Origin of the sequence: Paenibacillus dendrobii (assembly GCF_009807035.1) — a bacterium.
Classification (GTDB): domain Bacteria; phylum Bacillota; class Bacilli; order Paenibacillales; family Paenibacillaceae; genus Paenibacillus_AQ; species Paenibacillus_AQ dendrobii.
Genome location: NZ_WUBI01000010.1, coordinates 1 through 57,671, shown reverse-complemented (window position 1 = coordinate 57,671; position 57,671 = coordinate 1). Strand labels below are relative to the sequence as shown.

57 protein-coding genes, 1 rRNA gene and 1 riboswitch are annotated in these 57,671 nt (G+C 49.3%); of the genes, 57 read left to right on the top strand and 1 reads right to left on the bottom strand.

The window, feature by feature from the left end; genetic code table 11:
• The first annotated feature begins 35 nt into the window (after positions 1-35).
• From GRF59_RS28935 to rsmI, 6 genes are all read left to right on the top strand, one after another.
• On the top strand, positions 36-479 hold the full coding sequence (locus tag GRF59_RS28935; protein WP_160501172.1) for a DUF327 family protein: 444 nt from the start codon (positions 36-38) through the stop codon (positions 477-479).
• 215 nt (positions 480-694) lie between these two features.
• Complete coding sequence (holB, locus tag GRF59_RS28930) at positions 695-1,669, top strand: DNA polymerase III subunit delta' (RefSeq protein WP_160501164.1); 975 nt, start codon at positions 695-697, stop codon at positions 1,667-1,669.
• Between the two features lie 45 nt (positions 1,670-1,714).
• Positions 1,715-2,515: a PSP1 domain-containing protein gene (locus GRF59_RS28925; protein ID WP_160501163.1), complete on the top strand. Its 801-nt coding sequence runs from the start codon at positions 1,715-1,717 to the stop codon at positions 2,513-2,515.
• Positions 2,516-2,543: 28 nt separating this feature from the next.
• Entirely contained in the window at positions 2,544-2,909 is a 366-nt protein-coding gene (gene yabA / locus GRF59_RS28920) for a DNA replication initiation control protein YabA (protein WP_160501162.1), read from the top strand.
• A gap of 142 nt (positions 2,910-3,051) precedes the next feature.
• Positions 3,052-3,813 carry a tRNA1(Val) (adenine(37)-N6)-methyltransferase gene (locus GRF59_RS28915; RefSeq protein ID WP_160501171.1) on the top strand — a complete coding sequence of 254 codons (762 nt, stop codon included), beginning with the start codon at positions 3,052-3,054 and terminating at the stop codon, positions 3,811-3,813.
• A complete protein-coding gene (gene rsmI / locus GRF59_RS28910; RefSeq protein WP_160501161.1) occupies positions 3,810-4,694 on the top strand; it encodes a 16S rRNA (cytidine(1402)-2'-O)-methyltransferase in 885 nt (294 codons plus the stop codon). Before GRF59_RS28915 ends, rsmI begins: the two co-directional genes overlap by 4 nt.
• A gap of 204 nt (positions 4,695-4,898) precedes the next feature.
• Here rsmI and GRF59_RS28905 read toward each other — a convergent pair whose 3' ends face one another.
• On the bottom strand, positions 4,899-5,153 hold the full coding sequence (locus GRF59_RS28905; RefSeq protein ID WP_006207408.1) for an AbrB/MazE/SpoVT family DNA-binding domain-containing protein: 255 nt from the start codon (positions 5,151-5,153) through the stop codon (positions 4,899-4,901).
• A gap of 315 nt (positions 5,154-5,468) precedes the next feature.
• Between GRF59_RS28905 and GRF59_RS28900 the strand changes: the two genes are divergently transcribed.
• From GRF59_RS28900 to GRF59_RS28650, 51 genes are all read left to right on the top strand, one after another.
• Entirely contained in the window at positions 5,469-6,749 is a 1,281-nt protein-coding gene (locus GRF59_RS28900; protein WP_160501160.1) for an HD domain-containing protein, read from the top strand.
• A gap of 57 nt (positions 6,750-6,806) precedes the next feature.
• Entirely contained in the window at positions 6,807-7,577 is a 771-nt protein-coding gene (locus tag GRF59_RS28895) for a TatD family hydrolase (protein WP_160501159.1), read from the top strand.
• A 205-nt stretch (positions 7,578-7,782) separates the two neighbouring features.
• A riboswitch (cyclic di-AMP (ydaO/yuaA leader) is annotated at positions 7,783-8,008 on the top strand.
• A 273-nt stretch (positions 8,009-8,281) separates the two neighbouring features.
• Complete coding sequence (locus GRF59_RS28890; protein ID WP_160501158.1) at positions 8,282-9,439, top strand: ubiquitin-like domain-containing protein; 1,158 nt, start codon at positions 8,282-8,284, stop codon at positions 9,437-9,439.
• Positions 9,440-9,595: 156 nt separating this feature from the next.
• On the top strand, positions 9,596-10,144 hold the full coding sequence (rnmV, locus tag GRF59_RS28885) for a ribonuclease M5 (RefSeq protein WP_160501157.1): 549 nt from the start codon (positions 9,596-9,598) through the stop codon (positions 10,142-10,144).
• A 3-nt stretch (positions 10,145-10,147) separates the two neighbouring features.
• On the top strand, positions 10,148-11,035 hold the full coding sequence (gene rsmA, locus GRF59_RS28880) for a 16S rRNA (adenine(1518)-N(6)/adenine(1519)-N(6))-dimethyltransferase RsmA (RefSeq protein ID WP_160501170.1): 888 nt from the start codon (positions 10,148-10,150) through the stop codon (positions 11,033-11,035).
• Positions 11,036-11,165: 130 nt separating this feature from the next.
• Positions 11,166-12,065 carry a sporulation peptidase YabG gene (gene yabG / locus GRF59_RS28875; protein ID WP_160501156.1) on the top strand — a complete coding sequence of 300 codons (900 nt, stop codon included), beginning with the start codon at positions 11,166-11,168 and terminating at the stop codon, positions 12,063-12,065.
• Between the two features lie 197 nt (positions 12,066-12,262).
• Positions 12,263-12,538 carry a biofilm formation stimulator Veg gene (gene veg / locus GRF59_RS28870; protein WP_160501155.1) on the top strand — a complete coding sequence of 92 codons (276 nt, stop codon included), beginning with the start codon at positions 12,263-12,265 and terminating at the stop codon, positions 12,536-12,538.
• Between the two features lie 237 nt (positions 12,539-12,775).
• Positions 12,776-12,955, top strand: a complete 180-nt coding sequence (locus GRF59_RS28865; protein WP_160501154.1) for a small, acid-soluble spore protein, alpha/beta type — start codon at positions 12,776-12,778, stop codon at positions 12,953-12,955.
• A gap of 152 nt (positions 12,956-13,107) precedes the next feature.
• Positions 13,108-13,962: a 4-(cytidine 5'-diphospho)-2-C-methyl-D-erythritol kinase gene (ispE, locus tag GRF59_RS28860; RefSeq protein ID WP_160501153.1), complete on the top strand. Its 855-nt coding sequence runs from the start codon at positions 13,108-13,110 to the stop codon at positions 13,960-13,962.
• A 167-nt stretch (positions 13,963-14,129) separates the two neighbouring features.
• Complete coding sequence (gene purR, locus GRF59_RS28855) at positions 14,130-14,960, top strand: pur operon repressor (protein WP_160501152.1); 831 nt, start codon at positions 14,130-14,132, stop codon at positions 14,958-14,960.
• Positions 14,961-15,152: 192 nt separating this feature from the next.
• Entirely contained in the window at positions 15,153-15,437 is a 285-nt protein-coding gene (gene spoVG, locus GRF59_RS28850; RefSeq protein WP_036712730.1) for a septation regulator SpoVG, read from the top strand.
• A 120-nt stretch (positions 15,438-15,557) separates the two neighbouring features.
• Positions 15,558-16,940, top strand: a complete 1,383-nt coding sequence (gene glmU, locus GRF59_RS28845) for a bifunctional UDP-N-acetylglucosamine diphosphorylase/glucosamine-1-phosphate N-acetyltransferase GlmU (protein WP_202128941.1) — start codon at positions 15,558-15,560, stop codon at positions 16,938-16,940.
• A 150-nt stretch (positions 16,941-17,090) separates the two neighbouring features.
• On the top strand, positions 17,091-18,044 hold the full coding sequence (locus GRF59_RS28840) for a ribose-phosphate diphosphokinase (RefSeq protein ID WP_160501150.1): 954 nt from the start codon (positions 17,091-17,093) through the stop codon (positions 18,042-18,044).
• A 126-nt stretch (positions 18,045-18,170) separates the two neighbouring features.
• Positions 18,171-18,731, top strand: coding sequence for an aminoacyl-tRNA hydrolase (pth, locus tag GRF59_RS28835; RefSeq protein WP_160501149.1), 561 nt, complete (start codon positions 18,171-18,173; stop codon positions 18,729-18,731).
• A gap of 89 nt (positions 18,732-18,820) precedes the next feature.
• Complete coding sequence (fin, locus tag GRF59_RS28830) at positions 18,821-19,051, top strand: anti-sigma-F factor Fin (RefSeq protein WP_160501148.1); 231 nt, start codon at positions 18,821-18,823, stop codon at positions 19,049-19,051.
• 199 nt (positions 19,052-19,250) lie between these two features.
• Positions 19,251-22,775 (top strand): transcription-repair coupling factor, encoded by a 3,525-nt coding sequence (gene mfd, locus GRF59_RS28825; protein ID WP_160501147.1) that lies wholly within the window; start codon positions 19,251-19,253, stop codon positions 22,773-22,775.
• Positions 22,762-23,829, top strand: coding sequence for a peptidylprolyl isomerase (locus GRF59_RS28820; RefSeq protein ID WP_160501146.1), 1,068 nt, complete (start codon positions 22,762-22,764; stop codon positions 23,827-23,829). The genes mfd and GRF59_RS28820 overlap by 14 nt, the downstream gene beginning before the upstream one ends.
• A 339-nt stretch (positions 23,830-24,168) precedes the next feature.
• Entirely contained in the window at positions 24,169-24,711 is a 543-nt protein-coding gene (gene spoVT, locus GRF59_RS28815) for a stage V sporulation protein T (protein WP_160501169.1), read from the top strand.
• Positions 24,712-24,880: 169 nt separating this feature from the next.
• The gene (locus GRF59_RS28810) at positions 24,881-26,521 is read left to right on the top strand and encodes a putative polysaccharide biosynthesis protein (RefSeq protein WP_160501145.1); all 1,641 of its coding nucleotides are present in this window, start codon (positions 24,881-24,883) and stop codon (positions 26,519-26,521) included.
• A gap of 97 nt (positions 26,522-26,618) precedes the next feature.
• Positions 26,619-28,109, top strand: a complete 1,491-nt coding sequence (gene yabN / locus GRF59_RS28805; RefSeq protein WP_160501144.1) for a bifunctional methyltransferase/pyrophosphohydrolase YabN — start codon at positions 26,619-26,621, stop codon at positions 28,107-28,109.
• Between the two features lie 289 nt (positions 28,110-28,398).
• Positions 28,399-28,671, top strand: coding sequence for an HU family DNA-binding protein (locus GRF59_RS28800; RefSeq protein WP_160501143.1), 273 nt, complete (start codon positions 28,399-28,401; stop codon positions 28,669-28,671).
• Between the two features lies 1 nt (position 28,672).
• Positions 28,673-28,951 (top strand): RNA-binding S4 domain-containing protein, encoded by a 279-nt coding sequence (locus GRF59_RS28795; protein WP_127606651.1) that lies wholly within the window; start codon positions 28,673-28,675, stop codon positions 28,949-28,951.
• Positions 28,952-29,122: 171 nt separating this feature from the next.
• Positions 29,123-29,404: a sporulation protein YabP gene (gene yabP, locus GRF59_RS28790; RefSeq protein WP_160501142.1), complete on the top strand. Its 282-nt coding sequence runs from the start codon at positions 29,123-29,125 to the stop codon at positions 29,402-29,404.
• A complete protein-coding gene (gene yabQ / locus GRF59_RS28785; RefSeq protein WP_160501141.1) occupies positions 29,401-29,985 on the top strand; it encodes a spore cortex biosynthesis protein YabQ in 585 nt (194 codons plus the stop codon). Before yabP ends, yabQ begins: the two co-directional genes overlap by 4 nt.
• Before the next feature lie 60 nt (positions 29,986-30,045).
• Positions 30,046-30,408 (top strand): FtsB family cell division protein, encoded by a 363-nt coding sequence (locus GRF59_RS28780; protein WP_160501140.1) that lies wholly within the window; start codon positions 30,046-30,048, stop codon positions 30,406-30,408.
• A gap of 127 nt (positions 30,409-30,535) precedes the next feature.
• Positions 30,536-31,027, top strand: a complete 492-nt coding sequence (locus GRF59_RS28775) for a S1 domain-containing RNA-binding protein (protein WP_160501139.1) — start codon at positions 30,536-30,538, stop codon at positions 31,025-31,027.
• 365 nt (positions 31,028-31,392) lie between these two features.
• On the top strand, positions 31,393-33,897 hold the full coding sequence (gene spoIIE, locus GRF59_RS28770; RefSeq protein ID WP_160501138.1) for a stage II sporulation protein E: 2,505 nt from the start codon (positions 31,393-31,395) through the stop codon (positions 33,895-33,897).
• A gap of 114 nt (positions 33,898-34,011) precedes the next feature.
• The gene (locus GRF59_RS28765) at positions 34,012-34,752 is read left to right on the top strand and encodes a vWA domain-containing protein (protein ID WP_160501137.1); all 741 of its coding nucleotides are present in this window, start codon (positions 34,012-34,014) and stop codon (positions 34,750-34,752) included.
• Positions 34,736-35,683 (top strand): protein kinase domain-containing protein, encoded by a 948-nt coding sequence (locus tag GRF59_RS28760; RefSeq protein WP_160501136.1) that lies wholly within the window; start codon positions 34,736-34,738, stop codon positions 35,681-35,683. The genes GRF59_RS28765 and GRF59_RS28760 overlap by 17 nt, the downstream gene beginning before the upstream one ends.
• Positions 35,684-35,796: 113 nt before the next feature.
• Positions 35,797-37,224 (top strand): tRNA lysidine(34) synthetase TilS, encoded by a 1,428-nt coding sequence (tilS, locus tag GRF59_RS28755; protein ID WP_423802990.1) that lies wholly within the window; start codon positions 35,797-35,799, stop codon positions 37,222-37,224.
• A gap of 47 nt (positions 37,225-37,271) precedes the next feature.
• Positions 37,272-37,811, top strand: a complete 540-nt coding sequence (hpt, locus tag GRF59_RS28750; RefSeq protein WP_136607575.1) for a hypoxanthine phosphoribosyltransferase — start codon at positions 37,272-37,274, stop codon at positions 37,809-37,811.
• A gap of 113 nt (positions 37,812-37,924) precedes the next feature.
• The gene (gene ftsH, locus GRF59_RS28745) at positions 37,925-40,054 is read left to right on the top strand and encodes an ATP-dependent zinc metalloprotease FtsH (protein WP_160501134.1); all 2,130 of its coding nucleotides are present in this window, start codon (positions 37,925-37,927) and stop codon (positions 40,052-40,054) included.
• Positions 40,055-40,392: 338 nt separating this feature from the next.
• Entirely contained in the window at positions 40,393-41,328 is a 936-nt protein-coding gene (gene nadA / locus GRF59_RS28740) for a quinolinate synthase NadA (RefSeq protein WP_160501133.1), read from the top strand.
• A 133-nt stretch (positions 41,329-41,461) separates the two neighbouring features.
• Positions 41,462-43,078 (top strand): L-aspartate oxidase, encoded by a 1,617-nt coding sequence (nadB, locus tag GRF59_RS28735; RefSeq protein ID WP_160501132.1) that lies wholly within the window; start codon positions 41,462-41,464, stop codon positions 43,076-43,078.
• The gene (gene nadC / locus GRF59_RS28730; RefSeq protein WP_160501131.1) at positions 43,068-43,928 is read left to right on the top strand and encodes a carboxylating nicotinate-nucleotide diphosphorylase; all 861 of its coding nucleotides are present in this window, start codon (positions 43,068-43,070) and stop codon (positions 43,926-43,928) included. Before nadB ends, nadC begins: the two co-directional genes overlap by 11 nt.
• A 16-nt stretch (positions 43,929-43,944) precedes the next feature.
• A complete protein-coding gene (locus GRF59_RS28725; protein WP_160501130.1) occupies positions 43,945-44,712 on the top strand; it encodes a type III pantothenate kinase in 768 nt (255 codons plus the stop codon).
• 253 nt (positions 44,713-44,965) lie between these two features.
• Complete coding sequence (hslO, locus tag GRF59_RS28720; RefSeq protein WP_160501129.1) at positions 44,966-45,850, top strand: Hsp33 family molecular chaperone HslO; 885 nt, start codon at positions 44,966-44,968, stop codon at positions 45,848-45,850.
• A 12-nt stretch (positions 45,851-45,862) separates the two neighbouring features.
• Positions 45,863-46,825 carry a peptidyl-prolyl cis-trans isomerase gene (locus GRF59_RS28715; protein WP_237392110.1) on the top strand — a complete coding sequence of 321 codons (963 nt, stop codon included), beginning with the start codon at positions 45,863-45,865 and terminating at the stop codon, positions 46,823-46,825.
• Between the two features lie 278 nt (positions 46,826-47,103).
• Positions 47,104-48,042, top strand: a complete 939-nt coding sequence (gene cysK / locus GRF59_RS28710; RefSeq protein ID WP_160501127.1) for a cysteine synthase A — start codon at positions 47,104-47,106, stop codon at positions 48,040-48,042.
• Positions 48,043-48,218: 176 nt separating this feature from the next.
• Positions 48,219-49,817 carry an anthranilate synthase component I family protein gene (locus GRF59_RS28705; protein WP_237392109.1) on the top strand — a complete coding sequence of 533 codons (1,599 nt, stop codon included), beginning with the start codon at positions 48,219-48,221 and terminating at the stop codon, positions 49,815-49,817.
• Entirely contained in the window at positions 49,814-50,395 is a 582-nt protein-coding gene (gene pabA, locus GRF59_RS28700; protein WP_160501125.1) for an aminodeoxychorismate/anthranilate synthase component II, read from the top strand. The genes GRF59_RS28705 and pabA overlap by 4 nt, the downstream gene beginning before the upstream one ends.
• Complete coding sequence (locus GRF59_RS28695; protein ID WP_160501124.1) at positions 50,392-51,300, top strand: aminotransferase class IV; 909 nt, start codon at positions 50,392-50,394, stop codon at positions 51,298-51,300. Before pabA ends, GRF59_RS28695 begins: the two co-directional genes overlap by 4 nt.
• A complete protein-coding gene (gene folP / locus GRF59_RS28690) occupies positions 51,278-52,186 on the top strand; it encodes a dihydropteroate synthase (protein WP_160501123.1) in 909 nt (302 codons plus the stop codon). Before GRF59_RS28695 ends, folP begins: the two co-directional genes overlap by 23 nt.
• 6 nt (positions 52,187-52,192) lie before the next feature.
• Positions 52,193-52,555, top strand: a complete 363-nt coding sequence (folB, locus tag GRF59_RS28685; RefSeq protein ID WP_160501122.1) for a dihydroneopterin aldolase — start codon at positions 52,193-52,195, stop codon at positions 52,553-52,555.
• 9 nt (positions 52,556-52,564) lie between these two features.
• Positions 52,565-53,113, top strand: coding sequence for a 2-amino-4-hydroxy-6-hydroxymethyldihydropteridine diphosphokinase (gene folK / locus GRF59_RS28680; RefSeq protein ID WP_160501121.1), 549 nt, complete (start codon positions 52,565-52,567; stop codon positions 53,111-53,113).
• Complete coding sequence (locus GRF59_RS28675) at positions 53,065-53,268, top strand: helix-turn-helix domain-containing protein (RefSeq protein WP_160501120.1); 204 nt, start codon at positions 53,065-53,067, stop codon at positions 53,266-53,268. The genes folK and GRF59_RS28675 overlap by 49 nt, the downstream gene beginning before the upstream one ends.
• A 112-nt stretch (positions 53,269-53,380) precedes the next feature.
• Positions 53,381-54,403, top strand: a complete 1,023-nt coding sequence (gene dusB, locus GRF59_RS28670; RefSeq protein WP_160501119.1) for a tRNA dihydrouridine synthase DusB — start codon at positions 53,381-53,383, stop codon at positions 54,401-54,403.
• A 218-nt stretch (positions 54,404-54,621) separates the two neighbouring features.
• Entirely contained in the window at positions 54,622-55,098 is a 477-nt protein-coding gene (gene greA / locus GRF59_RS28665; RefSeq protein WP_160501118.1) for a transcription elongation factor GreA, read from the top strand.
• Between the two features lie 192 nt (positions 55,099-55,290).
• Positions 55,291-56,808, top strand: a complete 1,518-nt coding sequence (lysS, locus tag GRF59_RS28660) for a lysine--tRNA ligase (RefSeq protein ID WP_160501117.1) — start codon at positions 55,291-55,293, stop codon at positions 56,806-56,808.
• A gap of 284 nt (positions 56,809-57,092) precedes the next feature.
• A complete protein-coding gene (locus tag GRF59_RS28655) occupies positions 57,093-57,233 on the top strand; it encodes a hypothetical protein (RefSeq protein WP_160501116.1) in 141 nt (46 codons plus the stop codon).
• A 357-nt stretch (positions 57,234-57,590) separates the two neighbouring features.
• Positions 57,591-57,671, top strand: a 16S ribosomal RNA gene (locus GRF59_RS28650); the annotation flags it as partial.

The window sequence follows — 57,671 nt, the reverse complement described above, 5'->3', positions numbered from 1 at the left end:
CAATTTATATGGGTTTAAAAAGGCAGGAGATTATAGTGAAGATCAACCCGGGGTTTAGACCCATTAAGAGCGAACTTCAGGTAACGGACGGTTCGGCAAAGCCGGTTCAGCAAAAGTCCTTCCTCGACGTGATGCAGCAGCAGACGGCCAATGCCTCTCAAGAGGAGCTTGGACGCCGGTTTAAGGAAATCCAAATGCAGGGGGACCGCTTGGCTAGAGCAATGACGATCCGGGAGTTAAAGGCTTACCGCATGCTCGTAAAGCGTTTTTTGGAGGATACGGTGAGACGAGGCGTTACCATGAAGGAAGCCCGGGGCTGGGACCGGCGTGGACGGGGAAAACGCTATAAATTGATAGACGAGATTGATTCGGCGCTTCTGGGAATGGCAGACGAACTGCTGGACAGCGAACAGGGCAAAATTGATTTGATGCAGCGGATTGGCGAAATTCGAGGCATGCTGATTAATCTCGTATTTTGAAGAAATAGGAATGAACATCACAGCCATCTCATGATACACTAGGATATAGCAGTATAATACAAACATGGATTGATCTAAGGGAAGATTCTCAAAGTCCGATTAGCGTAAATCTCGATCAGGATGAAATAGAAAGTAAAACTTACCGCTGTCTATATCATTTACCGGGAAGCAGCTAACATAGGATGATGCATATCTTTCATAGGAAGAGAGGAATTATGTCTTTTCAGGATATTATGGGGCAGGATACGGCCAAGCAGCTGCTGCAAAGCGCTCTCCGCAGTGATTCCGTCAGCCATGCGTATATTTTCAGCGGACCCGCCGGATGCGGGCAGATGAAGACGGCAATGACGTTTGCCCAGGCACTATTCTGTACCGAGCTACAAGATGATGCCTGTGGGCATTGCCTCGAATGCCGCAAAGTCCTGCACGGCAACCATCCCGATCTTCATCTTCTTGCTCCAGACGGCTCTTCCATTAAAATCGACCAGATCCGCGAATTGCAGCGGGTCTTTTCCTATCGTTCGGAATCGAAAAATCCGAAGGTATATATCATTGACCATGCGGACACGATGACCGTACAGGCTGCTAACAGTCTATTGAAATTTTTGGAGGAGCCGCCGGTACCCGCTGTAGCCGTGCTGATCACGGAAAATGGACAGGCTTTGCTTCCGACCATTCAGTCGCGTGCGCAGACCATTGCCTTCTTCCCGTTGAGACCGTCGCTTATGCTTCAGCAGCTGGTGGACGAAGGCCATCCACCTTTGCTTGCCCGGTGTGCGGTGCAGTTATCTTCAGGACTCGATGGCTGCCGTGAAATGATGGAGCAGAATTGGTTTGCAGAAATTAGAAACGTAATGTTACAATTAGGGAAGGAAACTCTCGGACGAGGCAGCTCCGCTCTGGTGACCGCAGGGCAGAAGGTGTTTAAAGCCGGACTTTCCGACCATCTGGATTTACTGCTAAGCTTGTTTCATTTGTGGTTCAAAGATATGGTACATGTCCAATACGGAAAGCACGAAAGTATCGTTTTCATAGATCAGTTGGAGTTCTTATCCACACATGCATCATCCCGCAGCACAGCTCAATGGGTCTCCTATATGGATTTGGCCGCAGAGTGTCAAAAAAAATTGCGCTACAATGTGAATGGCCAACTTTGTCTTGAACAATTTTTGATCGGTTTGGAAGGATAGCTTCAAGGCCAGCCAATTTTCTCTGGCATACAAGGGGGTTAGTTTTTGTACAGTGTAGTGGGTGTCCGCTTTAAAAAAGCGGGTAAAATCTATTACTTCGACCCGCTCGATTTTCCGATTGAGAAGGATAACAGCGTTATCGTCGAAACGGCGCGCGGTATCGAATACGGTAAAGTTGTCGTTGGAAAAAAAGAGGTGCAGGAAGCCGATGTAGTATTGCCGCTAAAAAAGGTAATACGCATTGCTGGTGATTCTGACGCACGCGTTGTGGAAGAGAACAAGCAGGCTGCGAAAGACGCTTTTACCACCTGTTTAAATAAAATCCGTGACCATGGGCTCAAAATGAAGCTGGTGGACGTGGAATTTACGTTTGACCGTAACAAGATTATTTTTTACTTTACAGCTGAGGGAAGAGTGGACTTCCGGGAGCTGGTCAAGGATTTGGCCGGTATTTTCCGGACACGTATTGAGCTCAGACAAATCGGGGTACGGGACGAAGCGAAGATGTTGGGCGGAATTGGCCCATGCGGTCGCATCCTTTGCTGCTCCTCGTGGCTCGGCGATTTCGAACCGGTATCCATTAAAATGGCCAAGGATCAAAGCTTATCGCTGAATCCGACCAAAATTTCCGGTTTGTGCGGAAGACTCATGTGCTGCCTGAAATTTGAGCATGATAATTATGAAAGTGTGAAGGAAGAACTGCCATCGGTAGGCAAAATCGTCATCACGTCCTTGGGCGAAGGTAAAGTCGTCGGAATCAACGCCGACACACGTTCTGTCCATGTCCAGCTGTTTGAAGTCGGCAAGGTCAAGGAACTGCAAATGGATGACGTTGTCATTAAGTAGACCATAGGGTTACTTTCGAGGTGGAAACTTGGAAAAGAAAAGTATTTTTGCACACATTCAAGAAATGGAAACACAAATGGGACAGATCCACAGTGATCTGGGTGAAATGAAGCTGATTATGAAAGAGCTGCTGGAGGAAAATCATCGTCTGACCTTAGAAAATGAACACCTCCGCAAAATCTTGAAGGAAGCTTTGCCTGCTGAAGAGGGTATACCTTTACCGCAGCCGCCTCATGTTTCGATGAAACCTGAGCACCCGAATGACGTGGTAGGTGAAGGCTATGACAACTTGGCAAGGCTTTATCATGAAGGCTTTCACATCTGCAACGTCTATTATGGACATTTGCGCACGGAAGGCGATTGCCTTTTCTGCCTGTCTTTTTTGAATAAATGAGGCCGTAGGAGAGACTCCTACGGTTTTTTTTAAGATATGGGATGTATTTGGAAATAGCATTGAAGCGAATACTCCACATTGTGGGGTTATTTTGCAATAATGAATGGTGAACATGAGAAAATGGATAAAGGAAAATAAATCGATGAATATGAACAAAAGCCTTCTGGAGCCGTCAGAACGTATTGATGATCTGTTGACTCATGATTTGCATATCATTCAGAGCGATGAGGTATTCAGCTTTTCCATGGATGCCGTTCTGCTAGCCCGGTTTGCAGGGATTCCGCCAAAGGGCAAAATCCTGGATTTATGTACGGGAAACGGTGTTATTCCCCTGCTTCTCACGACAAGAACTTTAGCCGATATTGAAGGCATTGAGATCCAGCCCCGTCTTGCGGGGATGGCACGCCGCAGTGTGGAGCTGAATGAGTTGCAGAAGAGAATTACCATTCGCGAGGGGGACCTAAGAGAACTGCACCAGGAAACGGGGCATGGCGTATACGACGCCATTACGGTGAATCCGCCTTATATGCCTCTGAACGGCAGTGATATTAAGCTGAATCCACATCAAGCGATTGCCCGACATGAGATTAGCTGCACATTGGAAGAGGTCATTCAAGCCTGTTTCAGATTGGTGAAACCTGGTGGAAAGGTAAGTATGGTGCATAAGCCACAGCGGCTTGCGGATATCATGGCGCTGATGCGGCAGTACCGGCTTGAACCGAAACGTCTGCGTTTTGTGCATCCGCGCGCCCATCTGGAGGCCAATATGGTGTTGATTGAAGCCATGCGTGACGGAAAACCGGAAGTAAGGCTCCTTCCGCCGCTAATCGTCTATAATGAACATAACCAATATTGTCCGGAGATTATGGATATATACTATGGTTCAAAAGAGGGAGAAGTATGAGTCTGACACGTCAAAGCAGTTTTCAAGAACAGTCTAATAACAGCAGGGGCTCATTGTATCTCGTGGGTACGCCAATCGGGAATCTGGAGGATATGACTTTTAGAGCCATCCGGACATTAAAGGAATGCGATATCATTGCAGCCGAAGACACGCGTCAGACCCGAAAATTGTTAACGCATTTCGAGATCAGTCCGCAGCTGCTGTTCAGTTATCATGAGCATAACAAGTCGGCAAGCGGACCTGAGCTGATACGCTATATAATAGAAGGAAAAAATTTGGCTCTTGTCAGCGATGCGGGTTTACCAGCCATTTCAGACCCTGGAGCGGACCTCGTAAAGCTGGCCATTGCAGAAGGGATAAACGTTATTCCCATTCCTGGCGCCAATGCAGCCTTAACCTCTCTAATTGCCTCCGGTTTACCGACTGAACGATTCACCTTCATCGGTTTCCTCCCCAGGGAACGTAAAGATGTGGAGAAAGTACTCCAGTCCTTTCGCGCTTCCCAAGGAACGCTGCTGTTTTATGAATCCCCTCACCGGGTAATCAAAACCCTGAATGCAATCCTGAGTGTTTATGGCAACCGGCAGGTCGTGCTGGCCAGAGAACTTACGAAAAGGTATGAGGAATTTGTTCGTGGCAGTGTAGAGGAATGTCTGGAATATCTCCAGGAGCATCCTCCTCTGGGCGAATATTGCATGGTCGTTGAAGGAACCAGTGTAGAGGAAGAGCAAGAACAACTAGCGGCCTGGTGGCAGAACCTGACGGTGGAGGAGCATGTGGCTCATTATGAGACCGAGGGTCATCCGCGCAAAGAGGCCATGAAGAAAACGGCGGGAGACCGCGGTGTTTCGAAGCGGGACATTTATAATGCATTAATATAAACCAGAATAAAATTGTATTTTTACTATAAAAAAACGCTCAACTGCGGGGGATTGCCACTTTAACGCACCCCCGCGCAGGAGAGCACGCGAAAAAAAGACAAAAAAATGTCTCCCAAGGCCGGGTTCTTAGCCTAGGAGACACCAAGGAGATATGAAAAAGGTTAGAATTAACAAATAGAATAATACTATTATATACTAAAAAACTTAATTTGTCACAGGTGTTGGGATTTCTGAGATACATTCGTGGCAAACAATTTTTCCTTTAAAGTAAGTCACGTTCTCAGCGTTTCCACAGAAGATGCAGGCTGGCTCGTATTTCTTGAGCATGATGCGCTCTCCGTCCACGTAAATTTCCAAAGCGTCTTTTTCCCCGATGCCCAATGTGCGGCGCAATTCAATTGGAATAACGACCCGGCCCAGTTCATCTACTTTTCTTACAATACCAGTTGATTTCATCATAACTGATCATTGCTCCTCTCGCCATAGTTTTAAAGTGTCATAATTCGACAACGTTCTCTCTTTTATGATATTAATAATACCAACGATTCCCAAAACAGTCAACCTGCAAATTTGTCATCGAAATCAGTACAGATCGCTTAAAAGCTGGGATATCGCACATATCAGGATTCTTTTCCCATTATATAACGTTGGTAGGATAATGTCGATTTGGAAATCTATATTTCTACCTTAAACGACACTATTCGACATAGATTGTCGAAAAAATTTCAAAATATTTTAATTTTTAACCAATAAATGAAGAGGGAAGTGGGAGATATGCATACTTTAAACGAAGAAAAGGTCTTTAAGGACCCGGTACATAATTATGTTCATGTGCAGCATTCTACCATCTGGCGTTTAATCAATACGACCGAGTTTCAACGGTTACGGCGAATCCGGCAGCTTGGCACCTCATATTTAACCTTCCACGGGGCAGAGCACAGCCGTTTTTCCCACTCTCTGGGTGTGTACGAAATTACCCGCCGGATCATTTCACAATTTGAACGGAGCGGTTACGCCGATTGGCCGCATAGCGAGAAGCTGCTCGCCCTGTGTGCGGCTCTGTTGCATGATCTTGGGCATGGTCCCTTTTCTCACTCCATAGAAGAGGCCTTTCATATGGATCATGAGGAATGGACCAGACGTATTATCCTAGGGGATACCGAAGTGAATGCGATCCTTACCGAAGTGGCGGCAGACTTTCCGACCAAGGTTGCATCTGTGATTGCAAAGGACTATGTCAATCCGATTGTGGTGAACCTCGTATCGAGTCCTCTTGATGCTGACCGGATGGATTATTTGCTACGCGACGCTTATTACACCGGCGTGAACTACGGTACGATCGACATCGACCGAATTCTCCGGATGCTTCGTCCTTATCAGGGAAGGGTCGTGGTGAAGGAATCGGGGATGCATGCGGTGGAAGATTATCTGATGTCCAGATATCAAATGTACTGGCAGGTGTATTTTCATCCGGTTACCCGCAGCTCGGAAATCATTTTACGGCAGATTTTCCGGCGTGCCAAGGAGCTGTATAAGGATGGCTATGTCTTCGGCTTTATGGTCGAGCCGTTACCGGGACTTTTTGAGGACAGGCTCTCGGTGCAGGATTACCTCAAGCTGGATGAGGCGCTGATTCAAACCGCGTTTTTGCAATGGACCAGTGAAAAGGATACGGTGCTGAGTGAATTATGCTGCCGTTTTATGCATCGTAGGTTGTATAAATATGTAGAGGTTGAATCGGTGGACCTAGAGATGATCGATGAAATCCGCAGGGAATTCAAGCGGGTAGGACTGAACCCCGAATATGACCTGGAGATTGATTTTCCGACGGATCTTCCGTACGATGTATTTCGTCCCGGTGACGAGGCCAGCCAGAAACAGATTCTGCTGCTCGACCGCGAGGAACGGCTGCGGGAAATTTCGGAGGTGTCGGATATTGTACGCTCGATCAGCGGCATCCACCGCGGCAAATATCACTTATATTACCCGGGTTCCAAGGTGAAGGACGTCATTTCCTCACTTCCCGACTCCATATCCCATATTTTCAAGCGATAACGACAAATACCACGAGAAGCCAAGCATTGGCTTTACGACAGGAAGGGAGAACTACACATGAATTTATTCGACACACATACCCATCTCGACGCGGCGCAGTTCGACGAGGACCGCGAGGAGACGATTCAGCGGGCGCGGGATGCCGGCGTTAGCCGTATGATTAACGTGGGGTTTAACCGGGAGACGATACCTTCCACGATGAAGCTTGCCGAGACGTATGATTTTATCTATGCCGCTGTCGGCTGGCACCCGCAGGATGCGATTACCATGAAGGAAGGCGATCTGGAATGGATTGCATCCTTATGCAGTCACGAGAAGGTTGTCGCCATTGGAGAAATTGGACTCGACTATTACTGGGATACTTCCCCCAAGGAAGTTCAACATCATGTGCTACGTCAGCAGATTGGTCTGGCTCGTGAACTTAAAATGCCGATCGTCATCCATAACCGGGACGCGCACGAGGATATCGTTAAAATTTTACGCGAGGAAAAAGCCAGTGAGGTCGGCGGGGTGATGCACTCCTATTCCGGCAGTTGGGAAACCGCTAAATTATGCCTCAATATGGGTTTTCACCTCTCCTTCGGCGGACCGATCACTTTCAAAAATGCCAGACAGCCCAAAGAAGTGCTTGCGCAGGTTCCAATGGACCGTTTATTGATCGAAACCGACTCCCCTTTTCTTACTCCGCATCCTTTCAGAGGCAAGCGAAATGAATCTGCACATGTAAGATTGGTTGCCGAAGCCGCTGCCCAGATAAAAGGGGTCGAGGTAGAGGAAATTGCCCAAATTACAACTAGAAATGCACTGGAACGATTTGGAATTGTTTGAAAACGGGAGAAAAACAGCTGAAAAAACGAGTATGAGCGACGGATTAAAGAATTTTAACCAATAAATCGAAGAATATTACATTTTTTTAACCATATATTCAAATAAACGTGGTTGATTGTGGCTTTACAACATGCATCAAAACAGGATATCATCTTGTCAGTAAGCTTCAGCTGCTGTAAGAGGTTTCCTTTTCGGCAGTTTCCAAGAACCATTCTCGCTGAGTCTTTCGTCTTCGAAAGAGCGGGGGAACCGATACATAGAGTTACGGCTTTACGGAAGCCGGAAGATAAGCTCATGATGTATTTGATTTCTTTTCAGGGTCTCTGGGGTGAATTCTAGCGTAGGCCGCCATGAGCGGATCTGCGAAGATAGGGCGGTTCTCTTTCGTCCAAACCCGACAGCTAACCCCGTAAGCGCCATAAAGAGAGGTATTCGTGCATTTACTTTTCCGTCATTCTGACATCTAGGGAAGCCACGAAAGAGTCCTCATATGCTCTTTACCCGGCTTCTTTTGTTTTGAATAAAGGAGAAGGCGTCGTCATACTGTTGTATAACAGGAGGTGACAAATCATGAATAAAAGACTGGTTTATGGTGCAAGAGCGCATGATCCTTGTGTGTTCTTGTAAAAATTTGAGTATAGCCCGCGTCAAAGTCATTCATGCGTAACTCTTAAATGGCGAGGCTATGAAGGAGGATCGAGAAAGTGGGATTTTTCCAACCAGAAGAGACCCATGATTCCAAAATCTCCAGCATGTCTTACGCATTGCGATGGAAGCATGAGAATTTGCGCCAAATCTCTACTGCAGCTATCGTTTCAATCGCGGTTACCATCATGATCATGCTGCTTGTCAACACGCAAACGCGCAAGCAGGTGTACCTGGTGGTAGACGGTCAGGTCAAATCGATACAGACCCATACATCTTTATTACAAGAAATGCTGGATGAGCAGTCTATCAGTCTTAGACCGGAGGATCAGATCTCCATGCCGCTGAGCGGTTCGCTCCAGGATGGAGACAAAGTGGTGATCGATCGTGCGGTTTCTGTTTCACTGACAGCTGATGGAGCAACAAAGCATTGGAATACGACAGGGAATACCGTTGGCGAGGTCCTGAAAGAAATGGGCGTATCGCTGAAGGAGACAGATAAAGTTACCCCGGCTCTGAGTGAGCCTGTTACCGGTCAAACGGATATTCAAATTGTGCGCATCAACAAACAGGTCGTGCAGCGTCATGAGAGCCTGCCCTTCCGCGTCATCAAAACTGCAGATCCCAGCCTGACAGCAGGCGAGGTCCGTGTCGTCCAGCAGGGTACGCCTGGCGTCATGGTGCAGCATATCGAGAAGGTATACCATGATGGCGAAATGGTCTCCATGCGCATGGTAGGCAAAGAAGTACAGACGAAAACGCTGGATAAAGTCATTGCTGTAGGCACCAAGAAGAAGCCTGTGGAAGCCGTAGTCAAAACAGCATCCGTGAAAACGGCAAGCACGGTCCAAACCAAGAAGGCTGTCAGCAGCAATAACCGTGTAAGCAAGGCTGGCGTCGATTTCTCATATAAAAAATTAATTCATGTATCCATGACGGCTTATTCTGCGGGCGAACCGGGTATCGGTACCCGTACGGCTACGGGAACTCGCGTAACAGAAGGCCGGACCATTGCAGTGGATCCCGGTGTGATTCCGCTCGGCTGGTGGGTGTACATTGAAGGCGTAGGGTTCCGCCGTGCTGAAGATACAGGCGGAGCGATTAAAGGCAACAAGGTCGATATTTATTATGACTCCGTGAAGCGCGCCAACAGTTTTGGCCGCAAGTCCGGACTCAAGGTATACGTGATCGGACCGGTGAAGCCGGAACTGAATTAATTGAGTTTTACAATGCCATTCTAATGTTATAGTATTATGATCATGAAAATGTCATGCTAAAGAAGAGGAGCATTCCTCTTCTTTTTGTTGTTTTGGATGTCCGAAAACGAGTGACACGCGAAACGGATGAGCTTTTGTGAAAGGAAGAAACGGGTCATGATAAAAGAAGTTATCGTCGTAGAAGGACGGGACGATACCGTGGCGATCAAGCGGGCGGTAGAAGCAGATACGATCGAAACTGGAGGCTCGGCAATAAACAGCCGGATACTGCAGCGAATCGCCCTGGCTCAGGAGCGCCGGGGCGTAATTGTGCTGACGGATCCGGACCATGCCGGTGAGCGGATTCGGAAGATTATTGCAAACAAGGTGCCTGGCTGCAAGCATGCGTTCATTCCGGAAGTGGATGCAACGCGCAAGGGGGATATTGGTGTGGAGAACGCTTCCCCTGAGGCGATACGAAAGGCGCTTTCCCGTGTACACACGTCCTATGAAGGCGCAGAGAGTCAAATTGATATGGAGGATCTGATGGCTGCGGGACTGCTCGTGCATCCGGATGCATCGCACAGACGAATGACCATGGGGAACCTCCTTGGGATCGGATATTGCAACGGCAAGCAATTTTATAAGCGGCTTTCCATTTTTCAGATCACGCGTGAGGAATTCGCAGAAGCGCTAAGCCGCTTAGAACAGGAAGGAGAAGAATAGATGATGAACGGTATGGACGATATCGCTTCACCAAGGCGAACGAAGGAAATTATTCAGCGTCATGGGTTTTCATTCAAGAAGAGCCTCGGGCAGAACTTTCTTATCGATCAGAATATTTTGAGTAAGATTGTTGAGGCGGCAGGGCTTGATTCAACCAAGGGGGCATTGGAGATTGGTCCAGGCATCGGTGCGTTGACTGAGAAGCTGGTCCAGCAAGCCGCTACTGTAACTGCGGTAGAGATTGACCAGCGGCTGATACCCATTCTTCAAGAAGTTATGGAGCCCTACTCACATGTGCATATTCACCATGGGGATGTGCTCAAGACAGATCTGGCGGAATTATTCCATCGGAATTTTGCGAATGTATCCAAGGTTAGTGTCGTAGCCAATTTACCTTATTACGTCACGACGCCGATTTTGATGAAGTTGCTCGAAGAGAAGTTGCCGGTTGAGAACATCGTTGTGATGATCCAGAAAGAGGTGGCAGAACGTATGGCCGCTTCACCGGGAACGAAGGATTACGGCAGCCTAAGCATAGCCGTGCAGTACTATAGCGTTCCTGAACTGGTCTGTATCGTACCTAAGACGGTTTTTATTCCGCAGCCGAATGTGGAGTCCGCTGTCATCCGTTTGACGGTACGCGAGCAGCCAGCGGTCGAGGTCGATGATGAGGCATTCTTTTTTCAAGTCGTACAAGCTTCCTTTGCCCAGCGGCGCAAAACGATCTCCAATAACTTGAAATCGCGCTTTTTTCCGAAAGATGGCAGGGAACGCCTCGATGCATTGCTTGTTGAAGCGGGAATTGAGCCATCCCGGCGCGGGGAAACCCTCAGCCTTCAGGAGTTTGCCACGCTCAGCAATGTGCTGCTGAAGGCTGGAATACGGGAGTAGTGCTTTCGAAATCGGAGTGTGCTTCGCTGTAGTCTATACGGGGTTCCAAATGCAGTTTCATGCATATTTTGCCAAAGTGATGAACCAACAGAGAGATTTGCCCATACCATAGGGTAGGGGTGATGTTGTGATGAATGTAGGAGACCTGGTCGTCCGCAAATCATATGGCGGTGATATCGCTTTTCGTGTGGAAGATATGCGGAGCAACCTTGCTGTTATCAAGGGGACCGAATTTCGGCTGCTAGCTGATTCGCCCCTGGATGATCTTGTGAGGGTGCCGTACGCACCGCTTAATGAAAAATCCCAGAAGGCCAATATTAGAGCAAATGAATCATTTAGCAGGCTGAAGCGACATCGTGAGGAACAGACTCAGCGCAACCAGGTAGATCTTAGCGGGGATTGGCCGCTGGTAGAGCAGCAGCCGTCTTATTTTGAGGTTCCGGGTAAAGTGCTCCATTTGGATGGAGATTTAAATTACTTAAAGAAGAGTCTCAGTCTTTATCAGCAGCTGCGTGTACCCGCTGAAGGCCACTATGTGAGCGAATCAGGCATGGCTGATGCACTATACCGCCTCCTGCCTAGAGTGCGGCCGGACATCGTCGTAATTACTGGGCATGACGGTGTGCTGAAACAGCGGCCCAATAATGATCTCTATAGCTTGAACAGCTATAAGAATTCGCAGAATTTTGTGACGGCCATTCAGGTAGCCAGACAGTATGAGCGGCATTATGACACGCTTACTGTCATTGCGGGCGCCTGTCAGTCGCATTTTGAGGCGCTGCTGCAAGCGGGAGCGAATTTCGCCAGCTCGCCGGGGCGCATCCTCATTCATGCGCTGGATCCTGTGTACGTAGCCGCAAAGGCTTCGTTTACATCGGTACGGGATACGATCAACATGACAGACGTGTTGCACAACACGATCAGTGGAACTCAGGGTGTTGGGGGCATTGAGACAAGAGGGAGCTACCGCATAGGGTTGCCTCGTCTGAATGATCTCACGCAGCTCAAGGTGACGCCTTCGGTGATGTAAAAAAGTATTCTTTGAACCTTAATCATGCTTTATGATTAAGGTTTTTTTGTCGTTTATCGCGTGTATGCGGAAATACTCCAAAATCCCGCAAAAAAATCCGTTGACAACTCAATTTTAATGCTGATATAATTAAAATTTTATTTGACAAATTCCACTCTCCGAGTTATAATGGACAAGGAAAGAGGTGGTCGTCGACAATGGCTAAAAATGCGCTGTTGGAAATCAAACGCAATCTCGAAGCTCATGTAGGACAAAAAATATCGCTTCGGGCAAACGGTGGTCGCCGAAAGACCGTCGAGCGAACTGGTGTCTTGGAAGAAACGTACCCTTCTGTTTTTATTGTAAAGCTGGACCAAGAACAGCAAACCTTTAAACGTGTTTCATACAGCTATGCAGATATTCTTACTGAATCCGTGGAAGTTACCATTTGCGATGATAACGCAGAGACCCGGATTGAGTTGGAAAAAGCGTAACTTTTCATTCGGAACAGCCATCCTTCGCGGAGGGCTGTTTTTTGTTGGCAGCCTCCTTTCCGAATGAGGATCATTTCCCTGAGAAATAATACATAAGGCGTTGCCCTATAGTTAAACTGGCTTCACAGCAACAGCAACAGCAACAGCAAAATAAAGTAATTCAAAAGTCCCTTGGAGGATGAGCAAGCCAAGTTGTGGTAATCATTCGTATAAATGAATTGATAAGGAGGATTTATCATGAGCCGCAGACGCCGCAGTGTGATGTCAGAGGAACTGAAAAATGAGCTTGCCAAGGATTTGGGGTTTTATGAGACGGTTCAGCAGGAAGGGTGGGGCGGTATCAAGGCCAAGGATGCAGGCAATATGGTGAAGCGCGCCATTCAGCTCGCCGAGCAAGCCGCATCGCGTAAACCGTAAATCCAAACAGACGAATTCAGCGGAGACCACCATCTTGCATGGGGATCTCCGTTTTTCGTAACCAAACGCAAGGTTCGAAATGACTTGCATGATACAGTTTGTTATAATGATTTGAAGCTGATATGAGGGAAACTTGAGGGTGGGTGAACGCCTTGAAAATTTACGAAAAAGCGCCAGCCAAAATTAATTTGATGCTGGACGTATTACATAAACGGCCTGATGGGTTTCATGAGGTCGAAATGGTTATGACAATGGTGGACTTGGCGGATCGTTTGGAAATGTCGGATCTGCCGCGGGATACCATCATTATTACGAGCCAGGCGGGGTATATTCCGCTGGATGAGAAGAATCTGGCCTTTCAGGCTGCAAGGCTGATTAAAGACCGCTACGATGTCAAAAGCGGCGTGCACATTCATTTGGATAAAAAAATCCCGGTAGCTGCAGGCCTGGCGGGAGGAAGCAGTGACGCAGCTGCGGCGCTTAGAGGGCTGAACCGCCTCTGGAATTTGAATATTCCGGTTCAGGAGCTTCAGGAGCTTGGAGCTGAACTGGGATCGGATGTTCCCTTCTGCGTGACCGGTGGAACGGCGCTGGCAACGGGAAGAGGAGAGAAGCTGACGAATGTCTTCAATCCGCTGCAGGGTTGGGTCATTTTGGCCAAACCTCCGATCAATGTATCAACGGCCGAAGTATACGGGAAGTTTAGAGCAGCAGAAGTGAAGCAGCATCCTTCTGCCAGCGGCATGATTCAGGCGGTTGAAGCTGGGGACTTTGGGGCCGTATGCGCGGGTCTTGGCAATGTCTTGGAGGATGTGACCCTGAAGCTTCATCCGCAGGTTGGGCAGCTTAAGGATGCGATGCTCAAGCTTGGGGCGGACGGCGCACTCATGTCGGGCAGCGGACCAACTGTGTTTGGCCTCGTTTACAAGGAAGCGAAGGTAGCTCGAATCTATAACGGCCTCCGAGGCTTTTGTAAGGAAGTATATGCCGTGCGACTGTTGACCTAAGACCCGCGTTATTGTACAAACACGTACAAAAATGTTATATTTATACTATAATATTCGGATTTTACTCATAGATAAGAGTTTGAATTGAGAAATGGCTTGTAATTAGTCAATGAATTTTGATTTTAAGCCTTAAGTTTAATGAATAATGTGATAGCGAGGAGTCATTCGTGAAAAAATTAAAGCGAAGCGCGCGTCTGGTCGAGATGACCCAGTATCTTCTATCCAGACCCCATACATTAATTCCGCTTACCACGTTCGCCGACCGGTACGGTGCAGCCAAATCTTCGATTAGCGAGGATTTGGTGATTATCAAGGAAGTATTCGAGGATGAGGGCATGGGTGAGCTGCTGACCATGGCGGGGGCAGCCGGAGGAGTGAGGTTCATTCCCAAGATCCCGAAGGAGCAGGCCCTTATTTTTGCTCAGGACCTGTGCAGCCAGCTGCAGCAGAAGGACCGGATTCTCCCGGGGGGATATTTGTACATGTCCGATTTGCTGGGGCAGCCGTCGCTGATGGATGAAGCGGGTAAAATATTCGCCACCGCTTTTGCCGATCAAGATATCGATGTGGTCATGACGGTGGAGACTAAGGGAATTCCGCTGGCCTATGCGACTGGAGCTCAGCTTAACCTTCCCGTTGTTCTAGTGCGCCGTGACCACCAGGTTACGGAGGGGTCGGCGGTAAGCATCAATTACGTCTCGGGCTCGCATAAGAGTATTCACACCATGTCCTTGTCGCGCCGGGCACTGAAAGAAAAGTCCAAGGTGTTGATCGTGGATGACTTCATGAAAGCAGGCGGAACGATTCAAGGCATGGTCGACCTGCTGGCTGAATTTGAGGCCGAAGTTGCAGGCGTGGGCGTTCTGGTGGAATCGGGGTCCGTGGAGTCGGAGGAACGTCTTCTTCATGATTATGTTTCACTCGCCATCTTAACTGGCGTGGATTCAAAATCGAAAGAAATTGACGTTAGCCCAGGCAACTATTTTAACAAGCGATAAATGTTGATAAACACTGCAAATTTTGTCGATTAAAATCTTTTATCGGCGAATAGTTCCGAAGTCTGTCGACATTTTCAATCTTATAAAAAAATTCCTGAATTTAGGACATTTTATTGCCCCAAAAAAGAGGATTTCGCTTCGCTGTGTGGAATTATACACCAAGTCTCTGATGGAAAAAGGTGGTGAACACACATGCAAATTACGGATGTCAGACTCCGCCGAGTCAACTCTGAGGGGAGAATGAAAGCAATCGCATCCATTACCATTGATAACGAATTTGTGGTTCATGATATTCGTGTAATCGATGGCAACAATGGAATGTTCGTTGCTATGCCGAGCAAGCGCACTCCAGACGGAGAATTCCGCGACATTGCCCATCCGATCTCTTCCGGTACTCGGGAGAAGATCCAAACGGCTGTTTTGGCGGAATATGAACGCGCTGCCAACGAAGAAGAAGTGATTGAGGAAGGCGCTTAAGCTTTACAATTGGGGTTCAAGGAAAAGAGAGCCAGGACTATGGCTCTCTTTTCTTTTTGCGTAGAATACGATATATTCAGTAGTGAGTTCAAGAGTAGGAGGTCAAGACCCTTGAAAAGAATGGCGATTGTTCTTGCCGCAGGGCAGGGTAAACGAATGAAATCGAAACTGTACAAAGTGCTGCATCCCGTTTGTGGGAAGCCTATGGTAGGGCATGTGCTGGATACCGTAAAACAAGTCAACTGTGAACGCAGCATTGTCATCGTAGGGCACGGTGCGGAAGCTGTCCAATCTTATCTGGGTGAGACCGCTGAATATGTACTGCAGGAACAGCAGCTCGGGACAGGTCATGCCGTGAAAATGGCGAAGGACCTGCTGGGATCGGAAAATGGCTCCACCATTGTTATTTGCGGAGATACGCCGCTCGTGACCGCGGAAACGCTGGAAGCTCTGACAGGGCTTCATGAAAGCAACCATGCGGCCGCAACGGTGCTGACGGCTTATACGGAAAATCCTAAGGGCTACGGACGCGTCATCCGCAGCGAGGACGGAAGCGTCCTGCGTATTGTGGAGCAGAAGGATTGCACGCCTGAAGAGGATGCCGTCCGCGAATTTAATACAGGCACATACTGCTTTGATAATGCTAAGCTGTTCGCAGCACTGGAGAAAGTAACGAACCAGAATGTTCAACAAGAATATTATTTGACGGATGTCATTGGAATTCTGGTTAATCAGGGAGAAACCGTTCTTGGTTACATGACTGAGGACTATGCGGAATCCATTGGTGTCAATGACCGTTTGGCGCTTTCAGAGGCAGAGCGTTTGATGCGTGAGCGCATCAATATACGCCATATGCTGAACGGCGTAACGATTATTGATCCGGCTTCGACTTATATTGGTGCTGACGTAACCATCGGCTCTGATACGGTTCTATACCCGGGTACTGTGCTTAAAGGCAGTACGGTCATCGGTGAAGATTGCCACATTGGCCCGCAAAGCGACATTAAGGATTCTGTCATCGGCGACGGTGTCGCCATCAAACATTCCGTGCTCGATCAGGCCGAAGTGGGAAGCCGTACGTCCGTCGGTCCTTTTGCATATCTGCGTCCAAAATCCCAGTTGGGTGAAGACGTGAAGATCGGCGATTTTGTGGAAATTAAAAATGCCAAGATTGATAATGGCTCTAAAGTATCGCATCTTAGTTATGTCGGCGATGCAAACGTAGGTAAAAACGTTAATGTCGGCTGCGGAGCGATAACAGTCAACTACGATGGGTATAATAAGTTTATAACAGAAATTGAAGATGATGCTTTTATCGGCAGCAACGTCAATTTGGTCGCCCCTGTGAAGGTTGGAAAAGGTGCTTATGTGGTTGCAGGCTCAACCATTACGCATTCCGTGCCTGAAAACGATCTGGCTATCGCCAGAAAGCGTCAGGAGAACAAACCGGGTTATGCGGAGAAGATCCGCGCCCGTGCAAAGGCAAAAAAAGACAAGAAGTAGCTTTAACATCCAAAGGATGATTAAATAGATATATAAAATGAATTAAAGCGAACCCATTTTCTTTAGTTCAATTTATGTATAGAACATTGTTCAAACGGCAATGGAGACAGGCATGAATTTCAATGAACCAGCACGGAGGGTTTTTATTCTATGACTTATTGTGATTCGAAACTAAAGATTTTTACTTGTAACTCCAATCAGAAGCTCGCACAGCAAATTGCCGATTATATCGGAATTCCAATGGGCGATTCTCACACGACCAGCTTCAGCGACGGGGAAATTCAGGTGAAGCTGAATGAGAGCGTTCGCGGTTGCCACGTCTATGTGGTGCAATCTACTTGTGGACCGGTTAACGACAATCTGATGGAACTGCTCATCATGGTCGATGCCCTGAAACGCGCTTCCGCAAAGAGCATTAACGTCGTAATTCCTTACTACGGTTATGCGCGTCAGGACCGTAAGGCCCGTTCACGCGATCCGATCACGGCGAAGCTTGTGGCGAATCTGATTGAGAAGGCTGGAGCGCACCGCGTCATTACGATGGACCTGCATGCCATGCAGATTCAAGGATTCTTCGATATTCCGGTGGATCATTTGCTCGGAGTGCCGATTCTGGCGCAATATTTCCGTTCCAAGCAGATCGAAAATCCGGTTGTCGTTTCTCCTGACCATGGCGGTGTTGTCCGTGCCAGAAAGCTGGCTGATTTCCTGAATGCTCCGCTGGCGATTATCGACAAGCGCCGTCCGGAACCAAACGTGAGTGAAGTCATGAACATTATCGGTAATATCGAGGGTAAAACCGCGATTCTCATCGATGATATCATCGACACGGCGGGTACCATTGTCCTTGGTGCCAATGCACTGATGGAAGGTGGAGTTAAGGAAGTATATGCCTGCTGTACGCATCCGGTGTTCTCCGGCCCGGCGATGGAACGGCTTGAAAACTCTCCGCTGAGTGAGGTCATTGTGACGGATACCATTCCGATCTCGCATCCTGATCCAAGCAACAAAATCAAAGTGCTATCGGTAGCTCCGCTTATGGGCGAAGCCATTATCCGGGTTCATGAAGAACTGTCGATCAGTAAGCTGTTTGAAATCGAATAGATATTATAGAGTGGAATTAAACTCGTTATCACCTTAGTTCATTCTATATCACTAGCGAAAGGGTTATGTTTCCTGAGGGAAATATAACCCTTCTCGCCATATGATCGCCTGGAGGAAAGAATCAAAATGAAATGGATTGTCGGACTCGGGAATCCCGGTTCAAATTACGAAAAAACGCGTCACAACGTTGGTTTTATGATGCTCGACGCCTTGGCCAAGCGCCATGGAATCACCTTTGGTCCCAGCAAGTGCAAGGCGCTGATCGGCGAGGGCTTTATCGGAATGAACAAGGTTGTGCTAATTAAGCCTATGACCTATATGAACTTGTCCGGTGAAGCAGTACGGGCCTACATGGATTATTACAAGGTTAAACTGGAAGATATGATTGTTGTCTATGATGACCTGGATACAGAAATCGGTAAAATCCGTTTGCGGTATCAAGGGAGTGCTGGCGGTCACAATGGCATTAAGTCGATCATTCAGCATACGGGAACGCAAGTCTTTGATCGTATTCGCATGGGAATCTCGCGCCCGGAGCCGGGCTTTGCCGTCGTAGACTATGTATTGTCGGCTTTTCCCAAAAAGGAGAAGGAACCGCTTGAGAGCATGATCGAGCATGCTTGTGATGCGGCTGAATTTAGTCTGGAGCATACCTATGAGCAGACGATGGCGAAGTTCAACGGATAGAAATATGGCTAGCAGCTTCGGAAAACAGGGCTAAATCAAGTGCGTAGCGGGCATAATGAGGGTATAAATCACCTTCAGGAGGCATATAGATGGCTATAAATTATATCTGCCGGCACTGCCGCACGCCGCTAGGAAGCATTGATTCCGCCCAGGTGACTGATGCGCAGCTAGGGTTCCATTCCTTGACCCCTGCGGAACGTAGAGATATAATAGCGTATGATTTAAGCGGAGATATCACAGTCAAAGTGATTTGCGATTACTGCAGAGAGGCACTGGAGCAACATCCGGAGCTGAGTCTCGTGACAAGTCCGCTTCAATAATGCGTTAAGATGGTGGGATACCCGTCAATTTTGGGGCCTTAGCAGTTGCTGAGGCTTCTTTTCGGTATTCCTTTTGGCGCCCTTCAATAGAGAGTACAGAAAGAATCGCAACCCGAACCATTTTATGGTAAAATCTTTCGGGATACCCGGCGAATAGAATGAGAATATCCTAAAAGTAAGCATGAGAGAGGTGCCCCTTTTGTTACAAGCACTTATAGAAGCGTTTTCCAAAGATCCGGATTTGCAGTCCGTGATGGCCGGCGTAAAGGCCGGAATGAAAGAACAGCTGGTATCCGGCTTGTCGGGTTCTGCACGCCAGATGATGCTTGCGGCGCTATTTGAAGAAGTTAAGCGTCCGATGCTGATCGTAACCCATAATATGTTTTCCGCCCAAAAAATCGCTGAGGATTTACAGGAAGCGCTTACACCGGATCGGGTTTTGCTGTATCCGGCCAATGAGCTGGTAGCCGCTGAGTCCGCCGTATCCAGCCCTGAAACCCTGGCTCAAAGAATTGACGTGTTGATGAGATGCGCACAGGGATTTTCAGGTGTTGTTGTCGCGCCTTTTTCCGGTGTTCGGCGGTTCCTTCCTTCTCCTGAAGTGATGGGAAACGCCCGGATTCGCATCGAAGACGGTGGAACGCTGGTAGTAGATACGTTCATGTCCCGTATGATTGAAATGGGTTATGAACGGGTGGAGCGTGTGGAAAGCAAGGGTGAGATGAGTCTTCGAGGAGGCATTATCGATTTCTATCCGATGACCTCTCAGCTCGCATTCCGGGTCGAGCTATTTGACGATGAAGTAGACTCGATTCGCACCTTCGATCCGGCCGATCAACGTTCCATTGATAAAGTCAAAGAAGTGACTATTACGCCTTGCAAGGAAATCATCGCCGATCAGCATCGGCTGGTGCAGGCCGCAGAGGCTGCGGGACATTTGCTGGAAGAACAGCTCGGCAAAATGACCGACCGTCAGGCTAAACTGCGTCTAACCGAAGAAATGAACCGGGAAATGGAGCTCCTGCGTGAGCATGTCTATTTCCCTGAAATTTATAAATATATCTCTTTACTCTATCCGGAGCGCAAAACGCTGTATGATTACATGCCGAAGGACACGGTACTCATTTTGGATGAGCCTGCTCGTCTGCTGGAGACCGCTAGGCAGCTGGAGCGCGATGAATCGGAGTGGAATCTGCATCTGCTTCAGAACGGTAAAACGTTACCGCAGCTGCATTTATCCGTGGAAAATGAAACGGTGCTCTACCATCGTCCGTTCCAGACGATTTTCATGTCTATTTTCCTGCGTCAGGTGCCACATACCCAGCCGCAGAACATTTTGAATTTTATCAGCCGGGGGATGCAGGATTTCCATGGTCAAATGAATGTGCTCAAATCAGAAATGGAGCGCTGGCATAAATCTGGAGTCAAGGTGATTATGCTGGCCAGCGGTGATGAACGGCTTGACCGGATGCGCCGGGTGCTTCAGGACTATAATATCGACGAGCCAATCATGCTCCAGGGCAATCTGCAGACCGGATTTGAGATGCCTTCCATTCATCTGGCGGTCATTACCGAGGGTGAAATGTTCTCGCAGAAGCAGCGCAAGATTCGCAAGCTGGGCAAGAACATGGATAATGCTGAACGCATTAAGAGTTATACCGAGCTGAAGGTCGGGGACTATGTCGTTCACCAGAACCACGGCATCGGTAAATATATGGGCATTGGCACGCTTGAGATTAACGGCATTCATAAGGACTACATGCATATTCTATATGCCGGCGGCGATAAGCTGTCGGTACCGATCGAACAGATTGACCTGATTCAGAAATACGTAGGTTCCGAAGACAAGGAGCCTAAAGTATATAAGCTGGGCGGCAATGAGTGGAATAAGGTAAAAAGCAAGGTTCGTTCCTCTGTACAGGATATCGCCGATGATCTGATCAAGCTGTATGCGGAGCGCCAGTCCACAACGGGCTTTGGTTTTGAAAAGGATACTGCCGAGCAGCGCGAATTCGAGGAAATGTTCCCTTATGATGAAACGCGCGATCAGCTGCGGGCCATAGAAGAAATCAAAAATGATATGGAACAGAATCGCCCGATGGATCGACTGCTATGTGGAGACGTTGGCTACGGCAAGACCGAGGTCGCGATCCGTGCAGCTTTCAAGTCGGCGATGGAGGGCAAGCAGGTTGCAGTGCTGGTACCGACAACGATTTTGGCGCAGCAGCATTACGAGACGTTCCGCGAACGTTTTTCCGGTTATCCGATTAACATTCAGGTACTCAGCCGTTTCCGTTCACGGAAGGAGCAAAATGAGACGATTAAAGGCATCCGCCAGGGAACCGTGGACATCGTTATCGGTACGCACCGCCTCTTGTCCCAAGACTTGATCTTTAAAGACCTGGGTCTGCTAATTGTGGACGAGGAGCAGCGTTTTGGCGTTACCCACAAGGAGAAACTGAAAAGGTTGAAGACGAACGTGGACGTACTGACCCTTACGGCGACGCCAATCCCCCGGACGCTGCATATGTCGATGCTAGGCGTGCGTGATTTGTCGGTTATCGAAACGCCGCCGGAGAATCGCTTTCCTGTGCAGACTTATGTCGTTGAATACAGCCAAACCCTCGTTCGCGAAGCGATTGAACGGGAGCTTGCGCGTGGAGGCCAGGTGTACTATCTATATAACCGGGTACAGGGCATTCAGGAAATGGCGAGCCAAATCACAGCCCTTGTGCCAGACGCCAAAGTGGGAGTCGGCCATGGCCAAATGTCCGAATCGGAGCTCGAAAAAACGATTCTGGATTTTCTGGACGGTGAATACGACGTGCTTGTCAGCACGAGCATAATTGAGACCGGTGTGGATATTCCCAACGTGAATACGCTGATCGTGCATGATGCAGATAAAATGGGCTTGTCCCAGCTTTACCAGCTTCGCGGGCGTGTGGGGCGATCCAACCGGATTGCTTATGCTTATTTCACATACCAGCGGGATAAAGTGTTGACCGAAGTCGCCGAAAAACGGCTGCAGTCGATCAAGGAGTTCACGGAACTCGGTTCCGGGTTTAAAATCGCCATGCGCGACTTGTCCATCCGGGGGGCGGGAAATCTTCTCGGTGCGGAGCAGCACGGATTCATTGCTTCTGTCGGGTTTGATCTGTACTCGCAAATGCTGGCGGAAGAGATCAAGAAACGTAAGGTGTCTATGCTCGGAGAGAAGGAAGAGCCTTCGAAGGCATGGAATACCACGATCGATATCGGCATCGATGCTTATTTGCCTGCGGATTACATCTACGACAGCATACAGAAAATTGAAATCTACAAGAAAGTTGCCGTGGTGGGTACGTTCAGCGATGAACGAGAGCTGGAGGATGAGCTGCTTGACCGTTTCGGGGAGCTGCCTGAAGCGGTAATTAACCTGCTCGCGGTAGCCCGATTGAAAATATACGGCAAAATGTATGGTATCGACTCCATCACCCGTCGCGGGGACGATCTTCTGCTGAAGTTCTATGAAGGCCAGGAGAAGAAGGTCAGCACATCGAAGCTCGCCCAAGTTGGTAATAAATTCGAAAGACGTGTACAATTTGAGCAGGAGTCTCATATGTCAATACGCATTAAGGGTAAGGGGCTCGACGAAGGGCAGCTGCTCACATTGCTGGAACAATTTCTGAAGGCAATTCGCGAGCTGTTTAAATCGAAGGAGGAACTTCAGGATGTTGTTCAATAACAAAAGAGCATGGAAGGGCATCGCTCTCATGGTCATTGCGGCCATGTCCGTATCCATGCTGGCTGCTTGCGAAAAGAGTAAGTCGGCAGACAAAAGCGATACAAGCAAAGTCGTGGCAACCTATAAAGGCGGGGAAATTACCGAAAAGGAACTTGAAACGCAAAAGGGAATCGTGGCATTCATGTCACCGGATTACGCCCAGCTTATCAATATGAGTGATTTTCAGGATTATATCGTCAAGCAAAAGATTGCTTTTGAATACTTAAGCAATAAAGCGAGCGATGCTGCGAAGAAGGAAGGCGAAAAGCAGGCTACTCAGGTTCTGGATCAAAACAAGCAGAAAATGGGAGAAAAGCAATTTAAACAGGCTCTGGAAGCCGAAAAACTGAACGAAGACGATCTCAAGCAGTACTTGGTACAAGCTATGACGTCGATGTCGGATATGACCAGCAAGGTAACGGAAGAGGAGATTAAGAACAAATTCGAGGCTACCAAGCAGGATTATACCGTTGCATCGCTTCATCATATTCTGATTGGGCTGCAGTATGGCGATAAAAAGGAACGCACCAAGGAAGAGGCACTTAAGGTCGCCAAAGAAGTGAAATCCCAACTGGATCAGGGGGGAGATTTCGCTGAGTTGGCCAAGAAATATTCTGATGACAGCGCGACTAAAGAAAACGGCGGATTGTACGAAAATTTCACCTTGGGACAAACGAGCGTTAACGAATTCAAGGAGCAAGTACTGACCCTTCCGTTGAGTAAAATCAGCGAGCCGTTTGAATCGACTCTCGGGTATCACATCGTGAGGGTGGACTCTCGCAAGGAAACGTCGTATGACAAGCTGACTGCAGAGCAGAAGGATATTATCAAGCAAACCTTAGGCGCTGCCAAAATTGACAACTTCATGCAGAACGAGTTGAAAAATATCATTCAAAAAATTGATCTGCCTAAATCGACCGAAGCGCCTGCGGGAAGCACGGGGACGAATGGTTCCAAATCAGAAGGTTCGGATCAAGGAGACACCAGCAAAACTGAAGATACAACCGGAAAATAATGCACTATACCAGGTAGGTTATGCGGCCTTGAAAGCTTATTTTAATCTATATATTGAATGAATAAGCTTGGGGTGAACACCGGTTATACAGAATCCGAAACGGAATAATCCTGAAATAAAAACGCGGAGAAATCCGCGTTTTTATTATGCTGCGCAAGTTTGGCCCTTTCCGTACAAATGCGCAATTTGACCGCAACTATTCATTCCAAGATCATGTATAAGGAATTGGGAAAGGATGAATACTATGGTCAGATATCACACTTATATTTCCTGGGACACTCCTCTTCCCATCCGAACAGTAGTTGAAAAATCTTCTCGAGAAAGCGGGGCAACATGTCAATGAAAGCTACTGGAATAGTCCGTCGTATTGATGACCTGGGTAGAGTGGTCATCCCTAAAGAAATTAGAAGAACACTGCGAATCCGTGAAGGAGATCCGCTTGAAATTTTTGTAGACCGTGACGGTGAGGTGATTCTGAAAAAGTACTCCCCAATCGGAGAGCTTGGAGATTTCGCTAAGGAATATGCTGAATCGCTGTACGAAGGTACGGGACACACGACCATCATTTCCGACCGTGACACGTTTATTGCTGTAGCCGGGGGCTCCAAGAAGGAGTATCTGGAGAAGCAAATCGGCGCACCGATCGAAAGCTGCATGGACAACCGTAAGACGCTGCTGGAAACGAACGGCGGCAATTATGAAATCAGCAAGGATCACCAGGAAACGCTGTCGTCTTTTGTAGTGGCGCCAATCATTTCCGGCGGGGACCCTATTGGAACCGTAATCCTGCTCAGTAAAGACGATTCGGTTAAAATGTCTCAGCTCGAAATCAAAATGTCTGAAACAGCCGCCGCATTTCTCGGCAAACAAATGGAACAGTAATCCCGATAAACTCCCGCTTCGAAGGCCACAGATTCGGCCTGACAGAAGAAGCGGGAGTTTTTTGTGTTCGCTTTCCCAGTTATAATAAGAATTGATGGTTGTCTGGCCGGCTGAGGAAATACGCCGTGAGACGGTTTTCGAATACATTGGGAAGAAGTAGGGAGCCAGGATGAGGGAAGAGGGTACATCCTCGAAAATACTGCAAGGAGCACTCGTGCTGAGCATAGCGATGGTGCTCTCCAAGCTGATTGGAACACTGCAAAAAATACCGCTGCAAAATATGGGCGGCGATGTCGTTTTTGGCATTTATAATACGGTTTATCCATTTTACACCTTAATGATTACGGTCGCTCTGATCGGATTTCCGGCAGCAATCTCCAAGTTTGTTGCGGAAGATGCAGCTTTGGGCGGACGTGAGCGGAGCAGGCAGATCATCCGGATCGCATCTGTGGTCATGACATGTTCCGGCATTCTGTTCGGAGCGGCTATCTATTTGGGCGCACCCCTGATCGGGACGATCATCGGTAATGCGAGCGTAGTGCCGGCGCTTAAGGCATCGGCGATTGCCTTGCTGTTCGTTCCGCTGATGTCGGGCCTCCGGGGTTTTTTTCAGGGTTACCAGGACATGATGCCAACCGCGGTCTCCCAAATTACGGAACAGAGCGTCAGGGTGGCTGTCATGATCGTGCTGCTTATTTATCTAACATCGGTTGGAGCGTCCGCGGAACATATCGCGGCTGGAGCCCTCTTCGGGTCTGCTGCTGGAGGTGCCGCAGGGCTGGCTGTGATGGGAGGGTATTGGCGCAGCTATCGTAAAGGCAGGCATATGGCTGCAGGAGACATGTCCTCGGCGGGAAATGAACGGAAGGACCGCCAACAGAGCCTCAGTTTGCTTGGGAGCATGCTGAAGTATGCAGTGCCCGTGTGCCTGGGCGCTCTTGCGATATCGCTGGTGAACCTTGCAGACACCTTTACCATGCCGCGTTTGCTTAAGTCAGGCGGAGCAGGGGACGCTGGAGCTATGATACAGTTTGGCATTTATAACCGAGGCATGCCGGTAGTACAGCTTATTACGATGCTGGCTACCTCGTTATCCGTTCTGTTTATTCCGGCGCTGGCTGAAGCAAGGGTCCAAGGGGACAAGCAGCTCGTTGCTAACCGCTGCCGTCTCTCTCTGCGTTGGTTCTGGCTGGTCGGCATGGCCGCCTCCATAGGGATTGCTGTGCTAGCCATGCCGATCAACATCGCGCTATATCAGGATGAGACCGGCACCAGCGTCATCCGCTGGATTGCTTTTACAGCCGTCGGAAGCGCGCTCAGCATTATTTCTGCCGCCCTGCTGCAGGGCATCGGCATCGTGAAGGCACCGGCGGTGCATCTCTTGGCCGCAGCGGCGGTGAAGACGCTGCTCAACCTGCTGCTGGTTCCGCAGCTGGGCATTACCGGCGCGGCCATCGCCAGCGTAGCCGCGCATTTCCTGGCAGCAGCGCTCAATATCGCGCTGCTGTCCCGTCGTACCGGCCTGCGCATCAGCACCGGTACGATCGGCAAGCCGGCAGCCATTCTCGCCGGCATGGCCCTGGCGGCGGGCGCCGCCATGCTCGCTGCGGACGCGCTGCTGTCCGCGATTGGGCTGCACGCCCGCCTGACGGCAGCGGCGGCCAGCTTAGCTGGGGCCGCTACAGGGGGCGCCGTGTTCCTGGCCGGCGCCGCTCGAACCCGCCTGCTCAGCGAGCAGGAGTTGCGGATGCTGCCGAAGATCGGCGCTCCGCTCGCCGTGCTGCTGCGCAAGCTGCGCCTTTTTGCATAGCAAAGCGCAAATTATTTTTGTGGGTCTACGCAACCATGATATAGTATAGCTGCTACTAATTACCGGAAGAATGATGTATAGAGCGGGGGAATGAGGGATGAGTGCATCCATAACAATAGTCGGCCTGGGGTCCGGAAATCCGGACCGCCTGACCATGGGTATCGTCAAAGCATTACAGCAGGCTTCAGAGGTATACGTTCGGACTAAAGATCATCCGGTGATGTCGGTACTGGACGAACTGAAAATTGGCATGCAATCCTTCGATCATATCTACGAAGCCCGGGATTCATTTCCAGAGGTATATGCGGCGATTGCGGATATCCTGCTGGAGAAAGCAGCTTCAGGAGAACAAGGATCGGTAATCGTATATGCCGTTCCAGGCCACCCGATGGTTGCCGAGTCAACGGTGCAGATTCTGCGGGAACGCTGCCCGGACCAAGGTATTGAACTTAGCATTCTGGGCGGAGAATCCTTCCTTGACGAGGCATTTATCCGTCTTGGATTTGATCCCATTGAAGGTTTCCAGCTGCTGGACGCGAGCGGACTGAGCCCGAGCCTTCTCCAGCCGCAGCTGCATATGGTAATCGGCCAGGTGTACGACATGTTTACGGCTTCCGAGGTGAAACTCGCGCTGATGGAGCTTTATCCAGATGATTATACGGTCACCGTCGGGCATGCGCTTGGCGTGGAAGGACAAGAGCAGATTTTGCAGGTACCCTTATACGAGCTCGATCGTGTGGAGGGCTACGGCAACCTGTCGCTGATTTATGTGCCGCGAAGCGACGATGAGATGCTGCGTCAGCGCACATTTGCCCGTCTTCATGAAATTGTCGGAATTCTCCGCAGCCCGGGAGGCTGCCCGTGGGACCAGGAGCAGACGCATGAATCCATCCGCAAGAATCTGATCGAAGAAACTTATGAGGTTATCGAGACGATTGACGAGGATGATCCCGAGCATATGCAGGAAGAACTCGGGGATCTGCTGCTTCAAGTGATGCTGCATTCCCAAATGGAGGAGGAGGTCGGCACCTTTAGCGTATTTGACGTCATTCAAGGGCTGAATGACAAGCTGATTTTCCGGCATCCGCATGTATTCGGGCAGAACAAGGCTGAAGATGCAGAGGCTGCCCTGCAGAACTGGGAACAGATGAAGGCGGAAGAGAAACGCCGCAAAGGTCTGGAGCCGGAACAAGCATCTGCACTGGATGGGATTCCAAAGGACTTGCCTGCGCTGATGAAGGCGTACAAGCTGCAGAAGAAGGCTTCCAAGGTGGGCTTCGATTGGGACCGGATCAGCGAAGTTTTCCTCAAAATAGAAGAGGAGCTTGCAGAGTTGAGAGAGGCTGTTGAAAAAGGCTTCGATCCGGAGGAACAGGTGGCGGAGCTTGGAGATCTGCTCTTTGCAGCCTCTAATGTTGCCCGCTTCCTTCATGCTGACCCGGAGGAGGCTCTCTCCAGAACCAACCGCAAGTTCGTTCGCAGGTTTCGCTTTATCGAGGATGAGCTGAGAGCCAGGGGTAAGACCGTAAAGGAAAGTGATCTGGCAGAAATGGACGCTATTTGGCAACAGGCCAAAAATCAGGTATGATAAGAATTCGACCTGCATAAAGGCCGGGATTAGCATCCGCAAGCAGCGCCAGGGGAAAGTGCGCTGATCGACGTTTCTTACAAGAATTTCCTCGCAAATGATAAAATTTTGGCGGAAACAAGCAGGAATTCGGGAAGGGCATCAAGAATAACCATACACATGAAAATTGCGAAAGTGATCGCATGACCATGCATTCAATGACGCCCAGCTACTTGCGGAAGTGATTGCTGCCCATGCTTTCATGACGCACCTATACTTATTTCTTTGTATATTGGGAGGATAATAATTTATGAACAAGACAGATCTGATCAACAACATTTCGACTAAAAGCGGCTTGACCAAAAAAGACGTAGAATCCGTTCTTAACGGTTTTCTTGGTGAAATCACCGATGCTTTGGCAAGCGGCGACAAAGTGCAATTGATTGGCTTCGGCACATTCGAAACTCGCAAGCGTTCCGGACGTACTGGCCGTAACCCTCAAACCGGCAAAACCATCGACATTCCAGAAGCAAACGTACCTGCTTTCAAAGCAGGCAACAAGCTTAAAGAAGCCGTAAAATAAGATGCGAGTCGATAAATTCCTGAAGGTATCCAGGCTGATCAAGCGGCGTACCGTAGCCAAGGATGTCTCGGATCAAGGCCGGGTTCTGATTAACGGCAGGGAAGCGAAGCCTAGTAGCACCGTGAAAATCGGTGATGAAATTACGGTACAATTCGGACAGAAGCTGGTTACCGTGAAGGTGGAGCGACTCGCTGAGAGCACGCGCAAAGATGAGGCTACAAGCCTGTATTCCTTGGTCAAGGAAGAACCGATTGCAAAAGATAACGGTTTGAACTGGTAATAAGCACTTTCATAGTCAGCATATAACGGCACTCTCCGGTTTTCGGGGGGTGCCATGCTATTTTTCGGGAGATTATTCAGTCATGGCATAGCTGCAGAAGTTCTCGCATCACGAGGTTCTAAACCTTATAGCCCCTCCATAAGCTATTGGTAAGAAGGAGGGGTACATGCCATGATCGAGCCAGCGAAAAGCAAACAGCATGAGCTGCATATGCTGAACCGCAAGCAGCTGAACCTGACAGGGGTCCATAATGTGGAGAGCTTTGACAGTGAGGAATTTCTACTTCATACCGAGCTTGGGCACCTTACCATTAAGGGACAAAATTTACATATCAAAAATTTAAGTCTTGAAGAAGGACTGCTTTCCATTGAAGGCTTGGTCCATTCCCTGATTTACTTGGATCCCGGTTCAAACGGCAAAAATAAGGGAATGCTCGGCAAGCTTTTTAAATGAGTCCGCAAATTCAGTGGATTACCCTGTTCTGGATGCTGTTCTCAGGAGCAGCAATGGGACTGGCCTATGACAGCTACCGGGTGCTGTCGGGCCAGCTGCATTTTCCGAGATGGACCCTTCATGTTCTGGACCTCTTTTATTGGTGTGGAGCCGCCCTTTTTGTGTTCAGGATGCTGTATGTCAGCAATTACGGACAGCTTCGGTTCTATGTATTTGTCGGACTCTTTCTGGGAGTATGGTTATATTTTTTATTCTTAAGTGTTACAACTCAGCGTTTTGTGGTAATGTTAATAAAGGTGGTACGTTATTTTATCGATGTGATGAAGCGACTTTTCAGGCTCTTGGTATGGACGCCGACTCGGCTGATTCTTAAGCTGCTGAAGGGACTAGCTGTTATGCTGGGCAGCCTGTTGATGTTTGTTTTTCACGTCATACTGAAAATCCTGCTGCCTTTCTGGAAGCTGGCTAGATGGATGCTCAGGCCGATCACCTCGCGTCTTCGGATGCCGAAGTGGCTTGACAACCTTCTGAACTCCGCAGTCCTTTTTTGGAACAAATGGTTCCGGAAGAACAAGGAATAGAGGAGTATACCAGCTGAGCCTAGAAATAAAGGCTGTAACGTCCTGTAAAGGAGGAGACCCATGGGGAAGTATGCTGCCAAGGAACAAGCACGCAGACAGACGGTTAAAACGACACAGGAAAGCAAGTCAGACAAAAGCGCTGGCGCGCGCAGGCGGATATGGATCTGGTCTGCCTTTATGGTCATCTTTTTGGGTTGGGCGGGCTATACCCTTATCTCTCAGCAATCGCAAATTGCGGACAAGAGTGCCGAGCTAGCCAAGAAGACGTCGGAGCAGCAAATGACGAAGCAGAGTCAGGATCAACTGACGACCGAAGTCAAGAGACTGAATGACCCTGAATACATCGGTCAGCTGGCAAGAAAGAATTACGGAATGTATTTACCGGGGGAAACCCCCATCCGTACAGAGGAAACAAGCCCGTAATTACAGCGCGGAAACTGGGTTATTACTCAGTTGACCTCAGTTTGCGCTTTATGTATAATCAAATCACCACAGCCAAGGTTTGACTCAAATCTTGTTGTATATTTTTAAGGGAGGATCATTTTATTCTATGGCAATCGAAGTGGGCACCAAGTTAGAAGGCAAGGTGACAGGCATAACGCATTTTGGAGCATTTGTGGATCTGTCAGGAGGTGTCACGGGTCTCGTTCACATCTCGGAAATCGCCGATAATTACGTCAAGGATGTCAACGATCACCTGAAGATCAATGATGTTGTAACCGTTAAGGTGATCAATGTCGACAAGGACGGCAAGATCGGACTTTCCATCAAACAAGCTGTTGATAAGCCAGCATCCGAAGCTCGGCCTCCAAGAGGACCAAGACCGGAACGTACCGGTGGCGGAAATGGAGAGCGGTTTGGCGGCGGTGGTGGTGGAGGCTACAATCGTGAACGTGGCGGGCGCCCATTCAAGCCTGCGGCCAACAAAACTTCGTTTGAGGATAAAATGTCGCGTTTCCTGAAGGATAGCGAAGAACGCATCTCTTCGATCAAGAAACAAACGGAATCCAAGCGCGGAGGGCGCGGGGCCAAACGCATGTAATACATGCGCGTGGCTTGTGCCGATGACTTGAATATGATAAACCGCAGCAGGTTTGAGCCTGCTGCGGTTTTTTTGTCGCTCCGAAAAAAATTACCGACAGCATCCAACGGTTTTCCAGCTCTGTCTATAGCAATCGCTAGCGGATTCTTGGAGCCGGACCTGTAAGCATTCACCATAGGTGTCCGTTAGCAGGCCGCTCAAACAGGCAAGGCTAAAGGAAGACGGGACCGATTCCCGACTTTTCGCAGGACGGGCTTTTTTGTCGGAATATTTTTTTGGGCCAGTCCGCTGTTATGACAAACTTTCTGGTTTCAAGGCCTCTATAATGGGTACCATCAAATCTACGAAATGGTGGTGCCGAATACATGGAGAAGTTGAACGTAAACATACCCGGACTCAAAACGTTGCAAAGAGATGCAGGGATGGAGGATTCCAGCTGGATGGGACGGCTGGGTAACATACCGATGCTTCAGCGCCTGCTTCAGCTGTTTGCGGCCAAGAAGTGGATGTTGCTTCTGACACTGATGGCGTTTTTGCTGGGGAAAGCCATGATATTGGACGAGCTCTCGCCATTTGCAATTGCCTACTTTGCCGTCATTGCCTTTATGCGTCGCGACTATTTGCTTCCCGTTACTGTTGCTCTCATAGCCGGCAGCCTCTTCGCCCCCTTTCCTGCACCTCTGATTATTGCGGCTGAACTCCTTATCTTTTATTTTATTCACCGGGGCCTAAACGCCTACGATCATGCCGAACTGTCGTATGCACCCCTTATGGTTTTTGTTTCATCTTTCGTCGTCAAGCTGTTTGCGATCATGACCGGGCCGCCATTTACTTGGTACTCTATCTTAATGAGTTCGCTGGATGCCGTACTCAGCTTCGTGCTTACGCTCGTGTTTATCCAGGCGATCCCGGTATTCACATACCGCAAGAAAAACTATCAGTTGCGAAGTGAGGAGATTCTCTGTTTAATCATCCTGCTGGCCTCTGTGATGACCGGGGCGGTGGGTTGGACTATTTACTCCTTATCTGTGGAGCACATCCTTTCCCGTTATTTGATCTTGATCTTCGCTTTGGTAGGTGGCGCACCGCTCGGTGCTTCCGTTGGTGTCGTCACCGGACTTATTTTAAGCCTGGCGGACATTTCCGCTATTTATCAGATGAGCCTACTGGCCTTTTCCGGCATGTTGGCCGGTATGCTGCGTGAGGGCAGGAAGGGGGCAGTCATGCTTGGGATGCTTCTCGGTTCCTCCATCTTATCGATCTACTTCAGCGGACCGGCGGATGTGATGACCTCTACCTGGGAGTCCTGCGCGGCGATCGTGTTATTTTTATTGACGCCTAAATCGGTCATTAAGATGATCTCCAAATATGTCCCCGGCACGAACGATCACAGCAAATCCCAGCACGAGTATGCCAAGAGAGTCCGCGATCTGACGGCGGAGCGTGTTACGCAATTTTCCCAGGTGTTCCGGCAACTATCCCAGAGTTTCGGGCAGGTGGCCGGCACCGAGGAAGTGAGCAAACGCAACGGAGAAATGGAACACTTTATGAACGCTGTGGCGGAAGGCGCTTGCTCTACATGCTTTAAGAAGGGCCACTGCTGGGATGCGAAATTCTATCAGACCTATAAATATATGACGGATGTGATGACCGCCGTGGAGGATAACCCGGAGATTAAGGATGAGCAAATTCCCAAAGAATGGGCACGGATTTGTGGAAAAACGGGAGAAGTGCTCCAAGAGATGAAACAGCAGTACAACCTCTATCAGCATGATATGCAGTGGAAACGCCAAATATACGACAGCCGTCATTTGGTAGCCGACCAGTTATCCGGCGTATCGCAAGTGATGGAAGATCTGGCACGCGAGATTCAGCGGGAAGGACAAGCCATGTACCGGCAGGAGGAACAGATCCGCGAGGCGCTTGAGCAGCTTGGTCTCTCCATCCAAGGCATCGAAATCATCAGCCTCGATTCCGGTCATGTGGAAATTGAAATCGTTCATGCTTTTACACGCGGCTATGATGAGTGCCGTAAAATTATTGCACCGCTGTTATCCGATATTTTGGATGAGCATATTGCCGTGCTTCATGAATCATCCATCTCCTCGAAGGACGGTCTGGCGACGGTGATGTTCGGTTCAGCCAAGACCTTTGAGATTACGACGGGCATCGCCGGAGCGGCAAAAGGGGGAGACATGCTGTCCGGAGACAGCTTTAGCATGATGGAGCTCGGTAACGGCACCTTTGCAGTCGCGCTCAGCGACGGGATGGGCAATGGCGAAAGGGCACAACAGGAGAGCAGCTCGGCATTGTCTATTCTAGAGCAGCTGCTCCAGAGCGGGATGGATGAGAAGCTGGCCATTAAATCCGTGAACTCGATCCTCATGCTTCGGTCTCCGGATGAAGTATACGCCACGGTTGATATGGCGCTGATCGATCAATATACGGCAGAGACTACGTTTATGAAGATTGCCTCGACACCCAGCTTTATCAGGCGGGGGTTGGAGGTGATTCCGGTATCGGCCAGCAATCTGCCTATTGGCATCATCCAGGATATCGAGGTGGATCTTGTGACTCTGAAGCTTCAGGCGGGCGATATCGTGATCATGATGACCGACGGCATTTATGATGCGCCTGGCCATGCTGTCAATAAAGAGCTGTGGATGAAGCGGATGATCCAGGAGATCGACAATGAAGATCCGCAGCAGATCGCCGATATACTTTTGGAAAAAGTGATCCGTTATCAGCAAAATATGATTCACGACGATATGACGGTTGTGGTAGGCAAAGTGGAGCATTACCGTCCTGAATGGACGACACTTCATGTGCCGGGTCTGGAAAGAATGGAGCGGCCGCGTACCGTAAGCTGATAGGTAAGGCATTGCCCGGGAAATGCATGAGGGGAGGAAATGTTGGGTTTGGAATCTCTCAAAGGTGGAAATGATAGAAGCAAGAGAAGGCCACTTTTGGGAGGATGATAGATCGTGAAACAAATACTTTTGATAACAGATGGATGCTCAAACGTTGGGACAAGCCCGGTGCTGGCGGCAGCCCATGCATTTCAGGAGGGAATTACGGTCAATGTAGCGGGGGTGGTAGACTACGGAACGATCGGTGAGCTAGGAAGTCTGGAAATCGCTGAAATTGCCAAAGCGGGAGGAGGCGTAAGCCGGGTCGTAGGAACACGACAACTTGCTCAAACGATGCAGATGATGACGCGGAAAACGGTGGTTCAGACCATTCATCAGGCGGTTAATAAAGAGTTAAAGCAAATTTTGGGGAACACCGCACTCGAGGACCTGCCGCCGTCTCAGCGTTCGCAGGTCGTGCAGGTCGTGGACGAAATGACGGAAACCACGCCCCTTCAGGTAGCCCTTTTAATCGACGCAAGCGCTAGTATGAAACCGAAGCTCAGCGCGGTAGAGGATGCCATACGGGATTTGATGCTTAGTCTTCAGGCGAGGGAGGGAATCAGTGAGCTTGCTGTATTCCACTTTCCAGGGCGGCGGAGCGGTGAGGATGCTGTACTGGACAGTGATTGGACGCGCGATGCAGGTGCATTGAGGTCACTCTTTCAGCGTCTTCAGATGAAGGGGGCTACGCCGACGGGGCCTGCCATCATGAGGGTGATTGATTTCTTCCGTTATGGTACACTAGATGAACATCAACCATGGCGGGGAAATACCGATGAAGGAGAAGGGATGCTCGGTGACTACGTCGTCTAATCCGGCGTATCCGGCCGGAACAGTCATTACAGGAAAATGGCGCAAAGGCCGCTTTGTCATCCGGCGCATGCTGGGTCAGGGTGCCAACGGGATTGTTTACCTTGTGCAAAAGGAAGGCTCGGGCCATTCTTTTGCCCTGAAAATGGGATATGATACGCTGGATCTCCAGTCTGAGATCAATGTGCTGATGTCGTTGCAGTCCAAACGCAAGTCCTCGGATTCGTCTAAGAACGGTTCGCGCATGTCCTATTTGCTGGAAGTAGATGATTTTAAAGGGCAACATGGAGATATACCGTTTTATGTTATGCGTTATATCCGAGGCAGCTCATTACATCATTTTATACGAAAACGCGGGACGGAATGGATTGGCCTTACCGGACTGCGCCTTCTGGAAAAGCTGAACGGGCTGCATCGGTCGGGTTTTATTTTCGGAGATTTGAAACCGGAAAATGTGATGGTATCCGATGTGGGACATGTGGAACTGATTGACTATGGCGGCGTAAGCTCCATCGGCCGGAGCGTCAAGCAGTTTACGGAGTGGTACGACCGGGGGTACTGGAATGCAGGCTCCCGCATTAGCGATGAGGGGTATGACCTGTTTGCTTTTGCCGTACTCATCATTCAGCTTCTCCATGAGGAGGAACTGAAAACAGCTTCCGCGCAGCATTTGCCACAGACCCGAAGTCCGGTACAATTGCTCTCCATGGTTCAGCGAAGTACAAGATTGAAGCCTTACTCGGAATGGTTGCGACGAGCGATTCGCGGGGAATTTCCTAGTTCTCAGGAAGCTCTGAAGCTGTGGAAAGAAACGATTTACACGCCGGCATTAGTGGGCAGGCTGCCTGGCAAGACGCCACGGTGGCTGATTAATGCATTTGCACTTTCCATCATGATTGCGTGTCTTGCTTGTCTATGGGCTTTTTTCTTGTAGGCGGTTTGTTGAAGTTTGGAAAGATAACAGAAGATGAGAGCAACAGAGGATCACTACATAAAGGCGTGCTGTAGAAGAGGGGATTTCGTATGGAAAGCAGGGCTAACTTGAATATGCTGATGGAACATGTTCTTCATACGGCTGGGGAGCATGGCTTGTGGTTACCTCATGATACCATCATAGTCGCAGTATCCGGCGGACCGGATTCTGTGGCTCTTTTGCATGTTCTCCATCAAATCTCCAAACGCTACACTCCTCTGCGACTGATCTGCGCACATGTCCACCACGGCCTTCGGGCGGAGTCAGACAGGGAGGAAGAACTAGTCCGCGGATTGGCTCTGGAACTGGGGCTTCCGTTCGAGGTGGCAAGAATGGATATTCCTTCTTATATGAAGGAAAGCGGGAAGGGCTTCGAAGAGGCGGCGCGCGACAAAAGGTACGCGTTCCTGCATGAAACGGCACAGCGGTACGGTGCGGCATCGATTGCCTTGGCCCATCATGCCGATGATCAAGCCGAGACGGTCCTGCTTCATTTACTTCGGGGCAGCGGCCTCGGAGGCATTAAGGGCATGAAGATCAAAAGAAACGAAAAAAATGTGGAACTCATTCGTCCCTTCCTACGTATATACAAAACGGACCTCATGAGTTTTTGTAAGCAGAATGGTTATGCATATGCCATAGACAGCTCCAATCTCTCCAATCAATACCGCCGAAATGCGATCCGGTTGGATGTGCTGCCTTTTTTGGGGCAATATAATGGTCAGATCAGGCAATCGCTGGTTCAACTGGCCGATATTGCGGGTATGGAAGATGAATACATGGAGCAGGCTGCAGATCATGCATATCATGATTTGGTACAGCATAAGGATGGAAGGCTCTATTTTCAGGTGCCTTCTTATTTGGCCTTACATGTCGCTTTACAACGAAGGTTGATTAAACTAATATTAAATTATCTGTCGGCAGGCATTGAAATCACCGATTTTCACAAGATTGAACTGATTCGCCAAGGTATTACTCAGAACAAAAGCACGACCTGGAGCCTTGATATTGGAGGAGGCTTGGCCTGCATACGCGAATACGATATGATATTGTTTATGCAAAAGCCGCCAGAGCAGTCCAAGAGCTATACATATGAGCTTCAAACTGCTGTTCCGGAACTGTGTATTCCTGAAATTGGCAAGAGGTTGAATATGAAGGTGCAGACGCCGCATGAACGTTACTTTTTCAACATGACCGGAGCCTGCGCTGAAGCAGTATTTGATGCCGGTCAGCTGATTTTTCCATTAACACTCCGTTCAAGGCTGCCTGGAGATACCATGAAAGTCATGGGATTAAACGGAAGCAAAAAGGTAAAAGATATTTTCATTGACGCGAAGATACCTCCATCCGTGCGCTCCCGCATTCCTGTGTTAGTGGATGGTTCAGGCAACGTGATCTGGATACCGGGGGTCCGGCGCTCCACGCATGCTGCAGTCGGGACACAAACAACAGACGTTCTCCACATGTGCCTGGAGGATACAGAGACAGTGGAGCAACTGTAATGGTCATTGTAAGACTTTCATAGTATAAACGTAGGAGGTTCGCTCAGTTGCAAAACGATATTCAAGAAGTTCTCATCAGCGAAGAAGAAATTCAGAAGAAAATTAAGGAACTTGGAGCTCAGCTCAGCAAGGTTTATGAAGGACGCAATCCTTTGGTTATTTGTGTACTGAAAGGTGCGTTTATTTTCATGGCTGATTTGGTTAAAAATATGACAGTACCCATGGAACTCGATTTCATGGCTGTGTCGAGCTACGGCGCATCCACCAAATCATCGGGTGTCGTCAAAATCATCAAGGACTTGGATGTGCCTGTGGACGGCCGCGATGTTCTCATCGTAGAAGACATTATCGATAGCGGTCTCACGCTCAGCCATCTGATTGAACTCCTGAAGAGTCGCAACGCCAAATCGACGTGCGTAGTCACCTTGTTTGACAAACCCGTGCGACGCACCGTGGATCTGGAAGCGGATTATACAGGATTCACCCTGCCTGACGCGTTTGTTGTCGGATACGGTTTGGATTACGCCGAACACTACCGGAACCTGCCCTACATCGGGATCTTGAAACCGGAAATCTATTCCCACTAATGGTGATACTCCAGCCCATGGACATTTCCTTGGTTCATGCTAATACCACCTCTGTTGAGATGGTCAGACAGGCTATGGTAAAATAATTAAAGTGTTTTGAGAGGAGGTAGGGGATGAATCGGTTCATCCGGAATTCTGGTTTTTATTTGATTCTTTTTTTAGTTGTGGTGGGCATTGTCCAGTTTGTAAGCAATAGCGGTGAATCTGCTCACAATCCTAGATACGATGAATTTCGGCAAGAGATCAAGGCTGGCAATGTGAAGGATATCACGGTTCAATTTGACGGTTACGCCTATCTCGTAACCGGTAAATATAATCAAAAACCGGACGGGGTTAAATCCGACAGCTTCTCAACCTACATTCCGGCTACAGATGCCGCGATTCAGGAACTGGTGGATGCCAGTGACAAAAACGGCATGACATATACCCAAAAGAAAATGGAAGGCGAAAGCATCTGGCTGACGCTGCTATCCTCCATGATTCCTTTGGTCATTATGTTCATTCTCTTCTTCTTCCTGTTTAATCAGGCTCAGGGCGGCGGAGGCAAAGTCATGAACTTCGGCAAGAGCCGCGCCCGTCTATATAATGAAGAGAAGAAGAGAGTCACATTCGAGGATGTGGCTGGAGCCGATGAAGAGAAGCAGGAACTCGTCGAGGTCGTGGAATTCCTGAAGGATCCACGTAAGTTTGCCGCAGTAGGCGCCCGTATTCCTAAAGGCGTACTGCTCGTTGGTCCTCCGGGAACAGGTAAAACACTCCTCGCCCGTGCGGTCGCTGGTGAAGCCGGCGTTCCTTTCTTCAGCATTTCCGGTTCTGACTTTGTGGAAATGTTCGTGGGTGTCGGTGCATCCCGTGTGCGTGACTTGTTTGAGAACGCCAAGAAAAATGCACCATGTATTATCTTTATTGACGAAATTGATGCGGTTGGCCGTCAGCGCGGCGCCGGTCTTGGCGGTGGCCATGACGAGCGTGAACAAACGCTGAACCAATTGCTCGTAGAGATGGACGGCTTCGGCGGCAACGAAGGCATTATTATCGTAGCAGCAACGAACCGTGCTGATATTCTCGACCCTGCGCTTTTGCGTCCGGGACGTTTTGACCGTCAAATTACGGTAGACCGCCCAGACGTGAGAGGCCGCGAAGCGGTGCTGAAGGTCCATGCCCGCAACAAGCCGCTTACGAAGGATGTTAAGCTGGATATCGTAGCAAAACGTACAACAGGCTTTACCGGCGCCGAGCTGGAGAATCTGATGAACGAAGCAGCCTTGCTCGCAGCACGACGTAACCGCAAGGACATTTCCATGCGTGAGGTTGACGAAGCGATTGACCGTGTCATCGTAGGTACGGAGAAACGCAGTCGCGTGATCAGTGACCGCGAGAAACGGATCGTTGCATATCACGAAGCAGGTCATACCATTGTCGGTTACTTCCTTGAGAATGCCGATATGGTACACAAAGTTACCATTATTCCTCGTGGCCGTGCTGGCGGATACGTCATCATGATGCCGAAGGAAGATCGCATGCTCGTAACGAAGCAAGAGTTGCTTGATAAAGTTACAGGTCTCTTGGGCGGCCGTGTATCCGAGGAAATCTTTATCGGAGAAATCGGTACCGGTGCTTACAGTGACTTCCAACAAGCAACCGGCATCGTCCGCAGCATGATTATGGAATACGGTATGAGCGAGAAGCTTGGACCGCTGCAATTCGGTTCGTCCCAAGGCCAGGTATTCCTGGGCCGTGATCTCGGACACGAACAAAATTACAGTGATTCCATCGCATACGAAATCGATCAGGAAATGCAGCGCATGACCAACGAATGTTATCAGCGTTGTAAAGATTTGCTCATCAAGCATTCCAAAGAGGTTCATCTCATCGCGAATACGCTGCTTGAGAAGGAAACATTGGAACTTGATCAAATCAGAGAGCTGATCGAGCAAGGATATCTGTCGGAAGATGGACCGCGTGATGGTGAAGGCGAAGACGGAGGTTCCTCCGAAAGCGGCGCACCTGTTATCGACAACATCGGTGATGTACGTGTCCGCATTCAAGGCAAGGATGATGCATCCGATCTGCCAACGAAAGAAATTCCGAACGACGTTCCGGAGAACATCACGAATGATACGCCTGAGTCACCGGCGGACATTCCTGGGGATATCCCGAATGATGTTCCGAACCCGAATCCGGGTCCAGCAGACGACCGGGATCCAGGTAACGGAGGCACGCCTCCTGAAACAAGATCCTAATGAATGAGCTTGACCCAACCGATTCATGAATCAGCCCGGAAGACGACGGCAATCGTCTTCCGGGCTTTTTGTTGTCTTCACCTGACTATTTCAAATTTTTATTTTTAGTTTGGCATGAGATTTTAATGATGGCAGAATGCAATGAAAGCGGCGTTACAAAGGGATTTTTTGCATCCTAAGCCCTCTTTTTAGTGAGTATGAGGCCAATTGACAGCCCGGGAAACCTTGTGTACATTAGTTGGTAACTGAAAAGCCCTCGAAGCTTGGACACCTAACTTTGAGAGAAATTTCACAAATTCATCAATCAATTATGATTTCATAAAAGGAGTGGGTCGCTGGTGGAAGCTCTTGCGCTGCAGCATAAAGAGGAACAAAAACGGGAATTAACCGAGAGACTGATGCAGCTGAAGAAAGAAAGAAATGCTATTATTCTTGCTCATTATTATCAAAGGGACGAAATTCAAGAGGTTGCCGATTTTCGCGGCGATTCCTTTTTACTTGCCCAAAAAGCGGCGCAAACAGATGCGGATACAATCGTATTCTGCGGTGTTCATTTCATGGGAGAGAGCGCGAAGATTTTGGCTCCAAACAAGACGGTCCTGATTCCGGATGAACGCGCGGGTTGTCCAATGGCGGATATGGTGAACGTTGACGGTCTTCGCAAGCTGAAAGCTCAGCATCCGAATGCCAAGGTTGTTACATATATCAACTCATCCGCAGATGTGAAAGCGGAAACGGATATTTGCTGTACATCAGCCAATGCCGTCAAAGTCATCCAATCGCTAGACTGTGACGAGATCATCTGGGTACCGGATAAAAACCTCGGACATTATGTACAACAACATACCGACAAGAAAATGATCATCTGGGAAGGGTATTGCAATACCCATGACATGTTGACGGTTAAGGATGTGGTTGAGATGAGAGCCAAGCATCCAAATGCCCAGTTCGTGGTCCATCCGGAATGCCGTCCAGAGGTTGTAGCGATGGGTGACTTTGTCGGCAGCACCACTGCTATTATCGATTATTGCAAGAAATCCGACTGTCAGGAGTTTATTGTGGGGACCGAGGATGGAACGGGATACCAGCTTCGTCTTGACAGCCCGGAGAAAACGTTCCATTTTGCTACCAAGTTCCTGGTTTGTCCGAACATGAAGGTTAACAATCTCAAAAAATTGGTGAAGTGTCTAGAGACGATGAAGCCGCAGATTTATGTGCCGCCGGTTGTCGCAGATCAAGCCCGAATTTCCTTAGAGCGCATGTTACAGGTATAGTAGGGCGCGATCAAAAAATAATAGATCAATTAGGTGCCCTATATAGTGTAACAGAGGGCACTTTCTAATTAGAGCCATTTTTTGATCGCGCTTGCATGCGCTACTCTTTCTCTTAAGACAGGTGAATGGACCCATGGTTCCTCAGTATTTGGTTGACTTTGACTTGCAAACCCTGCGCTGTGTGGAAACCGATGTCATCGTGATTGGTTCGGGGATTGCGGGATTATATACGGCCATTGAGGCCGGCAAGGACCGTAAAGTTATCATGATTACCAAAAACGCTCTTCTGGAAAGCAATACTCGCTATGCTCAGGGGGGGATCGCCGCGGTTACTTCGGAGGATGACTCACCTGCGTACCATCGTGAGGATACGCTTATGGCCGGAGCTGGTTTATGCTCATCCGCCGCTGTCGATGTACTTGTGAACGAAGGACCGGAAGGCGTCCAAGAATTGATTCGTTTGGGCACATCCTTCGATGTGGAGAACGGAGAGCTTGCATTAACCCAGGAAGGAGCTCACAGCCGTCGCCGAATTTTGCATGCGAACGGGGATGCTACCGGATTCGAGATTGTGAGAGCACTCGCTGCGCAGGTTCTGGTGCATGAGCGTGTGGAGGTTTGGGAGCATCATTTTGTGATTGATGTGCTCACCTCTCAAAACGAATGCATTGGCGTTCTGGTTCAGTGTCCGGATGGGGAGAGATTGTATATAAAGGCAGCCGCTACGATTCTGTGTACGGGAGGAGCCGGGCAGCTGTACCGATATACGACCAACCCTGATGTTGCGACCGCAGACGGCATTGCCATAGCCTATCGGGCCGGTGCGCAAATTCGTGATATGGAATTCATCCAATTCCATCCGACCGCACTTTGTTACCCTGGAGCTCCGCGCTTTCTGATCTCGGAGGCTGTTCGGGGTGAAGGGGCGGTGCTCCGAAATATTAAAGGTGAACGTTTTATGGAAAAATACCATGAACTGCTTGAGCTGGCGCCGCGTGATATCGTGGCAAGAGCCATCATCAGCGAGATGGAGGAGACGAAATCCACGTTTGTCTATCTGGACATCACGCATGAACCGGAGGACATGATCAAGCACCGTTTTCCAACCATTTACGAGACTTGCATGAATTATGGGCTGGATTTGGCTGCCGACTGGATTCCCGTAGCCCCGGCTGCGCATTATATGATGGGTGGAGTCAAAACGGATCTGAATGGGGAGAGCAGTGTTTCGCGTTTGTTTGCCTGCGGTGAAGTTTCCTCGACCGGGGTGCATGGCGCTAACCGTCTGGCGAGCAATTCGCTGTCAGAGGCCATCGTTTTCGGCAAAAGGATTGTGAACCGGATCAGAGATCTTGAACCTTTGCACGGATCAGCAAGTATTTCTCATAAGGACGGGGAACGGACAAGCGCTCCCAAGCAGGCAATGATAGAACGCAGACTTAAACTGCAGAAAGTCATGGTCAGATATGCTGGACTGCGACGCAATGAGACATTGCTTCATAAAGGGCTGGACGAGCTAAAGCGTCAGCTGCCGATATTACATGCAGAGCTCACCCGTAAGGAGGAGTTTGAATTCGCGAACATGCTGATCAGCTGTTTGCTGGTCAATCGTGCCGCACTGGAACGCCAGGAGAGCCGCGGCGCGCATTACCGGGAGGATTATCCTCAGAAAGACGACGCGATGTGGCGCAAGCATTTGCTTCAGCATCGTCAAGATGAAATCATGGAGGAATTCAGCGATGATGTTTAACGGGTATAACGAGGGACTGGTGGAATCCATTCGACTATGGCTGAAGGAGGATGTGGGCTCTGGGGATATCACGACCATGACGACCATTCCCGCAGGCCATGAATCGAAGGGAATTATTCACGCCAAGGAAGCTGGCATCGTGGCAGGTATTCCAGTGGCAGAGCTTGTATTTCAGGTCGTTGACCCTACCCTTTCGTTCACGGCTCAAGTCAAGGACGGAGAGCATGTGGCCAAAGGCACCGTGCTGGCCATCGTGGAAGGCAGCACACATCATATTTTAACGGGAGAGCGCATCGCTCTGAACCTCCTGCAGCGACTTTCGGGCATTGCTACCCGAACCCGCATGTTCGTGGATGCGCTGGAAGGATTGCCAACAAGGCTCGTGGACACGCGCAAAACGACGCCAGGGCACCGGATGCTGGAGAAATATGCTGTCCGCATCGGCGGCGGATCTAATCATCGCTTCGGGCTGTATGATGCCGTCATGATTAAGGACAACCATATCAAGGGGGCAGGTGGAATCCGCAGAGCCGTGGAACGCGCACGAGCCCATATTCCGCACACCATGACGATCGAAGTTGAAACGGAATCGCTGCAGCAGGTGGAAGAAGCACTGGATGCCGGAGCGGACATCATTATGCTGGATAATATGGATAAGCCGATGATGACAGAAGCCGTCAGACGGATCAAAACCAAGGCTCCCCATGTTCGTGTGGAGGCTTCGGGCAATGTTTCGTTGAAGACGGTCAAAGAAATTGCCGAGTGCGGGGTTGACGTGATATCCGTAGGGCGGTTAACCTATTCCTTTGAGAGCCTCGATATTAGTCTGGACCTCAATGCTGTAAAGTAAAGGAGGGATCATCCTCGTGATCCTCGTTATTGATATCGGGAATACCAACATCGTGCTAGGCATTTATAAGGGGCGGGAGCTTCTTCATCATTTCCGGTTAAGCACGGTACGTCAGTCCACTGCTGATGAATATGGTGTTTCGTTTCATAATTTGTTCCACATGTCAGGGATAAACGTTGCGGATATCCGTGGGGTCATCATGTCCTCCGTCGTTCCGCCAATGGTGCATGTCATTGAGGAAATGTGCCGTAAGTATATTCACAAACATCCGCTGATGGTCGGACCGGGCATTAAAACAGGGCTGAATCTCCGCAACGAAAATCCGCGTGAGGTGGGAGCGGATCGTATTGTGAATGCTGTAGCAGCGGTAGATCTATATAAAGGACCGCTTGTGGTCGTTGATTTTGGAACGGCAACCACATTCGACTGCATTGATGAAAAGGGAGCCTATCTCGGAGGAGCTATCGTTCCGGGGATCGGCATCGCGACAGAAGCTTTGGTTCAGCGAGCGTCGAAGCTTCCGCGCATCGAGCTGGAAAAACCCAAAAAGGTCATTGGACGTAATACCGTTCATGCGATGCAGGCGGGAATCATCTTCGGCTATGCCGGGCAGGTGGATGGCATTGTAAAGCGGATGAAGCAGGAGATGGGAGCCCCTTTAGTAAAGGTCGTTGCCACCGGCGGTCTGGCGGAACTCATTGCGGGCGAATCGGAAGCTATTGATGAAGTGAATCCGTTATTAACGCTTGAAGGGCTGCGAATTATTTATGAGCGCAACAGCTGATCCTTGAAGTGAGAACGTGGTTTGTGCGTCGAATGATACAACGATATAAAATGATCTAAAGTTGTTTCTCTCATCTTCTGAATTCCAGGTTGGTATCAACGAGATGGATTATTCATCCTTTAGTTCAATTTATGTAAAAAAGATGTTTCCTTTGGATTTTTGAATATTTGGAAAGAATACGACGAAGAGCGGCTAAGAACAGTTAATGGCAGCCGCATTCGGTTAAATAGAGAGCAAGGAGGCTGGATACGACATGGAACATAAACAAGATCGCCTCATTCGAGGCACCGCAATGGGCGGGCGCATCCGGGCCTTTGCAGTGAGAACAACCGCACTCGTGGAAGAGCTTCGCCAAAGACATGACACTTGGCCTGTGGCCACTGCTGCATTGGGGCGGACGTTAACGGCGGCTGCGATGATGGGTGCGATGCTCAAAGGCGAGGAGAGACTGACCATTCAGGTACAAGGCAATGGACCTACTGGTCAAATCGTCGTTGATGCCGATGCCAACGGTGAAGTGAGAGGCTATGTGAACAAGCCGCATGTCCATCTGCCGAGCAACAGCATGGGCAAGCTGGATGTAGCCGGAGCCGTGGGCCGTGAGGGTTATCTGAATGTCATTAAGGACTTGGGCTTAAAAGAGCCGTACCGTGGCAGCGTACCGATTATTTCCGGAGAGCTTGGCGAGGACTTCACGTACTACTTTGCCGTTTCAGAGCAGACGCCATCTGCCGTAGGACTTGGGGTACTCGTGGCTCCTGACCATTCGGTTATCGTGGCTGGGGGCTTCATCGTTCAACTACTGCCGGGACTCACTGATGAAGAGATTACTGTCATTGAGCAGGCTGTTGGCGCGATGCCGCCGGTAACGTCACTCCTGGATCAAGGGTTGGAGCTGGATGAGATGCTGCGCTGGCTGCTGCCGGATGTAGAGATTCTCGATCAGATGGACATTCATTTTAAATGCAAATGCTCACGCGAACGCGTGGAACAAACACTGGTCAGCTTGGGCAAAGACGAGCTGGAGCAGTTGATTGAAGAAGATGGCAAAGCGGAAGTGGTATGCCATTTTTGCAATGAAGCATATACGTTCCAAAAAGATGAGCTACAGCAAATTCTAGAAAAAGCAATTCATTAGGGCGCGTACAAGATGATGATGACCAGACAAGAAAAGGCGCTTTGGGCCGCAGTCATCATTTTGGCAGCGGGTGTGTTGTTTATGGGAAGCTTGATCGTCATTCGTGGCTTAAAGCCAGCGGAAAACGTCAGTGAGTCGGAAGAGGATCAAAGCGGACTTGACGCCGTAGCTTCTTTTGACGGCCACATCATTACGGAAGATCAGTGGATCAAGGAGCTGAAGCGGGCACGCGGACATGAGGTGCTTCTGCAGATGCTGAATCAGAGAGCGGTTGAAGCCGAGGCAAAGGCACTTCAGATCCAGGTTACACCTGAGGAGATCGCGGAAAGAGTCAAGGCGGAAGCGGCAGGATACGAATCGGAGAACGCCTATTATCAGGCGATGTCTGCACAGTTGGGACTGGGTCCCGGTGATGTCCGGGCGGAGGCAGCTTATCAGCTGACTCTTGAGAAAATTGCAACCGTTGATATTCGTATCAGCGATGACGCTGTGGATCATTATTTAGAACAGCATCAAGAAGAGTATGAGCCTAAAAAACAATACGAGCTGGCCTGGATTAAACTTAAAGGTCGCAAGGAAGCCAATCGGACCCTTGACCGCCTTGAGCAGGGGGAGGATTTCGGCAAGCTGGCCGAAGAGCTTTCCCTTGACGAGTATACGCGTATGCAGGGCGGAAGGCTTGGGGTGATCGAGGAAGATGATCCTTTTATCCCGGAAGAGCTGCTGCGGGCGGCTGAGGATCTGGAAGCAGGAGATATAGCCGGCCCAATTCAACTGGGAGACGAAGGATACGCAGTCATGCGGATCCTGAATATAGTGAAGACGGAACCGTTGAGCAATGCGGAAATACGCGCTAGTGTGCGCAAGCAGCTTTCCTTGAATGAAGCCGTCCCACTAACACAACTGGAAGCTGAATTGAGAGACAAGTACGGAGCCAAACTGATCACGAAAGCAACCCCTAAACAGGGTGCCTAATAAAAATGTTTTTCGAACCTTTGCCGATTGGATATTCATCCATAAAGCAAGGTTTGTTTTTTTGCCGAATACCTATGGAATAAGCCCGTGTGATGAGTGGTTCATATTGACATTCGTATGGAAGGTTGTTAAGATAAAGGTACTAAATACCTACTTAATTACTCGGATATAAAATAGTTCAACAGCCAGATGCATCATCTGAATTTGTATAGATCCAGCAAAGCTTTTGCAGAATCCTGAAACATCATTTTTGCAGCTAAAAAGGGAGGATTTATTCTATGGCTAAAGTCGTTAATAATGTTACTGAACTCATCGGTAGTACTCCGCTCGTTCGCTTGAATCGTCTGGTTTCGGATGACAGCGCAGAAATCTATCTCAAATTGGAGTATCAAAATCCCGGCTCCAGTGTGAAAGACCGGATCGCGATCAGCATCGTTGAAGAAGCAGAGAAGGACGGCACGTTGAAACCGGGCGGTACCATCGTCGAAGCAACGAGCGGCAATACAGGCATCGGCCTGGCAATGGTTGCTGCAGCGAAAGGATATAAATCAGTTATCGTTATGCCGGAAACCATGAGCTTGGAGCGTCGCAATTTGCTTCGTGCCTATGGTGCGGAACTGGTGCTGACACCAGGAGCGGAAGGCATGAACGGCGCGGTTAAAAAAGCAGAGGAAATCGTAAGCGAAAATCCGGGTTACTTTATGGCCGAGCAGTTCAAGAATCCTGCGAACGTGAAAATCCATCGCGAAACGACAGGTCCTGAAATCGTGGAGGCCATTGAATCCATTGGCGGGACGCTGGATGCTTTTGTAGCCGGTATCGGTACAGGCGGTACGATTTCCGGTGCGGGTGAAGTACTGAAGAAGAGCTTCCCGGATGTCAAAATCGTTGCGGTAGAGCCTGCGGCCTCTCCGATTCTGTCTGGCGGCAAACCAGGCCCTCATAAAATTCAGGGTCTTGGCGCCAACTTTATTCCAGATATTCTGAATCGTGAAATCTACGACGAAATCATTCATGTGGAAAATGATGAAGCCTTTGAAACAGCGCGCCGCGTTGCGAAAGAAGAAGGCGTTCTTGCGGGCATCTCCTCCGGCGCTGCGGTATTTGCCGCACTGAAAGTCGCCAAGGAGCTTGGAAAGGGCAAACGCGTTGTTGTTGTCATCCCAAGTAACGGTGAACGTTACCTGAGTACTCCGCTGTACAATTTTGAAGGATAAAATAATGGAAAATCGATTCTCGCCCCTGCTGCTGTTCATACAGTAGCAGGTTTTTTTTGATTGATTAGTAAAAAACCTTCATGAAAGGTCTTTTCAAATGGGCGGCGGGCAAAGTATACTGACAACCAATAGAAAGCTCTTGCGGCAAAGGGGATGAGGATGTGAAAGGGGACAGCATGATGACGCTTGAACATTGGAAGAGGTGGGTTGAACAGGGCTTTTCCACACTGCCCTACGTACTTGAAGCAGAAGTGGGCAAGGAGTTTACGGGTCTGCCTGCATCGTGGTCTCAGGCCTGGGAGCAAGCCTCTCCTTATTCCTTTGTCCTCGAGAGCGGCAAAGACGGACGGTATTCCTATTTGGGACTTGAGCCTGTGTCGGTTCTAAGAGGTAAGGGCGGGCAGGCGGAGATTCATGATTTGGTGTACGGGAGCACTGAAAATACAACCGGTGCACCGCTGGAGGTCATCAAGCAATGGATGGAGCCGTATCGGGCGCCCTTACCACAGGATTTGGCGGAACTTTCCGCAGAACTGCCTCCTTTTCTCGGCGGCTGTGTTGGATATATAGGATATGACGTCGTTCGTTTCCTCGAATCCTTGCCGGTAAGCGCGGCGGATAATCCGGAGGTGCCCGATTATCTATGGATGCGATTTGAAGAAGTGTGGATCTACGACCATATCGATCATAAGCTGAGCTGTGCCGTCCACATGCCAGTGCCGGCGGACGCGGGCGTAATTGCCTTGGAACTACTGCTGGAAAAGGCACAGAGTCAGGCTCTCCGGATGCTTACACGCTGGCGCCAATTTACGGAACAGATGCAAGCGGAGCACCAGGAGGAGCGGCACTTACGGCAAAAGTACATGATGGATGCAGAAGTGCAGCATGATAAAGGACAATGGCCGGGGATGAAGAGCGCCTTTTCGCAACAGGCCTTCGAGCAGGCGGTGGAACGAATTCAGAATTATATCCGGCAAGGCGATGTGTTCCAGGTCAACTTGTCGCTCAGACAGGAAAAGGAGCTGTATTCGGAGCCGGAGCGGATCTACGAGTGGCTCAGGATTTTGAACCCGTCACCGTATATGGGAATGCTTCGATCACCGGGATTTAGTCTCGTGAGCGCCTCTCCCGAGCTTCTGGTCAAACGGCAGGGGGAGCTGATCAGCGCCCGCCCGATTGCCGGTACCCGCCGCCGCGGACATACGGTGGAAGAGGATATGGCGATGGCGGAGGAACTTCGCGGCAGCGAGAAGGAACGTGCGGAGCATGTCATGCTCGTTGATCTGGAGCGCAATGACATCGGTAAAGTTGCGGCCTATGGTACGGTAAACGTACCGGAACTGATGACTGTCGAGCAATACTCGCATGTGATGCATCTGGTATCTCAGGTGGAGGGGCGTTTGGCGAAGGACAAGGGGGCATTTGATGTCATTGCAGCTCTCTTCCCCGGCGGTACGATTACGGGAGCTCCGAAGGTACGCACGATGGAGATTATTGAGGAGCTCGAACCGGTAAGGCGGGGACCTTATACAGGCTCCTTGGGCTGGATTGACTATAACGGAAATTTGGAATTAAATATTATCATAAGAACACTGGTCGTTTCAGAAGGGATCGGTATGATTCAGACCGGAGCGGGAGTCGTTATTGATTCCGAGCCGTATCGTGAGTATCGCGAGTGCCATAATAAGGCCAAGGCCGTCGTCAAGGCAGTCCTTTTGAGTGAAGAAGAAGCGGCTGCCGGCATGATCCGGCGGGAAAAGGAGATGAGAGTATGATACTGGTGATTGATAATTATGATTCTTTTACGTATAACTTGGTTCAATATCTCGGAGAACTGGGGGAGGAAGTCAAGGTATTCCGCAATGACGAGATTGACATTCAAGGCATTGAGGAGCTTGCTCCCGATCACATTCTGATCTCTCCGGGCCCTTGCACTCCGAATGAAGCGGGAATCAGTCTTGCGACCATTGAGCATTTTAAGGGGAAAATCCCGATCTTCGGCGTTTGCCTCGGACATCAGGCGATAGGACAGGCGTTTGGCGGTGAGGTAGTACGAGCTGAGCGCTTGATGCATGGCAAGACCTCACCGATCTTGCACCATGGTACTTCCGTGTTTGAGGGATTGCCATCCCCATTCACCGCGACGCGATATCATTCGCTGCTGGTGGAACGCAGTTCGCTGCCTGATTGCTTGGAAATTACGGCAGAGACGGAAGAGGGCGAAATTATGGGACTGCGCCACAAGGAATACCCCGTGGAGGGCGTGCAGTTCCATCCCGAGTCGATTATTACCGATCACGGACATCAGATGCTGCGCAATTTCCTGAAGCGTACGGCAGTATCGAACGCATGAAATGGATTCTCCTGAACGGTCAATGTATTGATGCTGCAGATGCCGTGGTTTCCGTTATGGATCACGGCTTTTTATACGGCATGGGATTGTTTGAAACCCTTCGCACCTACAGGGGCAGCCCATTTCTACTGGATAGGCATCTAAACCGGATGGCAGCGGGCTGCAGACTGCTGGGAATTGATACGGATACCCTGCCCAATCAAGAAGAGATGCGGCAATTGATCGGTGACTTGATGAAAGCAAATGGGCTGGTGGACGCTTATATCCGTTTTACCGTCAGCGCGGGTGAAGATGTACTGGGTCTACCTGCGGGAGCTTACAGCCGTCCGAATCAAGTGCTGATGGCCAAGCCGCTTCCGGAATCCCCGGGTCAGCTGTATAGCCATGGCAAGGCGCTGCAGCTTCTCTCTACGCGTCGCAATTCGCCAGAAGGGCCCGTAAGGCTGAAGTCGCTTCATTATATGAATAATATTTTGGCGAAAAGAGAGCTTTCCTCCTATGCCGAAGCTGTGCGTCTTCATGCCGAAGGGATGATGCTGAATTCGGACGGCTATCTGTCGGAAGGAATCGTAAGCAATCTTTTCTTCGTGAAAAATAATCAACTATATACGCCGGATATGGCCTGCGGCCTACTGCCCGGCATCACGCGCGGTTTGGTCATGGAGCTGGCGTCTGCGGAAGGAATCGTCTGCACGGAGGGCTTCTATACCTGGGAAGACCTAAAGCAGGCGGATGAAATATGGCTGACCACCTCCATTCAGGAGCTGGTGCCCGTTACGACACTGATTGACGGGTCAGGTGACATTACGGTCATTAGCGGCGGACGCATCGGTCCGGTAACAGACAAGCTGCTTCGGCTGTACCGGCAGCAAACGGGAGGTTATGATGAAAACAACAATCTATGAACGGACGTACAACATGGGGAAAGCCGTGCTCGAACTTGGGAAATCGACCCAAATCATGGGCATATTGAATGTGACGCCTGATTCCTTTTCCGATGGAGGACGGTATGTCGATCCTGACCTAGCGGTTCGTCACGCGCTACAAATGGTTGAAGAAGGGGCGAATCTCATTGATATCGGAGGAGAATCCACTCGGCCGGGTTATGAACCCATCTCTGCTGAAGAGGAGCTGCGGCGCGTCATTCCTGTGATTGAGGCTCTACGTCGGGCTGCCCCGCATATTCCGGTTTCTATTGATACTTATAAAGCCGAGGTTGCCCGCCAGGCGATCCAGGCTGGAGCCCACATCATGAATGATATCTGGGGAGGCAAAAAAGATCCGGATATGCTGAAAGCAGCAGCAGAGCTGGGATGCCCGATTATTTTAATGCATAACAGAAAAGATATGAATTACGGAGATTTTACAGCCGATGTGGTGCAGGATCTGCAAGAAAGCGTCGAATTGGCGCTGAAGGCCGGCGTTACCGAGAAACAGATTATTTTAGACCCGGGTGTCGGTTTTGCCAAAAACGAACCGGAAAACTTGCAGATTATGACACAGCTCGATCGTTTGGTGGATATCGGGTATCCGGTACTCCTCGCGACTTCCCGCAAAAAATTCATCCGTTCGGTACTGGATTTGCCGGTAGATGACATTGTGGAGGGAACGGCTGCCACGGTAGCATTCGGCATTGCGCAGGGCTGTCAAATTGTTCGCGTGCATGATGTGAAGCAGATTAAACGGACCGTGACCATGTGTGACGCGATGCTGTATGCATCAACCAATACTAGATGGATACTTACTCAGGGAAGTGCAACTTTACAAAGCCCTGAATCATATGGAGGGTGACGGATAATGGATAAAATGAAGATGCATCGCATGGAATATTACGGATACCACGGCGTTTTTGAAGAGGAGCGTAAGCTGGGCCAACGTTTTTATATTGATCTGGAGCTGGAGCTCGATTTGCGTGCAGCGGGGGAAAATGATGATCTGACTCAAACGGTAAATTATGCCGAAGTTCATGAAGTCGTGAAAAAAGTCGTTGAAACCGAGTCTTTCCGCCTGATCGAAGCATTGGCCGAACGTATTGCATCCTTGGTACTGGACACTTATACTAGTATCGATGCATTGACGGTCAAAGTGACCAAACCGCATCCTCCCTTTGACATCCATTTTCAGGGCGTCACCGTGGAGCTCCACAGAACAAGAAAGTGAGAACCCATCATGAACGCACATTCCACCTCTGAGTCATCAGAGGCTTATATTGCTTTAGGGGCTAATTTGGGTGACCGCGAGGATACACTGATGGAGGCGCTGCGGCGTCTTGATGAATCCCCGGACATTACCGTTCTTGAGTGCTCCCATATCTATGAAACCGAGCCCGTGGGTTACGTGGACCAGCCTTTATTTCTGAATATGGCCGTTCGGGTCCGCACCGGCCTTGATCCATACGGACTGCTGCATATCATGCAGCATATCGAGAAGGAGCTCGGCAGAGTCCGCCATATCCGCTGGGGTCCAAGGACTGTTGATTTGGATCTGATATGGATGGAGGGGAAAAGAGAAGACACGGAAGAATTGATTCTGCCACATCCCCGCATGGAGGAGCGCCTGTTTGTTCTTGCTCCGCTAAAGGATATTGTGCCTGAGGATGAGACCTCAGGCTTGAGGATTATTTTGCTGGCAGCACTGGAAAGACTGGATGGAAAGGAAGGTTTACAGCTTTGGAAAACTTGCAGCTGGCACAGCGCATCCGCGCCTTCCGGAAGCTAAAGGGATTCACACAGCAGGAACTTGCATCCGGAAGTGGCATCTCGCTGGCAGTCCTCGGTGCTATTGAACGAGGGAACCGGCGTGCTGACGAACAGACGTTGACGAAAATTGCAGAGGTTCTGGATATCACAGTCCATGAACTCACGAACCAATAGAACCGCGATGGTATAGACAGTTGATGAATATGGAATGAACTAAAGCTAAAGCGACTTTGGTTCATTCTGTACGATAAGTACGATAATGAAATCAAAGGAGCGAATAGATCACGTGTTGAAGATTGGCGAGATTGAAATGAAGAACCAGGTCGTTCTGGCTCCGATGGCGGGGGTCTGCAACCCGGCCTTCCGTCTGATTGCGAAAGAATTCGGAACCGGACTCGTCTGTGCTGAAATGGTTAGCGGCAAGGCCATCGTTCACGGTAATCAGCGCACCAGGGAGATGCTTTTTGTCGATGAGCGGGAAAAGCCGCTAAGCCTGCAGATTTTTGGCGGGGACCGCACATCGCTCGTGGAAGCTGCGAAAGTCGTCGATACGCAAACGAATGCCGACATTATTGACATCAACATGGGTTGCCCTGCACCCAAAGTCACCAAAGTTGATGCAGGCGCCCGCTGGCTGCTGGATTCGAATAAAATTTATGAGATGGTCGCTGCTGTCGTGGATGCTGTTGATAAGCCTGTGACGGTTAAGATGCGGACCGGCTGGGATAGCGATCACATATATGCGATCGAGAATGCACGTGCTGTCGAGCGCGCCGGAGGTCAGGCGGTAAGTGTGCACGGCCGTACTCGCGAGCAGCTGTATACCGGACATGCCGATTGGGATATCATAAAACAAGTTAAAGAGGCGGTATCGATTCCTGTCATCGGCAATGGGGACGTAGTAACCCCGGAGGATGCGCGCAGGATGTTGGACCAAACCGGTGTCGATGGGGTTATGATCGGTCGCGGAGCACTCGGCAACCCGTGGATGCTGTACCGTACGATTGAATATTTGAAAACCGGGAAGCTCCTGCCTGATCCGCCAGCGGAAGAGAAGATTCGCATCGCTATCCTGCATATGGACCGACTTATTGCCTTGAGAGGGGAAGCGGTCGCCGTACGCGAAATGCGTAAGCACTTGGCATGGTATCTGAAGGGGCTTAGAGGCTCTGCCCGTATTAAGGATGAAATCATGGAAGGAACCAAGCGGGACGAAATGGTTAAAATTCTGGAAAATTTCGTTGCCAGCATAAACGAACGGATGGATCGGGAAGCACTTGAGACGGAGCACGAAGCCGTCTTCCAATAATGTCCATCTACAGCCCCCGGGCGCGCGATTGACATTTTGAAATGCTTACCATATAATTTTTCAGTATAAATTCGACTTTATCCTTAAAACAGCAGAGGGATGTTCTGATCCTTCAAACTTTGCATAAATATAGATTGATCTAAAGCTAACGTGGTAGTTCATTCTATAATCGTTACGGTAGTTTTAAATTTATTTACATGACAGGAGAATCGGTTGAGATGAGCGATAAAGAAGTCATTTTGACACAAGATGGACTCAAAAAGCTGGAAGACGAACTCGAGAACCTGAAATCAGTCAAACGGCGCGAGGTTGCGGAACGGATCAAAGTAGCCATCGGTTATGGGGATATCAGTGAAAACTCGGAATACGAAGATGCTAAGAACGAGCAGGCTTTCATTGAGGGACGTATCATTACCCTGGAAAAAATGCTGCGCAATGCACGTATCATTAACAACGATGAGATCAACACGGATGTTGTGGGTGTTGGTGCTACGGTCATCGTAAAGGATCTGGAATTCGGCGATACGATGGAATACACGATTGTGGGTACGGCTGAATCCGATCCCCTTAACAATAAAATTTCGAACGAAAGCCCGGTTGGCAAAGCCATTTTGGGCAAGCAAAAAGGCACCACGGTGGACGTTAACGTTCCTGCAGGTGTCATTCAATACACAATTATTGATATCAAAAAGTAAGATCCGTGCTTTAGGATTGTTAGAAAGCTTCCTTTAGGAAGCTTTTTTTTCAGATATATAGATTGAGCCCAATTTGATTTGATCCTGGCATGAGAGCATGGCGGGATTCGTATGATCAGTAGATCATTCTATATAGACACCTGTATACGTTCTGGCGGACAGGCAGTGAGATAGAAGGAGTGACGATTTAAAATGTCGGAAGAAGTAAACAACCACGAACAAGAAATTGAACTTAGCGAGATGCTGAAAATTCGCCGCGGTAAATTGGACGAGCTTCGCAGTCTTGGGATTGATCCATTCGGTAAAAAATACAATAGAACGCATCATGCAGGGGATCTGATTGCAAAATATGATGGAATGACCAAGGAAGAGCTGGACGAGCAAAATGCCGAAGTGCGCGTGGCGGGCAGAATTATGGCCAAACGCGGCATGGGTAAAGCTATTTTCGCTCATATTCAGGATCTCAGTGGTAAAATCCAGATTTATGTGCGCCAGGATTCCGTGCCTGAAGCGGCTTTTGAGGCATTCCGTTTGCTTGACCTCGGGGATATTGTCGGCATTCATGGCATGATGTTCAAGACGAAAACCGGAGAAACCACGATTAAAGCTAGTGAAGTCGAGGTTCTTTCCAAGTCGCTCTATCCGCTGCCGGACAAATACCATGGTTTGAAGGATGTAGAGCTCCGTTACCGTCAGCGTTATGTTGATCTGATCATCAACCCTGAAGTGCAGCAAACCTTTATTGCCCGTTCCCGTATTATCCAATCGATGCGCCGTTATTTGGACTCGCAAGGTTATCTGGAAGTGGAAACGCCAACGCTACATGCTATTGCGGGCGGAGCGGCAGCAAAGCCGTTTATTACGCATCACAATGCACTCGACATGCAGCTTTACATGCGTATTGCCATTGAGCTGCATTTGAAGCGTCTGATCGTCGGCGGACTGGAAAAAGTCTACGAAATCGGACGTGTATACCGCAACGAGGGGATTTCCACGCGACACAATCCGGAGTTCACGATGATCGAGCTGTATGAAGCCTATGCGGATTATCAGGATATTATGAACCTGACCGAAAGCATGATCGCTCATATCGCCCAGGAAGTGCTGGGTACTCAGGTTGTGAATTACCAAGGACAAGAGGTTAATCTCGCGACAGGTTGGCGCCGTGTCTCCATGGTTGATGCCGTTAAAGAAGTGAAAGGCGTTGATTTCGGCGTACACATGACGGATGCAGAGGCTCACCGCCTTGCGAAAGAGCATCATGTCAAAGTGGAGCCACACATGACCTTTGGCCATATCTTGAACGCATTCTTCGAAGAGTTTGTAGAGGAAACGCTAATTCAACCAACTTTCGTCACGGGGCATCCCGTTGAGATCTCTCCGCTGGCGAAGAAGAACGAACAGGACCCGCGCTTTACGGACCGCTTTGAGCTGTTTATCGTGGCACGCGAGCATGCGAATGCATTCAGCGAGCTGAATGATCCGATTGACCAGCGTCAGCGTTTCGAAGCGCAGATTAAAGAACGTGAGCAGGGTAATGACGAAGCGCATGAGATGGATGAGGACTTCCTGAACGCGCTTGAATACGGTATGCCGCCTACAGGCGGATTGGGTATCGGCGTGGACCGTCTGGTTATGCTGTTGACCAACTCACCTTCCATTCGTGACGTACTGCTCTTCCCACACATGAGAAACCGTACGCAGGAATAGCCATATCATTGTAAATGAGGATATTCTTCATACTATAGAAAAAGGAACAGCGTGATTACTCACGACTGTTCCTTTTTTTGTTCTATACGCTAGTTCTGGATGCATAGCGTGGATGGCTAGGTCATCGTCCAGCGAATAGAAGCGATCAATTTCAAGCGCAAGATCAAGGCTGGGCAGGGACAATCCGCAGGCGGTAGCCCAAGACAGGGAAGGTACATGCGAAACGCTAGAGAGATGGTTCGTACCGCCATGTCGCTTCCTGTTTAGTTGGAGGGGTTCACCTGGTGCTCATGATTGAGATCGTGTATGATTCGGCACGTACAGAAGCGCTAAGTTTGATGGCATTATGGTGGGGAGGCATCGTGGAGATCGATTTTTTGATCAGCTTCAGCTATAAAAGTAAAAGCGGATACCATGGATTCTAATTTTGTACCCTAATAAATGAATTCAAAAAAGAACTTGCGTACTCTGAAAATCCGTGGTATATTATTAATCCGGCCAAGAAATAGCGGATAACATCGCTAGCCAACAAGCTTCAAACTTTGAAAAAAAGATTTTCAAAAAAAAGCTTGCAAAACTTCGCCGAACATGATATATTATAAGAGTTGCTGCTGAGCTAACTGAGCGGCTTCGAAAACGAAAGAATTTGATCTTTGAAAACTGAACAACGAGTGAGATACAGACTTCAGCAATGAAGTCGAAACGCAAAGCAGTTCGGTCCCCGAACTGTGGAGCACAAATGAGATTTTTAATCTCGTCAGTTTCAAAATGAGCTACAAACTTTCTTGGAGAGTTTGATCCTGGCTCAGGACGAACGCTGGCGGCGTGCCTAATACATGCAAGTCGAGCGGACTTGATGAGAA

Excerpts from the sequence above, each read along its gene's own strand:
- holB (WP_160501164.1), top strand. The coding sequence starts at position 695 with ATGTCTTTTCAGGATATTATGGGGCAGGATACGGCCAAGCAGCTGCTG.
- GRF59_RS28915 (WP_160501171.1), top strand. The coding sequence starts at position 3,052 with ATGAATATGAACAAAAGCCTTCTGGAGCCGTCAGAACGTATTGATGAT.
- rsmI (WP_160501161.1), top strand. The coding sequence starts at position 3,810 with ATGAGTCTGACACGTCAAAGCAGTTTTCAAGAACAGTCTAATAACAGC.
- GRF59_RS28905 (WP_006207408.1), bottom strand. The coding sequence starts at position 5,153 with ATGATGAAATCAACTGGTATTGTAAGAAAAGTAGATGAACTGGGCCGG.
- GRF59_RS28900 (WP_160501160.1), top strand. The coding sequence starts at position 5,469 with ATGCATACTTTAAACGAAGAAAAGGTCTTTAAGGACCCGGTACATAAT.
- GRF59_RS28895 (WP_160501159.1), top strand. The coding sequence starts at position 6,807 with ATGAATTTATTCGACACACATACCCATCTCGACGCGGCGCAGTTCGAC.
- rnmV (WP_160501157.1), top strand. The coding sequence starts at position 9,596 with ATGATAAAAGAAGTTATCGTCGTAGAAGGACGGGACGATACCGTGGCG.
- rsmA (WP_160501170.1), top strand. The coding sequence starts at position 10,148 with ATGAACGGTATGGACGATATCGCTTCACCAAGGCGAACGAAGGAAATT.
- yabG (WP_160501156.1), top strand. The coding sequence starts at position 11,166 with ATGAATGTAGGAGACCTGGTCGTCCGCAAATCATATGGCGGTGATATC.
- veg (WP_160501155.1), top strand. The coding sequence starts at position 12,263 with ATGGCTAAAAATGCGCTGTTGGAAATCAAACGCAATCTCGAAGCTCAT.
- GRF59_RS28865 (WP_160501154.1), top strand. The coding sequence starts at position 12,776 with ATGAGCCGCAGACGCCGCAGTGTGATGTCAGAGGAACTGAAAAATGAG.
- spoVG (WP_036712730.1), top strand. The coding sequence starts at position 15,153 with ATGCAAATTACGGATGTCAGACTCCGCCGAGTCAACTCTGAGGGGAGA.
- glmU (WP_202128941.1), top strand. The coding sequence starts at position 15,558 with ATGGCGATTGTTCTTGCCGCAGGGCAGGGTAAACGAATGAAATCGAAA.
- GRF59_RS28840 (WP_160501150.1), top strand. The coding sequence starts at position 17,091 with ATGACTTATTGTGATTCGAAACTAAAGATTTTTACTTGTAACTCCAAT.
- pth (WP_160501149.1), top strand. The coding sequence starts at position 18,171 with ATGAAATGGATTGTCGGACTCGGGAATCCCGGTTCAAATTACGAAAAA.
- fin (WP_160501148.1), top strand. The coding sequence starts at position 18,821 with ATGGCTATAAATTATATCTGCCGGCACTGCCGCACGCCGCTAGGAAGC.
- GRF59_RS28820 (WP_160501146.1), top strand. The coding sequence starts at position 22,762 with ATGTTGTTCAATAACAAAAGAGCATGGAAGGGCATCGCTCTCATGGTC.
- spoVT (WP_160501169.1), top strand. The coding sequence starts at position 24,169 with ATGAAAGCTACTGGAATAGTCCGTCGTATTGATGACCTGGGTAGAGTG.
- GRF59_RS28810 (WP_160501145.1), top strand. The coding sequence starts at position 24,881 with ATGAGGGAAGAGGGTACATCCTCGAAAATACTGCAAGGAGCACTCGTG.
- yabN (WP_160501144.1), top strand. The coding sequence starts at position 26,619 with ATGAGTGCATCCATAACAATAGTCGGCCTGGGGTCCGGAAATCCGGAC.
- GRF59_RS28800 (WP_160501143.1), top strand. The coding sequence starts at position 28,399 with ATGAACAAGACAGATCTGATCAACAACATTTCGACTAAAAGCGGCTTG.
- GRF59_RS28795 (WP_127606651.1), top strand. The coding sequence starts at position 28,673 with ATGCGAGTCGATAAATTCCTGAAGGTATCCAGGCTGATCAAGCGGCGT.
- yabP (WP_160501142.1), top strand. The coding sequence starts at position 29,123 with ATGATCGAGCCAGCGAAAAGCAAACAGCATGAGCTGCATATGCTGAAC.
- yabQ (WP_160501141.1), top strand. The coding sequence starts at position 29,401 with ATGAGTCCGCAAATTCAGTGGATTACCCTGTTCTGGATGCTGTTCTCA.
- GRF59_RS28780 (WP_160501140.1), top strand. The coding sequence starts at position 30,046 with ATGGGGAAGTATGCTGCCAAGGAACAAGCACGCAGACAGACGGTTAAA.
- GRF59_RS28775 (WP_160501139.1), top strand. The coding sequence starts at position 30,536 with ATGGCAATCGAAGTGGGCACCAAGTTAGAAGGCAAGGTGACAGGCATA.
- spoIIE (WP_160501138.1), top strand. The coding sequence starts at position 31,393 with ATGGAGAAGTTGAACGTAAACATACCCGGACTCAAAACGTTGCAAAGA.
- tilS (WP_423802990.1), top strand. The coding sequence starts at position 35,797 with ATGCTGATGGAACATGTTCTTCATACGGCTGGGGAGCATGGCTTGTGG.
- ftsH (WP_160501134.1), top strand. The coding sequence starts at position 37,925 with ATGAATCGGTTCATCCGGAATTCTGGTTTTTATTTGATTCTTTTTTTA.
- nadB (WP_160501132.1), top strand. The coding sequence starts at position 41,462 with ATGGTTCCTCAGTATTTGGTTGACTTTGACTTGCAAACCCTGCGCTGT.
- nadC (WP_160501131.1), top strand. The coding sequence starts at position 43,068 with ATGATGTTTAACGGGTATAACGAGGGACTGGTGGAATCCATTCGACTA.
- hslO (WP_160501129.1), top strand. The coding sequence starts at position 44,966 with ATGGAACATAAACAAGATCGCCTCATTCGAGGCACCGCAATGGGCGGG.
- GRF59_RS28715 (WP_237392110.1), top strand. The coding sequence starts at position 45,863 with ATGATGATGACCAGACAAGAAAAGGCGCTTTGGGCCGCAGTCATCATT.
- cysK (WP_160501127.1), top strand. The coding sequence starts at position 47,104 with ATGGCTAAAGTCGTTAATAATGTTACTGAACTCATCGGTAGTACTCCG.
- GRF59_RS28705 (WP_237392109.1), top strand. The coding sequence starts at position 48,219 with ATGATGACGCTTGAACATTGGAAGAGGTGGGTTGAACAGGGCTTTTCC.
- pabA (WP_160501125.1), top strand. The coding sequence starts at position 49,814 with ATGATACTGGTGATTGATAATTATGATTCTTTTACGTATAACTTGGTT.
- GRF59_RS28695 (WP_160501124.1), top strand. The coding sequence starts at position 50,392 with ATGAAATGGATTCTCCTGAACGGTCAATGTATTGATGCTGCAGATGCC.
- folP (WP_160501123.1), top strand. The coding sequence starts at position 51,278 with ATGATGAAAACAACAATCTATGAACGGACGTACAACATGGGGAAAGCC.
- folB (WP_160501122.1), top strand. The coding sequence starts at position 52,193 with ATGGATAAAATGAAGATGCATCGCATGGAATATTACGGATACCACGGC.
- folK (WP_160501121.1), top strand. The coding sequence starts at position 52,565 with ATGAACGCACATTCCACCTCTGAGTCATCAGAGGCTTATATTGCTTTA.
- greA (WP_160501118.1), top strand. The coding sequence starts at position 54,622 with ATGAGCGATAAAGAAGTCATTTTGACACAAGATGGACTCAAAAAGCTG.
- lysS (WP_160501117.1), top strand. The coding sequence starts at position 55,291 with ATGTCGGAAGAAGTAAACAACCACGAACAAGAAATTGAACTTAGCGAG.